Source organism: Allobosea sp. Root381 (assembly GCF_001429395.1).
Classification (GTDB): domain Bacteria; phylum Pseudomonadota; class Alphaproteobacteria; order Rhizobiales; family Beijerinckiaceae; genus Allobosea.
This window is the reverse complement of the sequence record NZ_LMJT01000005.1, coordinates 167,121-221,628: the sequence shown is the minus strand read 5'-3', so window position 1 is coordinate 221,628 and position 54,508 is coordinate 167,121. Positions and strand designations below refer to the sequence as shown.

60 protein-coding genes (2 of these 60 only partly in view) are annotated in these 54,508 nt (G+C 67.9%); 23 read left to right on the top strand and 37 right to left on the bottom strand.

Annotation, left to right across the window (positions count from 1 at the left end; genetic code table 11):
- The 14 genes from ccoS to napE all read right to left on the bottom strand — a co-directional run.
- Positions 1–153, bottom strand: the 5' portion of a protein-coding gene (gene ccoS, locus ASE63_RS07200) for a cbb3-type cytochrome oxidase assembly protein CcoS (RefSeq protein ID WP_056798705.1). 57 nt of this gene lie to the left of the window's left edge; 153 of the gene's 210 nt are visible here — the first part of the coding sequence; its start codon is at positions 151–153; the stop codon falls past the left edge of the window.
- Positions 150–2,411, bottom strand: coding sequence for a cation-translocating P-type ATPase (locus ASE63_RS07195; protein WP_082609726.1), 2,262 nt, complete (start codon positions 2,409–2,411; stop codon positions 150–152). The genes ccoS and ASE63_RS07195 overlap by 4 nt, the downstream gene beginning before the upstream one ends.
- Positions 2,408–3,193, bottom strand: coding sequence for a DUF2189 domain-containing protein (locus ASE63_RS07190; protein ID WP_056798702.1), 786 nt, complete (start codon positions 3,191–3,193; stop codon positions 2,408–2,410). Before ASE63_RS07190 ends, ASE63_RS07195 begins: the two co-directional genes overlap by 4 nt.
- 14 nt (positions 3,194–3,207) lie before the next feature.
- Positions 3,208–3,411, bottom strand: coding sequence for a hypothetical protein (locus ASE63_RS07185; RefSeq protein WP_056798699.1), 204 nt, complete (start codon positions 3,409–3,411; stop codon positions 3,208–3,210).
- Positions 3,408–4,286, bottom strand: a complete 879-nt coding sequence (gene ccoP / locus ASE63_RS07180) for a cytochrome-c oxidase, cbb3-type subunit III (protein ID WP_056798696.1) — start codon at positions 4,284–4,286, stop codon at positions 3,408–3,410. Before ccoP ends, ASE63_RS07185 begins: the two co-directional genes overlap by 4 nt.
- Positions 4,287–4,290: 4 nt before the next feature.
- The gene (locus ASE63_RS07175) at positions 4,291–4,461 is read right to left on the bottom strand and encodes a CcoQ/FixQ family Cbb3-type cytochrome c oxidase assembly chaperone (protein WP_056798693.1); all 171 of its coding nucleotides are present in this window, start codon (positions 4,459–4,461) and stop codon (positions 4,291–4,293) included.
- Positions 4,462–4,465: 4 nt separating this feature from the next.
- Entirely contained in the window at positions 4,466–5,200 is a 735-nt protein-coding gene (gene ccoO / locus ASE63_RS07170) for a cytochrome-c oxidase, cbb3-type subunit II (protein WP_056798691.1), read from the bottom strand.
- A 5-nt stretch (positions 5,201–5,205) separates the two neighbouring features.
- On the bottom strand, positions 5,206–6,867 hold the full coding sequence (ccoN, locus tag ASE63_RS07165) for a cytochrome-c oxidase, cbb3-type subunit I (RefSeq protein WP_056798687.1): 1,662 nt from the start codon (positions 6,865–6,867) through the stop codon (positions 5,206–5,208).
- 326 nt (positions 6,868–7,193) lie between these two features.
- Positions 7,194–7,907, bottom strand: a complete 714-nt coding sequence (locus ASE63_RS07160; protein ID WP_056798684.1) for a cytochrome c3 family protein — start codon at positions 7,905–7,907, stop codon at positions 7,194–7,196.
- Between the two features lie 12 nt (positions 7,908–7,919).
- Positions 7,920–8,390 carry a nitrate reductase cytochrome c-type subunit gene (locus ASE63_RS07155; protein ID WP_056798681.1) on the bottom strand — a complete coding sequence of 157 codons (471 nt, stop codon included), beginning with the start codon at positions 8,388–8,390 and terminating at the stop codon, positions 7,920–7,922.
- Between the two features lie 5 nt (positions 8,391–8,395).
- Complete coding sequence (gene napA / locus ASE63_RS07150) at positions 8,396–10,891, bottom strand: periplasmic nitrate reductase subunit alpha (protein WP_056798679.1); 2,496 nt, start codon at positions 10,889–10,891, stop codon at positions 8,396–8,398.
- The gene (locus ASE63_RS07145) at positions 10,888–11,166 is read right to left on the bottom strand and encodes a chaperone NapD (RefSeq protein ID WP_056798675.1); all 279 of its coding nucleotides are present in this window, start codon (positions 11,164–11,166) and stop codon (positions 10,888–10,890) included. The genes napA and ASE63_RS07145 overlap by 4 nt, the downstream gene beginning before the upstream one ends.
- Positions 11,159–11,668, bottom strand: a complete 510-nt coding sequence (napF, locus tag ASE63_RS07140) for a ferredoxin-type protein NapF (protein WP_056798672.1) — start codon at positions 11,666–11,668, stop codon at positions 11,159–11,161. The genes ASE63_RS07145 and napF overlap by 8 nt, the downstream gene beginning before the upstream one ends.
- Positions 11,669–11,680: 12 nt before the next feature.
- Positions 11,681–11,875, bottom strand: a complete 195-nt coding sequence (napE, locus tag ASE63_RS07135; RefSeq protein ID WP_056798949.1) for a periplasmic nitrate reductase, NapE protein — start codon at positions 11,873–11,875, stop codon at positions 11,681–11,683.
- Between the two features lie 313 nt (positions 11,876–12,188).
- On the opposite strand from napE, the gene ASE63_RS07130 reads away from it, so the two are divergent.
- The 15 genes from ASE63_RS07130 (at position 12,189) to ASE63_RS07065 (ending at position 24,383) form a co-directional block, all read left to right on the top strand.
- Complete coding sequence (locus ASE63_RS07130; RefSeq protein ID WP_056798669.1) at positions 12,189–12,896, top strand: Crp/Fnr family transcriptional regulator; 708 nt, start codon at positions 12,189–12,191, stop codon at positions 12,894–12,896.
- 185 nt (positions 12,897–13,081) lie between these two features.
- Positions 13,082–13,534, top strand: coding sequence for a cytochrome c (locus tag ASE63_RS07125; RefSeq protein ID WP_056798664.1), 453 nt, complete (start codon positions 13,082–13,084; stop codon positions 13,532–13,534).
- 22 nt (positions 13,535–13,556) lie between these two features.
- Positions 13,557–14,921 (top strand): cbb3-type cytochrome c oxidase subunit I, encoded by a 1,365-nt coding sequence (locus ASE63_RS07120; protein ID WP_056798662.1) that lies wholly within the window; start codon positions 13,557–13,559, stop codon positions 14,919–14,921.
- 107 nt (positions 14,922–15,028) lie between these two features.
- Positions 15,029–15,826 (top strand): CbbQ/NirQ/NorQ/GpvN family protein, encoded by a 798-nt coding sequence (locus tag ASE63_RS07115; protein WP_156410236.1) that lies wholly within the window; start codon positions 15,029–15,031, stop codon positions 15,824–15,826.
- A 12-nt stretch (positions 15,827–15,838) separates the two neighbouring features.
- Positions 15,839–17,731 (top strand): VWA domain-containing protein, encoded by a 1,893-nt coding sequence (locus tag ASE63_RS07110; RefSeq protein ID WP_056798657.1) that lies wholly within the window; start codon positions 15,839–15,841, stop codon positions 17,729–17,731.
- Positions 17,732–17,801: 70 nt separating this feature from the next.
- Complete coding sequence (locus tag ASE63_RS27875; RefSeq protein ID WP_200962535.1) at positions 17,802–17,957, top strand: hypothetical protein; 156 nt, start codon at positions 17,802–17,804, stop codon at positions 17,955–17,957.
- A gap of 105 nt (positions 17,958–18,062) precedes the next feature.
- Entirely contained in the window at positions 18,063–18,362 is a 300-nt protein-coding gene (locus ASE63_RS07105; RefSeq protein WP_056798651.1) for a DUF2249 domain-containing protein, read from the top strand.
- A gap of 31 nt (positions 18,363–18,393) precedes the next feature.
- Positions 18,394–19,791, top strand: coding sequence for a hypothetical protein (locus ASE63_RS07100; protein WP_156410229.1), 1,398 nt, complete (start codon positions 18,394–18,396; stop codon positions 19,789–19,791).
- Positions 19,754–20,296: a DUF2249 domain-containing protein gene (locus tag ASE63_RS07095; RefSeq protein WP_056798646.1), complete on the top strand. Its 543-nt coding sequence runs from the start codon at positions 19,754–19,756 to the stop codon at positions 20,294–20,296. Before ASE63_RS07100 ends, ASE63_RS07095 begins: the two co-directional genes overlap by 38 nt.
- 2 nt (positions 20,297–20,298) lie before the next feature.
- A complete protein-coding gene (locus ASE63_RS07090) occupies positions 20,299–20,583 on the top strand; it encodes an iron-sulfur cluster assembly protein (RefSeq protein ID WP_056798642.1) in 285 nt (94 codons plus the stop codon).
- A gap of 107 nt (positions 20,584–20,690) precedes the next feature.
- Entirely contained in the window at positions 20,691–21,818 is a 1,128-nt protein-coding gene (gene nirK, locus ASE63_RS07085; RefSeq protein WP_056798640.1) for a copper-containing nitrite reductase, read from the top strand.
- A gap of 64 nt (positions 21,819–21,882) precedes the next feature.
- The gene (locus ASE63_RS07080; protein WP_056798637.1) at positions 21,883–22,770 is read left to right on the top strand and encodes an SUMF1/EgtB/PvdO family nonheme iron enzyme; all 888 of its coding nucleotides are present in this window, start codon (positions 21,883–21,885) and stop codon (positions 22,768–22,770) included.
- On the top strand, positions 22,767–23,318 hold the full coding sequence (locus tag ASE63_RS07075) for a cytochrome c oxidase subunit 3 family protein (RefSeq protein ID WP_244491317.1): 552 nt from the start codon (positions 22,767–22,769) through the stop codon (positions 23,316–23,318). The genes ASE63_RS07080 and ASE63_RS07075 overlap by 4 nt, the downstream gene beginning before the upstream one ends.
- A 1-nt stretch (position 23,319) precedes the next feature.
- Positions 23,320–23,586: a cytochrome C oxidase subunit IV family protein gene (locus tag ASE63_RS07070; RefSeq protein WP_056798630.1), complete on the top strand. Its 267-nt coding sequence runs from the start codon at positions 23,320–23,322 to the stop codon at positions 23,584–23,586.
- Between the two features lie 104 nt (positions 23,587–23,690).
- Complete coding sequence (locus ASE63_RS07065) at positions 23,691–24,383, top strand: Crp/Fnr family transcriptional regulator (protein WP_056798946.1); 693 nt, start codon at positions 23,691–23,693, stop codon at positions 24,381–24,383.
- Positions 24,384–24,391: 8 nt separating this feature from the next.
- Here ASE63_RS07065 and ASE63_RS07060 read toward each other — a convergent pair whose 3' ends face one another.
- The 7 genes from ASE63_RS07060 to ASE63_RS07030 form a co-directional block, all read right to left on the bottom strand.
- The gene (locus tag ASE63_RS07060; RefSeq protein ID WP_244491316.1) at positions 24,392–25,039 is read right to left on the bottom strand and encodes a hypothetical protein; all 648 of its coding nucleotides are present in this window, start codon (positions 25,037–25,039) and stop codon (positions 24,392–24,394) included.
- Between the two features lie 69 nt (positions 25,040–25,108).
- Positions 25,109–26,314 carry an NnrS family protein gene (locus tag ASE63_RS07055; protein ID WP_056798627.1) on the bottom strand — a complete coding sequence of 402 codons (1,206 nt, stop codon included), beginning with the start codon at positions 26,312–26,314 and terminating at the stop codon, positions 25,109–25,111.
- Between the two features lie 74 nt (positions 26,315–26,388).
- Complete coding sequence (locus ASE63_RS07050) at positions 26,389–26,817, bottom strand: pseudoazurin (protein WP_056798625.1); 429 nt, start codon at positions 26,815–26,817, stop codon at positions 26,389–26,391.
- A 131-nt stretch (positions 26,818–26,948) separates the two neighbouring features.
- Positions 26,949–27,320 carry a hypothetical protein gene (locus ASE63_RS07045; RefSeq protein WP_244491315.1) on the bottom strand — a complete coding sequence of 124 codons (372 nt, stop codon included), beginning with the start codon at positions 27,318–27,320 and terminating at the stop codon, positions 26,949–26,951.
- 63 nt (positions 27,321–27,383) lie between these two features.
- A complete protein-coding gene (locus tag ASE63_RS07040; RefSeq protein WP_056798621.1) occupies positions 27,384–28,292 on the bottom strand; it encodes a U32 family peptidase in 909 nt (302 codons plus the stop codon).
- A 29-nt stretch (positions 28,293–28,321) separates the two neighbouring features.
- Complete coding sequence (locus ASE63_RS07035; RefSeq protein ID WP_056798618.1) at positions 28,322–29,299, bottom strand: peptidase U32 family protein; 978 nt, start codon at positions 29,297–29,299, stop codon at positions 28,322–28,324.
- Entirely contained in the window at positions 29,290–29,844 is a 555-nt protein-coding gene (locus tag ASE63_RS07030; RefSeq protein ID WP_056798613.1) for an SCP2 sterol-binding domain-containing protein, read from the bottom strand. Before ASE63_RS07030 ends, ASE63_RS07035 begins: the two co-directional genes overlap by 10 nt.
- A 111-nt stretch (positions 29,845–29,955) precedes the next feature.
- Here ASE63_RS07030 and ASE63_RS07025 point away from each other — a divergent pair, with 111 nt between their 5' ends.
- From ASE63_RS07025 to ASE63_RS07015, 3 genes are read left to right on the top strand one after another with little or no spacing between them, the layout of a single operon-like run.
- Complete coding sequence (locus tag ASE63_RS07025; protein WP_056798611.1) at positions 29,956–31,476, top strand: UbiD family decarboxylase; 1,521 nt, start codon at positions 29,956–29,958, stop codon at positions 31,474–31,476.
- Entirely contained in the window at positions 31,473–32,060 is a 588-nt protein-coding gene (locus ASE63_RS07020; RefSeq protein ID WP_056798608.1) for a UbiX family flavin prenyltransferase, read from the top strand. The genes ASE63_RS07025 and ASE63_RS07020 overlap by 4 nt, the downstream gene beginning before the upstream one ends.
- Positions 32,057–33,169 (top strand): NnrS family protein, encoded by a 1,113-nt coding sequence (locus ASE63_RS07015; RefSeq protein ID WP_056798605.1) that lies wholly within the window; start codon positions 32,057–32,059, stop codon positions 33,167–33,169. The genes ASE63_RS07020 and ASE63_RS07015 overlap by 4 nt, the downstream gene beginning before the upstream one ends.
- A gap of 8 nt (positions 33,170–33,177) precedes the next feature.
- On the opposite strand, the gene hemN is transcribed toward ASE63_RS07015, so the two are convergent.
- Entirely contained in the window at positions 33,178–34,521 is a 1,344-nt protein-coding gene (gene hemN / locus ASE63_RS07010; protein WP_056798602.1) for an oxygen-independent coproporphyrinogen III oxidase, read from the bottom strand.
- Positions 34,522–34,653: 132 nt separating this feature from the next.
- On the bottom strand, positions 34,654–35,313 hold the full coding sequence (locus ASE63_RS07005) for a GntR family transcriptional regulator (protein ID WP_056798598.1): 660 nt from the start codon (positions 35,311–35,313) through the stop codon (positions 34,654–34,656).
- A 246-nt stretch (positions 35,314–35,559) separates the two neighbouring features.
- Between ASE63_RS07005 and ASE63_RS07000 the strand changes: the two genes are divergently transcribed.
- From ASE63_RS07000 to ASE63_RS06985, 4 genes are all read left to right on the top strand, one after another.
- A complete protein-coding gene (locus tag ASE63_RS07000) occupies positions 35,560–36,948 on the top strand; it encodes a hypothetical protein (RefSeq protein ID WP_056798934.1) in 1,389 nt (462 codons plus the stop codon).
- A 165-nt stretch (positions 36,949–37,113) separates the two neighbouring features.
- On the top strand, positions 37,114–38,664 hold the full coding sequence (locus tag ASE63_RS06995) for an efflux transporter outer membrane subunit (protein WP_348271345.1): 1,551 nt from the start codon (positions 37,114–37,116) through the stop codon (positions 38,662–38,664).
- Positions 38,661–39,869: an efflux RND transporter periplasmic adaptor subunit gene (locus tag ASE63_RS06990; RefSeq protein ID WP_056798591.1), complete on the top strand. Its 1,209-nt coding sequence runs from the start codon at positions 38,661–38,663 to the stop codon at positions 39,867–39,869. The genes ASE63_RS06995 and ASE63_RS06990 overlap by 4 nt, the downstream gene beginning before the upstream one ends.
- Positions 39,870–39,873: 4 nt before the next feature.
- On the top strand, positions 39,874–41,826 hold the full coding sequence (locus ASE63_RS06985) for a MacB family efflux pump subunit (RefSeq protein WP_056798589.1): 1,953 nt from the start codon (positions 39,874–39,876) through the stop codon (positions 41,824–41,826).
- Positions 41,827–41,850: 24 nt separating this feature from the next.
- Here the strand turns inward: ASE63_RS06985 and ASE63_RS06980 are convergent, their stop codons facing one another.
- From ASE63_RS06980 to ASE63_RS06955, 6 genes are all read right to left on the bottom strand, one after another.
- Positions 41,851–43,761: a sugar phosphate isomerase/epimerase and 4-hydroxyphenylpyruvate domain-containing protein gene (locus ASE63_RS06980; RefSeq protein WP_056798586.1), complete on the bottom strand. Its 1,911-nt coding sequence runs from the start codon at positions 43,759–43,761 to the stop codon at positions 41,851–41,853.
- Positions 43,758–44,636, bottom strand: coding sequence for a shikimate dehydrogenase (locus ASE63_RS06975; RefSeq protein ID WP_056798583.1), 879 nt, complete (start codon positions 44,634–44,636; stop codon positions 43,758–43,760). Before ASE63_RS06975 ends, ASE63_RS06980 begins: the two co-directional genes overlap by 4 nt.
- 28 nt (positions 44,637–44,664) lie before the next feature.
- Positions 44,665–45,396: an amino acid ABC transporter ATP-binding protein gene (locus tag ASE63_RS06970; RefSeq protein WP_156410234.1), complete on the bottom strand. Its 732-nt coding sequence runs from the start codon at positions 45,394–45,396 to the stop codon at positions 44,665–44,667.
- Positions 45,397–45,465: 69 nt separating this feature from the next.
- Positions 45,466–46,299 (bottom strand): transporter substrate-binding domain-containing protein, encoded by an 834-nt coding sequence (locus tag ASE63_RS06965; RefSeq protein ID WP_056798577.1) that lies wholly within the window; start codon positions 46,297–46,299, stop codon positions 45,466–45,468.
- 50 nt (positions 46,300–46,349) lie between these two features.
- On the bottom strand, positions 46,350–46,991 hold the full coding sequence (locus ASE63_RS06960; protein ID WP_056798573.1) for an amino acid ABC transporter permease: 642 nt from the start codon (positions 46,989–46,991) through the stop codon (positions 46,350–46,352).
- 7 nt (positions 46,992–46,998) lie between these two features.
- Positions 46,999–47,667 (bottom strand): amino acid ABC transporter permease, encoded by a 669-nt coding sequence (locus ASE63_RS06955; RefSeq protein ID WP_056798570.1) that lies wholly within the window; start codon positions 47,665–47,667, stop codon positions 46,999–47,001.
- Between the two features lie 223 nt (positions 47,668–47,890).
- Here ASE63_RS06955 and ASE63_RS06950 point away from each other — a divergent pair, with 223 nt between their 5' ends.
- On the top strand, positions 47,891–48,562 hold the full coding sequence (locus ASE63_RS06950) for a TetR/AcrR family transcriptional regulator (protein WP_056798565.1): 672 nt from the start codon (positions 47,891–47,893) through the stop codon (positions 48,560–48,562).
- Positions 48,563–48,572: 10 nt separating this feature from the next.
- Here ASE63_RS06950 and ASE63_RS06945 read toward each other — a convergent pair whose 3' ends face one another.
- The 8 genes from ASE63_RS06945 to pcaC all read right to left on the bottom strand — a co-directional run.
- A complete protein-coding gene (locus ASE63_RS06945) occupies positions 48,573–49,016 on the bottom strand; it encodes a type II 3-dehydroquinate dehydratase (protein ID WP_056798562.1) in 444 nt (147 codons plus the stop codon).
- 36 nt (positions 49,017–49,052) lie between these two features.
- A complete protein-coding gene (locus ASE63_RS06940; RefSeq protein ID WP_200962534.1) occupies positions 49,053–50,153 on the bottom strand; it encodes a lyase family protein in 1,101 nt (366 codons plus the stop codon).
- A gap of 38 nt (positions 50,154–50,191) precedes the next feature.
- Positions 50,192–50,893, bottom strand: coding sequence for a protocatechuate 3,4-dioxygenase subunit alpha (gene pcaG / locus ASE63_RS06935; RefSeq protein WP_056798554.1), 702 nt, complete (start codon positions 50,891–50,893; stop codon positions 50,192–50,194).
- Positions 50,877–51,596, bottom strand: a complete 720-nt coding sequence (gene pcaH, locus ASE63_RS06930) for a protocatechuate 3,4-dioxygenase subunit beta (protein ID WP_056798550.1) — start codon at positions 51,594–51,596, stop codon at positions 50,877–50,879. The genes pcaG and pcaH overlap by 17 nt, the downstream gene beginning before the upstream one ends.
- Positions 51,593–52,258, bottom strand: coding sequence for a 3-oxoacid CoA-transferase subunit B (locus tag ASE63_RS06925; protein ID WP_056798546.1), 666 nt, complete (start codon positions 52,256–52,258; stop codon positions 51,593–51,595). Before ASE63_RS06925 ends, pcaH begins: the two co-directional genes overlap by 4 nt.
- Positions 52,258–52,968, bottom strand: a complete 711-nt coding sequence (locus ASE63_RS06920) for a CoA transferase subunit A (protein ID WP_056798543.1) — start codon at positions 52,966–52,968, stop codon at positions 52,258–52,260. The genes ASE63_RS06925 and ASE63_RS06920 overlap by 1 nt, the downstream gene beginning before the upstream one ends.
- 73 nt (positions 52,969–53,041) lie before the next feature.
- Positions 53,042–54,250 carry a 3-oxoadipyl-CoA thiolase gene (gene pcaF / locus ASE63_RS06915; RefSeq protein ID WP_056798540.1) on the bottom strand — a complete coding sequence of 403 codons (1,209 nt, stop codon included), beginning with the start codon at positions 54,248–54,250 and terminating at the stop codon, positions 53,042–53,044.
- Positions 54,247–54,508: the 3' portion of a 4-carboxymuconolactone decarboxylase gene (pcaC, locus tag ASE63_RS06910; protein WP_280137437.1), read on the bottom strand. 149 nt of this gene lie beyond the right edge of the window; 262 of the gene's 411 nt are visible here — the last part of the coding sequence; its start codon lies beyond the right edge, outside the window; the stop codon is at positions 54,247–54,249. The genes pcaF and pcaC overlap by 4 nt, the downstream gene beginning before the upstream one ends.

Genomic DNA, 54,508 nt, shown 5'->3' with positions numbered 1-54,508 from the left:
CTCAGGCGCGTCGCCTTCCTCGTCCAGGAGGATGCGCTCGGCGGCGCCGTCGAGATCCTCGTACTGCCCGCTGCGCAGCGACCAGAGGAATGCCGCCAGCGCGGTTCCGCCGAGCACCAGCGCCAGCGGAACCAGGAAGACCAGGCTGCTCATTCGCCCGATTTCCAGGCGGGCATCAGGCTGGTCGTGGCCCCGGTGCCGGAAGCAGCCGGGCCGGGAAGGTTCGGTCGGGCGTCGAGGCGCAGCGCGTTGGCGACGACGAGGATCGATGACAACGACATCGCCAATGCGGCGATCAGCGGGGTGACGTATCCGGCGATCGCGACCGGCAGGGCGATGGCGTTGTAGCCGATCGCCAGCGCAAAATTCTGCCGCACCAGGCGGCCGGCGTTGCGCGCGACCGCGAAGGCCCGCGGCACCGCGTCGAGCCCGTCATGCAGGAAGACGAAATCCGCGGCGTTGCGGCCGATATCGGCGGCCGAGGCCGGGGCCATCGAGACATGCGCGGCGGCGAGCGCCGGCGCGTCGTTGAGTCCGTCGCCGACCATCAAGACCTTGCGGCCGGCCGCGGCCAGGGTGCCGAGCCGCTCGACCTTCTGGGCCGGAAGCAAGGCCGCGGCGACGTCTGTGATGCCGAGCGCGGTCGCCATGCGGTTCACGGCAGCGGGCGTGTCGCCGGAGAGGAGTTCGATTTCGAGCCCTTCCGCTCGCAGGGTCTCGACCGCCGCCCTGGCCTGCGGGCGTAGCGTCTCGTCGAAGGCGAAGCGGGCGAGGAGTGCGCCGTCGCGCGAGAGCACGGTGCCGGCCTCTTGCCTGGCTCGGTCTCCCGCAAGCGCCCATTCGGCCCGGCCGAGCCGGTAGAGCCGGCCGTCCAGCCGTGCCTCGAGGCCATAGCCCGGATGTTCGCGGATCTCGGTCAGCGCGATGTCGCCAGTCGGCGCGGCCGCGGCGATGGCGCGCGAGAGCGGATGGGCGGAGCGGCTCGCGAGTGTGGCGGCGAGTGCGAGATCGACTGGGGCGATTTCGGCGGCGTTGGCGAGGCGCGGCTGGCCGAGCGTCAGGGTGCCGGTCTTGTCGAAGGCGACGGTATCGACCAGCGCCATCCGCTCGATCGCCGAGCCGTCCTTGACCATGATGCCGTTCTCGAACAGCCGCCGCGACGCCACGACCTGGACGATCGGGACTGCGAGGCCGAGCGCGCAGGGGCAGGTGATGATCAGCACGGCGATGGCGATGGTGATCGCGCGGTGCCAGTCGCCGGTGGCAACGAGCCAGCCGAGGAAGGTCAGGAAGGCCGTGGCATGGACGACGGGCGAATAGAGCGCCGCCGCCCGGTCGGCGAGCCGGCGATAGCGGGCGCGCCCGCCCTCGGCCGCCTCCATCAACCGTACCATCTCGGCCAGGAAGGAATCGCGGGCCCTTGCCGAGGCCGTGACGATCAGTGGCCCCGAGAGGTTGAGCGCCCCCGCCCGCACGTCCAAGCCGGGCGCTGCCGGTTGCGGGGCGCTCTCGCCAGTGATGATGGCGCAGTCGATCTCGGAAACGCCTGCCTCGATCACGCCATCGACGGGGATGCGGTCGCCGGCGGCGAGGGAGAGCCGCATGCCGGGCTCGATGTCCGCCAAGGGCAGGTAGTCGCGGCTGCCATCCGGGCGCAGCACGGTCGCGCCGCGCGCGGCGAGGCGCATCAGGCCGCGGACCGCGACGCGCGCCTTCTCCCGCATGAGATGGTCGAGGGTGCGGCCGATCAGCAGGAAGAAGATCAGCGAGGTCGCCGCGTCGAAATAGGCATGCGGGCCGTCATGGAAGGTATCGTAAAGGCTAAGGCCGAAGGCCAGGCAGATGCCGATCGAGATCGGCACGTCCATATTGGTCCGGCCCTGCCTCAGAGCCGCCCAGGCGGAGGCGAAGAAGACCCGGCCCGAATAGATGAGGCAGGGCAGCGCCAGCGCCGCGGAGATCCAGTGGAAGGCGCTGCGGGTTTCCGGTTCGGCGCCCGACCAGACCGAAACCGAGAGCAGCATGATGTTCATCGCGGCGAAGCCGGAAACCGCCAGCGCCCGCACGAGCCGGGAGAGCTCGGGATCGGCTCGGTCGGCCTCGTTCTCATAGAGATGGCCGGGATAGCCGAGCGCGGCCAGTGCGGCCAGAAGGTCCGGCGGTTCCTCACCGCGCCACTTCACCGCGACGCGCCGCGTCGAGAGATTGACCCGCGCATGCTCGACGCCGGCGACCCGCATCAGCCCGGACTCGAGCGCGCGGATGCAGGCGGCACAATGGACGCCCGGCACCGAGAAATCGCTCTGCCTGAGGCCGCCGTCCAACTCACGGCTGGCGAGCCTGATCTCCTGCCGCGCCGCCGTGCCGTCGAACGCTTCGTAGGAGGCGAGCGGTGGCGGGCAGCAGCTCATCTGATCGCCCGGTAACTGTGCCAGGTGGCGTGGCCCAGCAGCGGGAAGGCGACGATCAACCCGAGAAGCCCGGTCGCCACGCTGAGTGCGAAGAGCCCGAGGACGATGGCGCCCCAGGCCAGCATCACCGGCATGTTGTTCCAGACCATCGAGATGCTGGTTCCCATCGCCGTGAAGGCATCGACGCGTTCGTCGAGCAGCATCGGGATGGCGAAGGTGCTGATGGCGAAGGAGAACGCCGCGAACAGCCCGCCGACGGCCGTGCCGACCAGCAGCATCGCCCAGCCCTCAGATGTCGAAATCAGCATGGTCAGGACGTCCCCGAAGCCGGGGAAGGGTCGCAACCCGAAGAACAGGGCGTAGATGATGACGGCGGCCCGCATCCAGACCAGCATCAGCAGGCACAGGATGGCGCCAGTGTACCAGACCTGTCCGCCGGAGGCCGCCCTGACGAAGATCATGCGCCGGAGGCTGACCGGCTCTCCCGTCCCGATGTCGCGGCTCTTCTGGTAGAGGCCGATCGCCAGCACCGGACCGACCACCATGAAACCCGCCAGAGCGGGGAACAGGATGTAGTCCAGGCTGAGGCGGAACAGCCCCCAGACGATCGAAATCGAGATCAGGAAGACGGCGAAGCCGTAGACCAGGCTCGGCAAGGGATTGTGAAACAGGTCGCGCATGCCGGCGCCGAGCCAGTCGAACGCAGCGCTCGCAGGCAGGTTGCGGCGACGCTGTGCCGCGAGAGGCAGGGGAATGTCGCGGCCGTTCTCGATCGTACCCATCGGCTCTCTCCCCTTCAGCAGACCGGGCGGGCGGCGCGGTACTGGCCCGCCTCGCCCGTCGCCTTGGCATGCGGCACGCAGGCAGGCTGCGAGCCGACCGCGACATAGACCAGATGCGCATTGGCGAGGATGAGCAGCGCTGCCACCGTCGCCGCGAGCGCGAGCCAGAGGAGCCGGCGGCCGGTGCGGCTCGGAGCGGCTCCTGTCCGCGCCGTCATCGACCGGCTCCCGGCAGCGTGCCGACATAGAGCGCCAGCAGCTTGATCTCGGTCGGTGAGAGCCGGCCTTCCCAGCTCGGCATATGGCCTACGCGTCCGTTCTGGACGCTGTTGAAGATCGCATTCAGGTCGCCGCCATAGATCCAGTGGGCGTCGGTGAGATCAGGCGCGCCGAGATCGTGCAGGCCCTTGCCGTCGGGCCCGTGGCAAGCGACGCAGTTGGCGTCGAAGACCTCCTTGCCGGCGGGCAGGCGGGCCTGGTCAGGCGTCGACAGCGTCTGCCCCGACAGCGAGCGGACATAGGCGACGACGGCGAGCACCTCCTCGCGCTGTAGCAGGCCGTCGCGGCCGAAGGCCATCATCTGCGAGACCCGGGTCTCCTTGGCCGTGTCGTTGATGCCGACGCGGATGGTCTCCGCGATGGCTTCGGGGCTGCCGCCCCAGAGCCATGAGTCGGCAGCGAGATTGGGGAAGCCCGGCCCGCCCTTGCCCTCGGTGCCGTGGCAGACGGCGCAGTTGTCGGAGAAGAGCGTGCGCCCGGTATCGCGGACATGGCGCATCAGGGCCGGGTCGGCGGCGATCTCGGCGAAGGAGGCATCAGCGATGCGGCTGGTCCAGCTCGCACGCTCGGCCGCCGCGTCCCGCACCTGCCGGGCCACCACCTCACGCTGGTCGATGCCGAGCAGGCCCTTGGTGTAGGTCCAGCCGAGCGGCCACGCCGGCATCAACAGCCAGTACCCGATGGCGAACAGGGTCGTCGTGACCAGGAAGAACAGGACCACGCGCGGGATCGGCGTATCGAGTTCCTCGATGCCGTTCCACTCGTGGCCTGTCGTCATCCGCCCGGTGACGGGATCGCGTGTCGCATGATCCATCGCTTCAGTCCCCCGGCCTGTCGTCCTTGTCGAGAATGCTGTTCTTGGCGCGGTCGAAGCGTGCTCGGTTCGAAGGCCACAGCGCATAGACCAGTACGCCGATGGCGAGGGCGATCAGGTAGAACAGGCCCCAGCTCTTGGCGAAGCCGACCAACGTTTGATGGTCGAGGTCCATGGCGTCAGTCCCCGCTGGCTGCAGTCTGGCGATGCGCCGCATCGGTCAGTCGGCCGAGCACCTGGAGATAGGCCACCATCGCATCCATCTCGGTCAGGCGGTTCGGTTCACCGTCGAAGGCACGCAAATTGGTCGCCGCCCCGTAGCGCTCGCTCACGCCGCCGGCATAGGGGCTGTCGGGGCTGGCCTGGCCATAGGCGTCGGCGCTCGCATTGGCGATCATCGCGTCGGTATAGGGCACGCCGACGGCGCGCTGCGCGGCGAGGTGCTTGCCGAGGTCGCTGGTCCTGAGCTCGGTGCGCATCAGCCACCCATATTTCGGCATCACCGATTGCGGCACGACATCGCGCGGGTTGATCAGATGCGCGACATGCCAGGCATCCGAATACTTGCCGCCGAGCCGGGCGATGTCGGGCCCGGTCCGCTTCGAGCCCCACAGCATCGGATGGTCGTACTTCGATTCGACGGCGAGCGAATACGGGCCGTAGCGCTCGACTTCGTCGCGCAGCGTGCGGATCATCTGGCTGTGGCAGGCGTAGCAGCCCTCGCGGATGTAGATGTTCCGGCCGGCCAGCTCGAGCGGTGTGTAGACGCGCATGTCCGGCGCCTTCTCGACCGTCTCGTCGATGGTGAAGAGCGGTGCGATCTCGACGAAGCCGCCGATGGCCGAAACGCCGATGATGGCGAGCACGAAGCCGATGGCGCTGCGCTCGAGCTTGCGATGGAAGAATTCGCGCATCGGGCTCACTCCCCGGGCTGCAGCGCCGCGCCGGCGCCATGAGGAACGGGGCGGTCGCCTTCTCCGGCGCCCGCGGCCAGCCGCGCATGCGCGCTCCGGATCGTCATCCAGACGTTGTAGCAGGCGACGAGCGCGCCGAGCAGGAACAACAGGCCGCCGACGGTGCGCGCGATGTAGTAGGGGTGCATTGCGACAAGACTGTCGAGGAAGGAATAGGCGAGGGTGCCGCTGTCGTTATAGGTCCGCCACATCAGGCCCTGGATGATGCCCGAGTTCCACATCGCGAAGACGTAGATGATGGTCCCGGCGAGCGCGAGCCAGAAATGGACCTCGATCAGCCTGGGCGAATACATGCGCTCCACGTTCCACATCCACGGCACCAGCGCATAGAGCGAGCCGAAGGTGATCATCGCCACCCAGCCGAGCGCGCCGGCATGGACATGGCCCACCGTCCAGTCGGTGTAGTGCGAGAGCGAGTTCACGGCCCGGATCGCCATGAACGAGCCCTCGAAGGTCGAGATGCCGTAGAAGACCGCGGCGACCATCATGAAGCGCAGCGTCGCGTCGTCGCGCACCTTGTCCCAGGCGCCGTTGAGGGTCGCCAGCGCGTTGCCGGCCGAGGCCCAGGACGGGACGAGCAGCACGACCGAGAAGGTCATGCCCAGCGTCTGCACCCATTGCGGCAGCGCGGTGTAATGCAGGTGGTGCGAGCCCGCCCACATATACATGAAGGTGATGCCCCAGAAGCTGATGATCGACAGCCTGTAGGAGAAGATCGGCCGCCCCGCCCGCTTGGGCAGGTAGTAGTACATCATCCCGAGGAAGCCGGCGGTGAGGAAGAAGGCGACGGCGTTGTGGCCGTACCACCACTGCGTCATCGCATCCTGCACGCCGGAGAACAGCGAATAGCTCTTGGCTTGGCCGAAGGAGATCGGCACGGCGAGGTTGTTGACGATATGCAGCACCGCCACGACCAGGATGAAGGCCATGTAGTACCAGTTGGCGACGTAGATATGCGGTTCCTTGCGCCGCTGCAGCGTGCGCAGATAGATCAGGAAGTAGACGACCCAGACGACGACCAGCCAGATGTCGGCGTACCATTCGGGCTCGGCATATTCCTTCGACTGGGTCACGCCCATCAGGTAGCCGCTGGCCGCGACCGCGCAGAACAGGTTGTAGCCCAGCAGGACGAACCAGGGGCTGAGCTGATCCGGCAGGCGTGCCCGCGTGGTGCGCTGCAGCACATGGAAGGAGGTTGCGATCAGCGCATTGCCGCCGAAGCCGAAGATGACGCCCGAGGTGTGCACGGGCCTGAGGCGGCCGAAGCTGGCCCAGGGCGCGTCGAAAGTCAGGTCCGGCCAGGCCAGCAGCGCGGCAACCCAGACGCCGAAGAACATGCCGACCACGGCCCAGCCCAGGGAGAGGATGATGCCGACCCTGATCGGGTCGTCATAATAGCGCGTTAGCCGCTCTTCAGACGGCTCCGGCGCGAAATAGCGCGACATGACGAGCGCGCTGCAGCCGAGCCCGAAGATCAGGACGATGACGCCATGTGCGCCCAGCAGGTCGTCGCTTCCGGCGATGGCCATGGCCAGCCCGCACATCGCGACGAGCGCGGATATGGCGATGGCGCTCTGTCGTTCCGCGAGTGTGAGTGCAGCAACCACGGTTCACTCCCTCAGCCGCAGGCTCGGCGTCGAGCGCCTGACAGGCGCCTCTGCCGGAACCGCAGGTGATCTCGACGACAGCTTCTCGCCGGAAGCGCGCCAGCCTGTTCCGGCCGTCAGGCGTCGTACGCCACCAAGCCAGCATTCATGGCGTATCGCACAGAAGTGACATTTCAAATACCCATTTTGCCGCCGGGATGGTCGGACAAAATGTCCCAGAGCATCCGATATGCTCAGGTTGAAACCCCGAGCGGGTCATCCCGGAACGCGCGGCGATGGAGGGCAGCCGCGCGGCCCGTCGGTATCGCTGGCTCCGTAGGCAGCGATCAGCGCGTCTCGATCTCCGCCAGATAGGTACGCACGGCCTGCTCCGGGGCGTGCAGGTACGCACTGCCCTTGCCCTGCAGCTCCGGCGCATCTTTCCAGCCGGGCTCGATGCCCCTCATGTCCGGCAGGAGATGAGCGATGCCCTTGTGGCAGTCGATGCAGGTCTTCTCGCCGGTGGTCAGGAAGCGGCTGTGGATTTCGGCCGCCCGGCGCGTCTGCTTGGTGAAGTCCATAGCCACCGAAGAATGGCAGTTCCGGCATTCGAGCGAGTCGTTGGCCTTGAGGCGCGCCCATTCGTGCTTGGCGAGCTCGAGGCGCATGTCGAGGAACTTTTCGCGCGTCGAGATCGTGCCGAAGATCTTGCCCCAGACCTCCTTGGATGCCTGCATCTTGCGGGCGATCTTGTCAGTCCAGTTATGCGGAACGTGGCAATCCGGGCAGGTGGCGCGCACGCCGGAGCGGTTCTGGAAATGCACCGTCTGGGTCAGCTCCTGATAGACGTTGTCGCGCATCTCGTGACAGGAGGTGCAGAACTTCTCGGTGTTGGTGACCTCGAGCGCGGTGTTGAAGCCGCCCCAGAAGATAACGCCGCAGACGAAGCCGCCGACCGTCAGGAAGCCGAGCGGCAGATAGGCGCTGGGCCGGCTGATGATGCGCCAGAACGCCACGAGGCTGTTCCAGCACCAGCGGATGAAGGATTTGAGCCTAGCCATGATCCTGTCCCGTTACGGCTTCCGCCCGATGTCCTTGGCGTCCCGGAACTCGTTCCGGACCAGCGGCTGGACGTCGGTCTGCTGGACATGGCAAGCCGTGCAGAAATAGCGGCGCGGCGTCACATCCGAGAGCACCTGCCCGTCGCGGTCCTGGAAATGGGTGACGCTGATCATCGGCGCGCCCGAGCCCTCGGTGAACTCGCGCTTGTGGCAGTCCATGCACCGATTGGTGTTCAGGGTGAGCTGATAGCCGTCGATCGAGTGCGGGATGACCGGCGGCTGCTCCGGATAGTTCCGCATGCGCTTGACGTCGTCGACGACGGGGCGTCCGAGCGGGGGGATCGGTTCCAGCGCCATGGGCTGGGCGTTGCCCGTCACCCGCGGCACGATCTTCACGGGCGCCCCTTCTTGCGAGAAGGCCACCCCGAAGGCCAGGACGAGGCTGGCCGCGGCAGCGGCAGCGAGGACGGTCCAGGAGCGCATTAGGCTCAGACCGCCAGGATCTTGACCGCGCATTTCTTGAAATCCGTTTGCTTGGAGATGGGATCGGTGGCGTCGAGCGTCGTCTTGTTGATGAGCTGGCTCGCGTCGAACCAGGGCACGAAGACGACGCCCTCCGGCATGCGATTGCGCCCGCGCGTCTCGACGCGGGTACGCATCTCGCCCCGGCGCGAGATCACACGGATCTCGGCACCCTGGTTGAGCCCGCGCTTGCGGGCGTCGTCGGGATGCATGAAGCAGCGTGCGCCGGGGAAGGCCTTGTACAGCTCGGGCACGCGCATGGTCATGGAACCGGAATGCCAGTGTTCCAGCACGCGGCCGGTGACCAGCCAGAGGTCGAAATCGGCATCGGGGCTTTCCGCCGGCGGCTCGTAGGGAACCGCGATGATGCGGGCCTTGCCGTCCTTGTTGCCGTAGAACTCGACGCCCTTGCCCGGCTTGACGTAAGGGTCGAGGCCCTCGCGGTAGCGCCAGAGCGTCTCCTTGCCGCCGACCACCGGCCAGCGCAGGCCGCGCACCTCATGGTAGAGGTCGTAGGGGCCGAGATCGTGGCCGTGGCCACGGCCGAAGGCGGCATACTCCTCGAACAGCCCCTTATGCACGTAGAAGCCGAAATGCTTCGCTTCCAGGTTCTCGTAGCCGGGGTCGATCTCGGCGAGCGCGAAGCGGTCGACCTGCCCGTTCTTGAAGAGCACGTCGAACAGCGTCTTGCCGCGGTAGTTCGGGCTGGCGTCGAGGATTTCCTTCGGCCAGACCTCGTCGGTCGTGAAGCGCTTCGAGAACTCCATCAGCTGCCAGAGATCGGAGCGCGCCTGACCCGGCGCGTCGACCAGCTGGTGCCAGACATGGGTGCGCCGCTCGGCATTGCCGTAGGCGCCTTCCTTCTCGACCCACATCGCGGCGGGCAGGATCAGGTCGGCCGCCATCGCCGTCACCGTCGGATAGGCATCCGAGACGACGATGAAATTCTCGGGGTTGCGATAGCCCGGATAGGTCTCGTTGCTGCTGTTGGGCGCGGCCTGGAGGTTGTTGTTGACCTGGATCCAGTAGAAATTCAGCTTGCCGTCCTTGAGCATCCGGTCCTGCTCGACGGCGTGGTAGCCCGGCTTGTCCGGAATGATCCCGTGCGGGATCCGCCAGATCTCCTCGGCATGCTTGCGGTGCTCGGGGTTCACCACCGTCATGTCGGCGGGCAGGCGATGGGCGAAGGTGCCGACCTCGCGCGCAGTGCCACAGGCGGAGGGCTGGCCGGTGAGCGAGAACGGGCTGTTGCCGGGCTCCGAGATCTTACCCGTCAGCAGGTGCAGGTTGTAGACCATCTGGTTGGCCCAGACGCCGCGCACATGCTGGTTGAAACCCATCGTCCAGAGCGACATGACCTTGCGCTTGGGATCGGCGTAGAGTTCGGCGAGCTGCTGCAGGAAGCCCGGTTCGACGCCGCTCAGGGCCGAGACCTTCTCCAGCGTGTACTCCTTGACCGAGGCTGCGAAGGCCTCGAAGTCGATCGGCGTCGTCGCCGTCACGTCGGCGGCCTTGCGCGCCTTGACCTCGCGCGGATCGTCGGGGCGCAGGCCGTAGCCGATGTCGGTCGCGCCCTTGACGAAGGTCGTGTGCTTCTCGACGAAGTCCTTGTTCATCTTCCCGGTCGAGATGATGTGGTTGGCGATGTAGTTCAGGATCGCCAGGTCCGTGCCCGGCTTGAACACGATCGGGATGTCGGCGAGGTCCGAGCTGCGATGGGTGAAGGTCGAGAGCACCGCGACCTTGACGTGGGGATGGCCGAGCCTCCGATCCGTCAGCCGCGTCCACAGGATCGGGTGCATCTCCGCCATGTTCGAGCCCCAGAGCACGAAGGCGTCGGCATGTTCGAAGTCGTCATAGCAGCCCATCGGCTCGTCCATGCCGAAGGTGCGCATGAAGGCGTAGGCGGCCGAGGCCATGCAGTGGCGGGCGTTGGGGTCGAGGTTGTTGGAGCGGAATCCGGCCCGCATCAGCTTGGTCGCGGCATAGCCCTCGAAGATCGTCCACTGGCCCGAGCCGAACATGCCGAGCGCGGTCGGTCCCTTGGCCTTCAGCGTCTCCTTGGCCTTGGCGGCCATGGTGTCGAAGGCCTCCTCCCAGGAAACCGGGGTGAACTCACCGTCCTTGGCGTAGACGCCGTTCCTCTTGCGCAGCAGCGGTTGGGTCAGCCGGTCGCTGCCGTACATGATCTTGGAGAGGAAATAGCCCTTGATGCAGTTGAGGCCGCGGTTGACCTCGGCCTTCATGTCGCCATGCGTGGCGATGACGCGGCCTTCCTTGACGCCGACCATGACGCCGCAGCCGGTGCCGCAGAACCGGCAGGGCGCCTTGGACCACTTGATCTGCAGGCTGTCGATGCCACCCGAAACCGGCTGGGCGCCGGCCGGGACGCTCATATTGGCGGCGAGCGCGGCAACGCCGGCTGCCTGCGCCTTCAGCATGTCGCGACGGGACACGGTCATGGGTCTACTCCAAGGTCGTCGAGGTCTTCGATCTGCTCGAACACCATGTTGGCCGAAAGCACGCCTTCGATCAGGCCGATGGCGGCGAGCCGGTTGCCGATCACGCCGGTGCTTGCACCCTCGAGCACGATGACGATCTTGCCGTTCTCGACCCGGTGAATCTCGGTGTCGGGCATGCGGCCGATTTCGGCGAGGACCGCGTCGAGATGGACCGGAAGGGCCGAGACGACGGCGCTCGAGATGTGATGGAAGCGCGGGCTGGAGGGCTCAGACATGGGCGGCCTCCATGCTCCGAACAGTCGCGCTCATGGCGCTTGCCGGGCACGCGGCAATGCAGGCGCCGCAGCCGCTGCAGCGATCAGCGGCGATCTCCGGGAGGGCAGGGCCGCCGAGCCGGGGGCGGAAGCGGATGGCGCTTTCCGGACAGGCGTCGCCGCAGCTCTGGCAGACGATGCCACGCTGGGCGAAGCACTGCGTGCCGATCGCCACGCCATGGGGGAAGGCGGCGATGGCAAGGTCGAACACCGGCTCGGGACAGGCTTGCGCGCAGGCGCCGCAGAAGCTGCACTCGGCCGTCTCGAATGCCAAGGCGGGGCGGCTATCGCGGTCTAGCGTGATGATGTGCTGCGGGCAGGCGGGCACGCAGGCGCCGCAACCCGTGCAGGCAGCAGCGATCGAGGCCTCCCGCGACCACGGCGGGCGAATGCTGTCGGGAAGCGATTTGCGCCGTCCGGTGAGGAAGCCGCGGCGCCCGAGATCGATCGTGGATCCGTCCATGGCGAACCCCTCTCACTGCGGAGGGCCGGGCGGGCCGAAAACGATCTGATACATCCAGACAAGAAAGCCGTAACCACCGACGAAGCCGACCGTGACGACGGGCCAGATCAGGACGGCCAAGGTCAGGAAAGCCAAGAGTTCGGCACGCCGGGTCGGCTTGTCGGGCGCAGCCTCCGGGCCGCTCACCTTCGCGGTCTCGGTCGTCATCTCCTGCCCTTTCGGCACCGGCGTTCACAACTCCTGCCGGGAGTCTGTTTAGAGATCGATTAAAGAGAATATCGATCTTGGCGGTGTTGTCCATCGCGTCTGCGACACTGCAGGCTCATCGCGCTGTCGTCTTTGACATAACGCAAAGAGGATAGCGCGAATGCCGCCTATCTACGCTGGCATGGCGCCGTTCTTGCGTGCGCGTGATCTTGCCGAGGCTCGATCTCGCCGACGCTCGGGAAAGGCGCCCGTTTCCCAAGCGCACGCCGACAGCGGACCGCACACGGTGTCTGGCAAGCCGATCCGAGCGGCCATGACCATCGATCCCGACATCCTGCGCCGGCTACCCGCCTTCGCGTCCCTGTCCGTCCGTGACCGGCGCAGCGTCGCGGCGGCTGCGTCCTTGCGGACCCTGCTGGCCGACGAGCGCGCCTTCACCCAGGGCGAGCCGGTAAACGAGATATTCCTCGTCCTGTCGGGGCGCATCAAGCTGGTGCGGAGCGGCTGGGGGCGCGAGGCAGTGGTGCTGCGGATCGTCCATCCTGGCGAACTTTTCGACCTCGGCCGCGGCATGCGCGGGCACCGGCATGGCACGACGGCAAGCGCGTTGCAGGATGTGACGCTCGCGGTCTGGCCGGCGCCGCGCTGGCAACGGCTCGTCCAGGACATGCCGGCCGTGGCGCTCTGCCTGGTCCAGATCCTCGAGCACGGGCTGACCGATGCCCAGGACCGTTTCGTCGAAATCGCTTCCCTGGATGTGTCCAGGCGCATCGGCCACAGCGTCCTGCGATTGATCGACCAGGCAGGGCGGGAAGAAGCCGGCGGTGTCCGGATCGATTTCCCGATCACGCGGCAGGATCTTGCCGGGTTGACGGGCACGACCCTGCATAACGTCTCGCGCATCCTGACGCGCTGGGAGCGCCAGGGCGTGATCGCCAGCGGACGGCGGACGCTGATGGTGCGGGACATTCCCGCACTGATGCGCCTGGCGAACGGCACAGAAGCCGGCCCTGCAGCCTGAGAGCCGCGGCGCCGTGCATGCACCGCCGGCCTCCGGCAGGGCCTTCGTGCTGTTTGCCGAAGCGCAAAGAAGCCCCCGACGCGGCTCGCTATCACCACTGCGCCCCCTTGCCGTCGGCATGCGGGGTGCTTGAGCCGGCTCTGCCGGTGCCGCCCCGCAAATGCTGGCAAGGGAAGGGTGAACGCATGGCCGAACGTCTGACAAAGGCGGGAGCCCGAAATGTCTTTTACGGCGGATCGATCTTCTTCTTCGCCATCTTCGTCGGGCTCACCGCCCATAGTCACTGGTTCATCCGGACCCAATCCACCGACGAGAGCACGCTCACCCCGGCGGTCGCCCGCGGCAAGCATGTGTGGGAGCGCAACTCCTGCATCAACTGCCACACGCTGCTCGGCGAGGGCGCCTATTTCGCGCCCGAGGTCGGCAATGTCTGGAAGCGCTATGGCGGCGACAAGGACCCGGCCGGGGCACGCGAGAGCCTGAAGGCCTGGATGGCGGCACAGCCGACCGGAATCGAAGGCCGGCGCCAGATGCCCCAGTTCAACCTGACCGATCAGGAACACAACGACCTTGCCGACTTCCTCGAATGGGCAAGCCGGATCAACACCCAGAAATGGCCACCCAACGATGCCGGCTGAGACGTCGCGACAGGAGAGAGCCATGCCAGGCTACAACACGACGAGATACGAGACCCAGAATGTCGCGCTGCTCTATTTCTACGGGGCACTCGCCCTGTTCGTCGCGCAGGTCGCCTTCGGGGTCGTCGCGGGGCTGATCTATGTCCTGCCCAACACGCTTTCCGAGCTGCTGCCCTTCAACATCGTGCGCATGATCCACACCAACGCGCTGGTGGTGTGGCTGCTGCTCGGCTTCATGGGCGCGACCTACTACCTCCTGCCGGAAGAGGCGCAGACCGAGATCTACAGCCGCAAGCTCGCGGTCATCCAGTTCTGGCTGTTCTTCACCGCGGCGGCGATCGCGGTGGTCGGCTACCTCTTCCGCATCCATGAGGGGCGCGAATTCCTCGAGCAGCCCTTCGCGATCAAGGTCGGCATCGTCGTCGTCGTGCTGATGTTCCTGTTCAACATCACCATGACCTCGCTGAAGGGCCGCAAGACCACCGTCACCAACATTCTGCTCTTCGGCATGTGGGGGCTGGCGATTTTCTTCCTCTTCGCCTTCTACAACCCCATCAACCTGGCGCTGGACAAGATGTACTGGTGGTACGTCATCCATCTCTGGGTGGAAGGCGTCTGGGAGCTGATCATGGCCTCGATCCTGGCCTTCCTGATGATCAAGCTCAACGGTGTCGATCGCGAGGTCGTCGAGAAGTGGCTCTACGTTATCGTCGGGCTGGCCCTGTTCTCCGGCATCCTCGGCACCGGCCATCATTATTACTGGATCGGTGCGCCCGGATACTGGCAGTGGATCGGCTCGCTGTTCTCGACGCTCGAGGTCGCGCCCTTCTTCACCATGGTGATCTTCACCTTCCAGATGACCTGGAAGGCGGGCCGCAACCATCCCAACAAGGCAGCGCTGCTGTGGTCGATCGGCTGCTCGGTGATGGCCTTCTTCGGCGCCGGCGTCTGGGGCTTCCTGCACACGCTGTCCTCGGTGAACTACTACACCCACGGAACGCAGGTCACCGCCGCACATGGCCACCTCGCCTTCTTCGGCGCCTATGTGATGCTGAACCTCGCCATCATGGCCTACGCCATCCCCGAGCTGAAGGGCCGCGCGCCGTACAACCAGTGGCTCTCGATCACGAGCTTCTGGATGATGTGCACCGCCATGTCGGTGATGACCTTCGCGCTGACCTTCGCCGGCGTCGTCCAGGTCCATCTCCAGCGCGTGCTCGGTCAGTCCTTCATGGACGTCCAGGACCAGGTCGCGCTGTTCTACTGGATCAGGCTCGGCTCCGGCGTGGTCGTCGTGATTTCGGCGCTGATGTTCGTCTGGGCAGTTCTGGTGCCCGGCCGTGAACGCCAGGCCGAACCGACCGCGCTGCCCCAGCCGGCGGAGTGACGCCCAGGATTGACGCCCCTTGCCCGCCGGCTCTGGCCGGCGGGCCGCCGCCCAATTCCGTCGCAAGGACGTTCCAAATGAACATGATCCCGCGCCTGCCCGTCGACATGCCCGCGGCAGCCGACACGGTCGACATCCCCGCCTACACCGCCTCCGGCAACGAGCGCTTCCTGTTCGAGAAGGCCTGGGAATGGCGCCTGCCGCTCCTCCTCAAGGGACCGACCGGCTCCGGCAAGACGCGCTTCATCGCCCATATGGCCGCGCGCCTCGGCCTGCCGCTCTTCACCGTCGTCTGCCATGACGACCTCTCGGCCGCCGACCTGACCGGGCGGCACCTGCTCAAGGGCGGCGAGACCGTCTGGGTCGACGGGCCGCTGACCCGGGCCGTGCGCGAGGGCGGGCTGTGCTATCTCGACGAGATCGTCGAGGCCCGCAAGGACGTCGCGGTGGTGCTGCATCCGCTCACCGACGACCGGCGCATCCTGCCGCTGGAGCGCACCGGCGAAGTGCTCGCCGCCCCGCCCGCCTTCATGATCGCGGTGTCCTACAACCCCGGCTACCAGAACCTGCTGAAGAGCCTGAAGCCCTCGACCCGCCAGCGCTTCGTCTCGATCAGCTTCGACTTCCTGCCCCGCGAGCAGGAGATCATGGTGGTGGCGCAGGAGAGCGGGCTGGATGAAGGCGCGGTCGCGCCGCTGGTCGACCTCGCCCGGCGCCTGCGCACGCTCAAGGGACAGGATATCGAAGAGGGCGTCTCGACCCGCCTGATCGTCTATGCCGCGAGCCTGATCGCCGCAGGCCTGCCGCGGGCGGAGGCCGTGATGGCCGCCATCATCGAGCCGCTGACCGACGAGCCGGAGATCAAGGCCGGGCTGGCCGAGGTCGCCCGCGCGATGCTCGCTTAGGAGGTCGACACGATGCTGGACTTCCTCGAGCTGGAAGAGACGGTCGGGCGGTTCTGGCACAAGCTGGTCGGCGAGACCGCGAGCCTGCCGCATCACCCGCAGGCGGCGGTGACGCTGGCGGCGATCGCGCCGACGCTCGCCGTCTGCTTCCGCGGCTTCGGCGGCGAGCCCGGCGTCAAGATCGTCCCGGCACGCGGGCGTGTCGCCAGCCATCGGCTCAATCTGCGCCAGCGCGTCGGGCTCGGCGAGGAAAGGCTTGCGCAGCCGCTGCGCACGCCGGACAGCCTGCAGTTGCCCACCGAGATCGCGCTCTTTCCCGAGACGGAACTCAATCGCGAGCTCTATGTCTGGCTCGCCGCCTGCATGGCGGCGATGCGGCCGCGGCCCGTGGTCGAGAGCGATCCGCTGCGGCGCGACCTCGCCCTGCTCGCGGCCGCGAGCCGGCTCGTCGGCAGCGTGCTCGCCGCCTTCCCCGGGCTGGCGCCGGTCTATCGCCGGCTGGCGGCGGCGACGCTCGTCGGCCGGCGTCGTGCCGGCTTGCCGGCGACCGAAGCGAAGGTCGAGGCGTTGGTGCGCGCGCTGCTCTGCGGCGAGCAGATCGACATCGCCGCCGGCGGCTGGCCTCGGAAGGCGCCTCCCGGCTACCTGCCGGCGCTCGGCGTGCCGCTCTGGCCCCTGTCGAGCGCGGCCGATCCGATCCGAACGCGCCGGCGCGACGAGGACCAGCCTCCTCCCGCCTCGGCCAAGGCCGAGGAGCAGATGAAAGCCTATGCCGCCGGCCGCGACGAGACGGCGGAGGAATGGCGCGAGCGCAGTCCGTTCATCCTCAACCGCTTCGAGAAGATCCTGGCAATGTCGGAGATGGTGGCGGTCGACCGGCCTTCCGACGACAGCGAGGAGCACGATCCGGAAGCCGCGGATGAGCTCGACGACATGGTACTGAGCGAGCGAAAGGGTCGGCCGGCCTCGCGCTTCCGCTTCGATCTCGACCTGCCGCCGGAAGCGATCGACGACGCCGCGCTCGCCGGTGCGCTGACCTATCCGGAATGGGATTTCCGCAGCGCGAGCTATCACGAGAACCACTGCCGGGTGCTGGCCGCCGCCGCCCGGCAGGAGCTCGTGCCACCGGTGCAGGATGCTGCGACGCGCGCGCTGGTGCGCCAGGTTCGCCGCCAGTTCGAGGCGTTGCGCCCCCTGCGCGAGCCGCAGCGCGGCCAGCTCGACGGCCCGGACCTCGATCTCGACGCCGTCGTGCGCCGCCAGGCGGATCTCGCCGCCGGCGGGCCGGGCAGCGAGCGCATCCACCGCGCGACGCGGCCGCAGGCGCACGACCTCGCCGTGACCACGCTGATGGACGTCTCGCTCTCGACCGATTCCTGGTTCGACGACCTGCGCGTGCTCGACGTCGAGAAGCAGGCGCTCACCGTCTTCGCCCATGGCCTTGCCGCCTGCGGCGACCGCCAGGAGATCCTGACCTTCACCTCGCGCCGGCGCGACTGGGTCCGGATCGAGACGTTGAAGCGGTTCGACGAGCCGATGGGGCCGGCGGTGGAGGCGCGCATCGCCGCGCTCAAACCCGGCTACTACACCCGCATCGGCGCCGCGATCCGTCACGCTGCGGCCGGGCTCAAGGCGCGGCCCGACCGGCGCAAGCTGCTGCTCGTCCTGACCGACGGCAAGCCCAACGACATCGACCACTATGAGGGCCGCTTCGCCATGGAGGACACGCGCATGGCGGTGATCGAGGCGCGGCGCGCCGGCATCTGCGTCTTCGCCGTCACGGTCGACCGGGAATCGCGGGCCTATATCCCGCATCTCTTCGGCCGCAACGGCCATGCCGTGGTGTCGAAGCTCGACCGCCTGCCGGCGGCCCTGCCGGCGATCTATCGCGCGCTCGCTGCGTGAGCACGACTCCGAAAAGCCAGAGCCGGCTTTCGGAACAGATGATGCGACATCAGCCTCTGAGGACGATTCCATGACCGATGCACAGATGGGCCTCGTCGTCGCCACGCCCGCGATCATCGTGATGGCGGTGATGCTCCACCGCATGGGTGTCTTGCAGAAGGGCGGCGTCGCCGCCGCCGTCTTGATGTCGCTCGCCATTGCCGTGCTGCTCTACGTCGAACAGTGAGGCGGCCGGTGCCGGCTTGTTTGAGCTTCGACAACCTGCCGCGTTGGCGGCCCGGCTAGGTTTTCGCGATGCCCCGCATCCGGGGCCGCCAACGGAGCCGGAACCATGACCAACCTGCCTCTCGAGCCGCTTGACGTGCGCATGATCCCGCCGCCCGTCCGCCATGCGACGATCTTCGGTATCCTGGAGCGCCTGGAGCCGGGAGAGGCCTTCAGCATCGTCAACGACCACGACCCCGCGCCCCTGCGCCGCCAGATCGAGGCGCGCTATCCGGGCGCCTATTCCTGGGCCTATATCGTGCCGGGCCCCGATCTCTGGCAGGTCGAGATCGGCCGCAACGAAGCGGAGCATGCCGCCGATTGCGGCGGCCATGACGAAGGCCATTCCTGCACCTGCGGCCACTGAAGCCTCCCTCCGCCTCCGGGAGACCGCAGCCATGCCGACGGCGTCGCTGTCCCGCTGGACGATGAGCTATTTCGCCGCCGCGCTGGCCTTCCTGCTCGCGGCGGAAGCTCTCGCCGTCGCCGGTATCGGCTATCCGGCCGCAGGCCTGGCCGAGCCGGCGACGCTCGTCGTCGTCCATCTCATGGCGATCGGCTGGCTCAGCCTCGCCATGGCGGGGGCGCTGCTGCAATTCGTCCCCGTCCTGGTCTCCCGGCCGCTGGCCTTTCCGGCGCTCGCCCTGCCGGCTCTGCTTTCGCTCGTCACGGGCCTGCTGCTGCTGTGCGGTGGTTTTGCGGTGCTCGCGGGCTGGATCAACGCCCCGCTCGATCTGCTGCCGCTGGCGGCGGCTGGGCTGCTCGTCGGCTTCGCGCTGATCGGCCTGATGCTGGGTGCGACGTTGTTCAATGTGCGCCCGGTCACGCTGTTCTCGCGCTTTATCCTGCTCGGCCTCGCCTGCCTCGCGGCCACGGTGCTGAGCGGCGCGGCCTTCGCAGCGCTCCTCGCCGGGCGCGGTGGTTGGTTAGGAGCGGTCGCGCTGCTGCCGGACGGATTGCCCTTTCATGCGTTGCTCGGCTTCGGCGGATGGCTCGGCCTGATTGCCTTCGGCGTCAGCTACAAGCTCTTCGTCATGTTCATGATGGCGCCTGAGCCGCCCGCGCGCCGGGTCTTGCCGGTGATGCTTTTGGCCGGCCTCGGGCTCGCTTTGGCGTCCGGCGGGCTCGTCGCTCCCTTTGCCGGCTTCGAGCCCGGCACGGCGCTGGTCGTCGCCGCGCTCGGCCTGCTCGTGCTGGCGAGCGGCTTCTACGGGCGGGACATGCTCGCGCTCTATCGGGGGCGCCGGCGCAAGGCACTCGAGATCAACATGCTCGGGAGCCTGCCGGCCTTCGCCGCGCTCGGCCTCGGCATCGTGCTGCTGCCCGCGGCGGTGGCTGGCGGCGCCACTGACGGATTGATCGCGGCGCTGGTCTTTCTCCTGGCCCTGGGATGGCTCGGCGGGTTGACGCTGGCGCAGCTGGTGAAGATCGTCTCCTTCATGACGTGGCTCGAAACCTATGCGCCGCGGCTCGGGCGCGGCCCGGCACCGCGTGTCGGGGACCTCGTGGCGATGCCGCGGACCGGCTGGTGGTTCCTGTCCTATTATGCCGGGGTGGCGGGAGGCGGCGCCGCGCTTGCCGCCGGTGGCGCCACCGGCTTCCGCTGGGCCATGCTGTTCTGCCTGGCGGGAACCGCCGGCATCGTCGCGGAGCTCGCCCGCGTGCGCCGTTTATCTGAAATCAAGGCGGCAGACAGGCCGGTGGCGCAGGAGCGCCCCCGGATGCTGCTGGCACGTATCGATCAAAGGAGCCCCTCCCATGTCGACAGCCGACGCATTGCCAGCCCGCGAGCTTGACGTCCGGCCGATGCTGCGGGCCGGCGAGGAGCCGTTCCAGGCAATCATGGACGCGGTCGGCGCGCTTTCGCCCGGCCAGTCGCTGCGGCTGATCGCGCCGTTTCGGCCGGTGCCGCTGTTCTCCGTGATGGCCAATCGCGGCTATGCCGCCAGCGACCGGGCCCTGGGGGATGGCGGCTGGGAGGTGGTGTTCTCGCCCGTGGCGACCGTGAACGACAGCGACGGCGTCGCGATCGGCAGCAGCTCCTCGGCGGCATTCTGGGGCGTTCCGGTGCTGGAGCTCGACCTCTGCGAGCTCGAGCCGCCGGAGCCGATGGTGCGGATACTGGAGGCGCTCGAAAGCCTGCAGCCGGGCGATGTCCTGTTCGCGCTCCTGGCACGCGAGCCGGTGTTCCTGTTCCCCGAGCTGGCGAAGCGCGAGCATGAATGGGCCGGCAATTTCGATGCCGCCGGCACGACCTATCGCCTGCTCGTCCGCCATGGCGGCGGCGGTGCGGGCCACTGACGATGGGTGGCAAGCTGGAGCGGCTGGTCGAGATCGCGCTCCGAGACGTTCTCGACCCCGAAATGGGACGCAGCGTCGTTGATCTCGGCCTGATCTACGACATCGCCGCCACGCCGGAGGGGCAGGTGGGCATCGTCATGACCACCACCATCCGCGGCTGCCCGCTCTCCGGCTTCCTGAAGGAGGCCGTCGCCGCCGTTGCTGCCGGGGTCGATGGCGTCGCCACAGTCGAGGTGACGCTGACCTACGAGCCGCTCTGGGAGCCGGCGATGATCGCCGCCGAATGAGCGGCAAGATCGTCAAAGATGTTGTGCTGCATCAAAGAAGAAAATCTCGCCTGCCCTAAAGTCTTCTCGACCGGTCGATCACCGGTCGTTGGACAAGGAAGCAAGCCATGGGCGAAGAGCTCAAACTGACCCGCCGCAGCATCCTGGCGGGAGCAGCGGCCACCGGGGCGATCGTCCATGCGGCCACCGCGCCGGCACAGGCACAGGCCGTGATGACCAAGGCCTCTGCAACGGACGTCGCCAAGCTGCCGCGCATCAAGCCGAAGCTGGTCGATCCCCCCTTCGTGCATGCGCATGAGCAGGTCGCGACCGGCGGGCCGAAGCTCGTCGAGTTCACGATGACGATCCACGAGAAGAAGATCATTCTCGACGACGCCGGCACCGAAACCTATGCCTTTACTTTCAACGGCACGGTTCCCGGCCCGATGATGGTCGTCCATGAGGGCGACTATGTCGAGCTGACGCTGATCAACGCCGATACCAACGAGCTGATGCACAATATCGACTTCCATTCGTCGACCGGTGCGCTCGGCGGCGGCGGGCTGACCGAGGTCAACCCGGGCGAGAAGGTCGTGCTGCGCTGGAAGGCGACGAGGCCGGGCGTGTTCGTCTATCATTGCGCCCCTCCTGGCATGGTGCCCTGGCACGTCACAGCGGGCATGAACGGCGCCATCACGGTGCTGCCGCGCGACGGGCTGAAGGACCATCAGGGCAAGCCGCTGAAATACGACAAGGCCTATTATGTCGGCGAGCAGGATTTCTACGTGCCGCGTGACGCGGATGGGAAGTTCAAGCGCTATGCCAGCGTCGGCGAGTCGCATGAAGACGTGGTCAAGGCGATGCGCACGCTGATCCCGAGCCATGTCGTCTTCAACGGCAAGGTCGGCGCCCTGACCGGCAAGAACGCACTCACCGCCAAGGTCGGCGAAACCGTGCTGATCCTGCATTCGCAGGCGAACCGCGACACCCGCCCGCACCTGATCGGCGGCCATGGCGACTATGTCTGGGCCACCGGCAAGTTCCGGAACCCGCCGGAGCGCGACCTCGAAACCTGGTTCATCCCCGGCGGCTGCGCGGGAGCGGCGCTCTACACCTTCCTGCAGCCGGGCATCTACGCCTACGTCAACCACAACCTGATCGAAGCCTTCGAACTCGGCGCCGCCGGGCACTTCAAGGTCGAGGGCGAGTGGAACGACGACCTGATGAAGCAGGTCGTGGCCCCGGCCGGGATCTAGCCTCTCTCCTGCCTCCCCGCCTTCGGGCGGGGAGGCCCCCTTCTTCGAGACGGAACGGCCCATCATGGCCACGACACTGCGTCCCTCCCTGCCGGCGCTGACGACCTCGCTCGGCCTCCTGTTCATGGCGGGCGCCGCGGCGCTCCTGCTGGCAGCGCCGATGCAGCGGCCGGCACCGGGCTTTCCGCTGCCCCAGACCGCGACGATTCCGCCCGCTACCCTGCTGCACCGCCTCGACGGCGAATACAGCCGGGCCGGCCGGCTGGTCGATGCGCCGCGCGTCACGGTCAGGATCGACGGGCCGCTCGAGATCATGCGCTATCAGGTCACCGCCGCTGATTACGCCCGCTGCGTCGCGGCAGGCGCCTGCAAGCGCCTCGACAGCCCAGCGGCGCGCGGCGACGTGCCGGTGATCGGCGTCAGCCATGCCGATGCCAGCGATTATGCGGCCTGGCTGTCGCGCGAGACCGGCGAGGTCTGGCGCCTGCCGAGCGACCAGGAATGGGCGCATGCGGCGGGATCACGCTTCGTCGACGATGCGAACGGCCTCGACCCCGAGGCCATCAACCCGGCCCAGCGCTGGCTCGCCGATTACGAGCGCGAGGCCAACCGCAAGGCCGCGAGGACACCGAAGCCGCGCCCGACCGGCAGCTTCGGCGCCAATGAGCACGGTGTCCACGACATCGCCGGCAATGTCTGGGAGTGGACACGGAGCTGCCTGCGTCGCATTTCGCTCGACGCCGCCGGCAACAAGATCGGCGAGACGACTAATTGCGGCATCTATGTCGTCGAGGGCCAGCATCGCGCGATGATGACCTCCTTCATCCGCAACCCGAAGAGCGGCGGCTGCTCGGCCGGCACGCCTCCGGACAATCTTGGATTCCGGCTCGTGAAAGAGCCGGGCTGGCGCGAGAAGCTGCTCGCGAACCTCAGGCAGCTGCTGCCGGCATGAGCGTGACTGTACCGAGCGCTCGTCTCGACGATTCGGGAGAGGCGGCCGAAGGCGGAATGGAGCTCCTGCTCTGGATCCTGGTCTGGAGCGAGCTCGTCGTCTTCGGCGCCTTGCTCGGCGCCTTCCTGATTCTGGGCCTGCTCGATCGGCAGGCGCTGGCAGCCCTGCATGCCCAGCTCGACCTGCCGCTTGCCGGCATCGCCACGGCCACGCTGCTGACCAGCGGCTTCTTCGCGGCGTGCGCGGCCTTCGGTCGCCATCCGCGGCGCTGTCTCGTTGCCGCGGCGCTCGGAGGGTTCGTCTTCTGCGGCTTGAAGCTTGCTGCCTTCAGCCACGAGATTCCGGCGCTTTCGACACAGCAGGGCCGGCTTCCGGAGCTCTACTTCCTGATCACCGGCTTCCACCTCGCCCATGTGCTGTTCGTGGCTGTGCTGCTGCTCCTCGTCGCCTGGCGGCCCGTTCCGCGCCAGGTCGCGGCGGTCGCCACGGTCTGGCATCTGGTCGATCTGGTCTGGCTGCTGATCCTTCCGGTCATCTATCTGGGCTGAGATGCAGCGTTCCTTCCATGACATCGCGTTTTCCGTGATCCTTGCCGCTCTTCTGCTCGCGACAGGGGCGAGCCTGCTCGCGGCCATGACCCTGCCGGCGGGACCGCGCGGCCTCGCCATCGCCGTCCTCAGCCTGGCGAAGGCGTCGCTGGTCGTCCTCGGCTTCATGCGCCTGCAGCGCGAGAGCCGTGCGCTTGCCGGCGCGCTGATCGGCTACGCCGCGCTGCTCTGTGCGCTGGCGGGGCTGCGGATCGCCCTTTCCGGGTGATCGTGACGCACTTGAACGGCGCAGGCGATTGCGGTCATATCCCGGGCTGGGCACCGGCTTCGGCGCGGGCCGTTCTCGAAGCCTCCCCGGGGAAGGCCATCACCTTGGCAATGGACCGCAGCGTGCTGCGCAGCATCCCGCTTTTCGCGGAGATGAGCGACGCACACCTCGACCGCATGACGGTGCAGGCCAGCGCACGCCGGGTGCCGCTGGGCGAATCGGTCTTCGAACAGGGCGATCCGGCCAAGGCGTTCTACCTGCTGCTGCATGGCCGGCTGAAGGTGACGCAGGTCACGCGCGACGGCCAGCAGATCATCGTGCGCGTCGTCCATCCCGGCGATCTCTTCGGCTTCACGCGTGCGCTCGGCCGCAGCGACTATCCGGGCACGGCGACGGCGGCGGTCGACAGCCTCGTCGCCGCCTGGCCGACCGAATCCTGGGACAGCTTCGTCGAGGGCAATCCGCATCTGGCGATGAATGCCATCCGCACGATCGGCCAGCGCCTCGACGAGGCGCATACCCGCATTCGCGAGATGTCGACGGAAGAGGTCGAGCGCCGCGTCGCGCATGCCGTGCTCCGGCTGGTCGAGCAGGCGGGCAAGCGCGACGGCGCCGGCATGCGGGTCGACTTTCCGATCTCGCGACGCGACATCGCGGAGATGACGGGCACGACGCTGCACACGGTCTCGCGCATCCTCAGCGCCTGGGAGACGCGAGGGCTGGTCGAGGGCGGGCGCCAGAAGCTCGTGGTGCGCGACAGCGCCGGCCTGATGCGGTTGGCCGAGAACGCCGAATAGCGAAGCGGTCAGGCCGCGGAGGCGGCCGCTGCGTCCGGAAGCCAGTCGTAGAGATGGACCAGCTTGGGGTCGTGGGCATGGTCGATCAGCATGCGCCGGACCCGGTCCTGCCAGAGCGCACCAAAGCTCTCGAGCCCTGCGGCGTCGGCAACGCCGCCCATGGCGGCGGGCATCACGCCCGCCATTTCGGCCGCATGCGGCACCGCGCCGGTGTCGATGTCGAGGAGGACGCCGGCACCCGTGTCGCGCCGCCGCAGCGCGATGACACCCTCGATATCGGCGCCGAACTGCAGCAGGCCCCGCCTCGCGAAGCGCTTGGCCGGGCCGACTCCGCCGAAGCCGGTTTCCGCCGCCGCGCCGGTGAGCAGGGTCGCGACGGACGCCATGACGCCGGTCGTGCCCTGCTCGGGCTCGCCGCGCATGAACACATCGATGCCGCCACGCTCGGGCAGCTCCTCGTCATAGAGATAGGACAGTCCCGCGATCAGCATGAGGTAGGCGCCGGCCACGGTGGGGCAGGAATGGCCGGCGAGGCGAACGACATCCTCATAACGGTAATCCAGGACGCCGTCATCGCTGGCGCCGAGGAAGGCTGCGAGCGGATCCCTGACCCTGAGCTGCGGGGCCAGTGCGAAGAAGGGCGGAAACGTCATCATGCCACCTCGGTTCAAGGTCCGGCGCAGCCTGCGCCGGCGGTCATGCGGAAAGCGGTTCGATCTGCGGTTTCAGGCCTGCTGCGCGACAGGCGCGACTTTCGTCGCGACGCGGGTGCCCGTTAGCACCGGCCAATAGGCCAGCGCGAAGCCCAGAAAGGCGAGCGACCAGCACAGCCCGGCGACATGCAGCAGCGCGACCGGGCCATGGCCGAGCGCCGAGCAGATCCGCGCGACGCTGCCGATGATGACAAGGGCGTAGGAGGATTGCGTCGCAGCGGTCGCGACCAGCGGCCGGCCGGTATGGCCGAGGCTGGCGCGCGACATCACCGCAAGCGTCATCGTGCCGAAGGCGCCGGCGGTCCAGGCATGGAGGCCCGCCCCTGTCGCGACGAGGCCGAAGCTGGCCGCTGCCGTCAGGGCGAAGCCCAGCGGCACGAAGAGATAGGCCAGATGCAGGACGACGAGCAGCGGATTGCGCCAGGTGCGCTCGCCCGCCCAGCGCCCCAGCCGGATGAGGTGAAGCCAGGCTCCAAGCGCCAGGACCGCGCCGGTTAGCGGATCGTCCGGCAAGGCGACCCAGAGGCCAAGCGCGATGGCGGTCACTGCCAGGGCGATCTTGTCATAGGTCCCGAAGGGCACGGGCAGGCGTCCCGCGCCCCGCTGCGCCAGCCAGTTGCGGGTGAAGCTCGGTACGATCCTGCCCGCGATCAGCGTGACCAGCATGAGCACGATCGCGATCGAAAGCCGGCGAGCGATGTCCGCGCTGCCCGTCAGGCCGGCCTCGAGATGAAAGGCAAGATTGGCGACGAGCAGCAGCGCGACCAGCAAGACGACCTTGAGGTTGCGCCAGTTTCGGCCGGCCAGAATCTCGCGCGCAGCCGCGGCTGCGAACAGCAGGAGGAAGAGCGCGTCGATCGCCATGGCGAGGCGCCAGCCGATCCAGGCCGAAGCCGTGACGGCGATGCGCCCGGCGAGCCAGGCGAGCACGAGCACCAGCAGCGGCGTGCCCTGCACGGGCAGCCTGCCGGTCCAGTTCGGGATGGCGGTCAGCAGGAAGCCGGCGACAGCGGCCGCCTGATAGCCGAAGAGCATTTCATGGATATGCCAGTCCACCGGCGCGAAGGCCGTTGGCACGGCAAGGTGGCCGGTAACGAAGGGCAGCCAGACCGCGATCGTCAGGCCGGCCTGCAACGCCGCGAACAGGAAGAACGGCCTGAAGCCGTAGGACAGGAGGGCTGGCCCCTCATAGGACCGCAGTCTCGGGATCGGCGCCATACTCAGGCCTCCTGACGCAACCGGGCGCGACCGGCGGCCGCGCCCCTGACTTCATCGCCTTGTGCGGCTGCGGCTCATTTCGCCTTGGCGACCAGATCGGCGAAGACCTGCCTGGCCTTGCCGGGGTGCTTGGCGGCCGCCGCGGCATCGAGATTGGTCGGCTCGCCGACCACGACCAGCGCCACCATGCCCATGCCGTAATGCGGCTTGCACTTGATGCCATAGACGCCTGGCTGCTTGAACGTGATCTCGACCTGCTCGTTCAGCTTGCCCACGAAGGGCTCCGCTCCGGCGGGCATCATCTCGGCAATGCTCTCGGCATTGTGGCTCTTGTCGGTGGGCAGGAACTTGACCGTATCGCCCGGTGCGATCTTGATCAGCGCCGGCTCGAACACCATCGCCCCCGCCGCGCCCTTATTGAGCATCTTGACTTCGACCTCCGCCGCATTGGCACCGGCGGCAGCCAGCGCCATCAGCGCGCCGGCCAGAAACGTCCTGAACATCTGTCTTCTCCTTCGCGGCAGCGGGCACGTCTGTCCCTCACTGCACCGCAAGACTAGCGAGGGCGTTGCCGCGGCAATTTGCGAAAACGCAAACTCGCGCAGAAATAGGAGGTGCCCGGGCGGCCGGGCCGTTACATCTCGCGCAGCGCGGCGGCCCCGGCCTCGGCGCTGCGTGCAATCTCGATGAAAAGCAGCGCCATCTCGTCGAAGACCGTGCGATCGCTTTCCGCCTCGGTCAGCTGGTCGAGCTCGGACAGAAACGACAGAAGCGCTGCAACCCGCTCCTTGTGGTTGCGCGCGACGGCGAGCCGCTGGCGCTCCTCGCGCCGGCGCTCGAGCTGGTCGAAGCGCTCGAGCGCCCCGTCCAGCGTCTCCCGGCAAGGGCAGTCGAGATCCTCGGGCCGCAGCACGCGGCGCAGCCGGCCGATCAACTCGCTCGTGGGCGTCGCCGGAGCGCCTTGGTCGAAGCGATGCTGGGATTTGCCGCCGTGTCCGCTGCTCATGGCTGCCTCCTCGGGCCCGCCGTTCAAACTAACGTCTCCGCAGGCCTCAGAGCATCGGATGCTTTAGGCGCCTGCTCCTACGCGCAGATGGCCGGGAACTGCGTGGAGGAAGCCGTTGGCCAGCGGCACCTCGGGGTAGAGTTCTGCGAGCCTGGACTCGGCCTCGGCACCATCGAGGCGGCCATCGGCAACATCGCGATAGAGCCTGGCGACCTCGACCATGTCGCAGTCCTGCGGCGAGAGGCGCAGCGACGCCACGCCGGACCGGCGCAAGACCGGGATGTCGCGCAGCAGGCTGGTGCAGTTCTGCGACAGCGTCTGCACGCCGTTCACTGAGAGAAAACCGGCCTCGTCCAGCGTCTTGACGGGCATGCCGTCCGGATCCTGCTCGCAGACGAAGCGGCAGTTGTCCTTCGTCAGCTTGTGGGCGCGCGCATGGTAGCAGCGGGCCGAGATCGCCAGCGGGATCCGGCCGAAGGCGAAGACCTCGATCGCGACATCCGGCAGCGCGGCTGCGATGCCTGCGACCGCCGTCAGCGGCAGCTCGGGCGGCAGGCAGATGCGCCTGGCGCCGCGCGACGCCAGGAAGCCGGCCGCCGCCTCGTTGTAGACATTGACGAAGGGGCCGACCGCGAAGGGTTTCCGGTCGAGCGAGGCGAGGCAGGTCAGGTCGTTGATCTCGATCGCGGGCTCGCCTTCGTCCTCGCCGAGCTGCATCAGCTCGCGCGTCTGGCGGCGCTCGCGCGGCAGCGAGACCAGGATCAGCGAGGCATGCAGGACGCGCTTGCCCGCCCCTTCCAGCCGCTCGACCACGCCGGCGACATGATCCTGCTTGAACGGCGCCCGCTTGGAACAGACGACCTCGCCGACCACCACGGTATCGACGGGCGCCTCGTCCGCGATCCGGTAATGGAAATCGCGCCAGCGCTCCGGCGCCCAATGATAGAAGACGGGTCCGAGGGTAAGCTGCATTCCGGTTTCCTTCACGCGGCCCTCGGCCGCTAACGCCAACCCTTGCGATAGGCGCCGACGGTGCTGGCCTGACCTTCCGCCATGGCGGCGAGGCCGGCAGGGGCGGTTTCGCGGCCGTCGTCGAGGGCGGCCAGGATTTGGCGATAGGAGCGCACGACCTGGGCGATATAGGCCCGTCCGCGCTGGCGGCCTTCGATCTTGAGTGCCGTCACGCCAGCCTTGCGCAGGGCGGGCAGCATCACCGCCGCATCGAGGCTGAGCGGCTCCTCGAAGGTGTAGCCAGCACCTTTCGGGGTGGAGAAGCGGCCTTTGCACAAGGTCGGGTAGCCTGCGGGCTCGTCCTTGCCGAAGCTGTTGATAGTGAAGCCGCCCAGCGTCGAGACGATGCGGCCGTCGCGCTCTCCATAGGCGACATGGCTCGCGGGCGAGCAGACGCCGTGCATGTTGGGCGACTGACCGGTGGCATAGGAGGAGAGCGAGCAGCGGCCCTCCTCCATGACGCAGAGCCCGCCGAAGATGAAGACCTCCGTCTCGCAGGCGCTCTCGCGCACGATCGAGGCGATCTCCATGACGTTGAGCACCCGCGGCAGCACGACACGCTGCGCTCCGAAGGCCTCGGCGTAGAAGCGGATCGCATCAGGATTGGCGGCACCGGCCTGCACGGAGACGTGCAGCCTCTGGGCGGGATGGCGGCGGGCGGCATAATCGAGCGTGGCGAGATCGGCGAGGATCAGGGCATCGGCGCCAGATGCCACGGCGTCGTCGATTGCCGCCTGCCAGAGCGCGAGATTTCCCGCCCGGGCGAAGGTGTTGATCGCGACCAGCACCTTGACGCCGTGACGATGCGCGAGGGCGATGCCCCTGCGCATCTCGTCGCGGGAAAAATTCAGGCCGGGGAAGTTGCGGGCGTTGGTCTCGTCACGGAAGCCGCAATAGATCGCATCGGCTCCGGCCTCGACGGCGGCTTCGAGGCTGGCCGGGGTGCCGGCCGGGCAGATCAGTTCCATGGACGGTCTCCGGCGGGGGCGGTCCGGGGTTGCATCCGCTCGCGCAAGGCAGCGGCCGCGCGCTCGCCCATCGGCCCGAGGCCGCCGAGCAGGAGGGCGCCGAAATCGATCCGCGCATCGTCGATGGCGTTTCGCAAGGCGAGGACCGCGGCGACGTCGCCCTCGACCCAGAGCACGCGCGAGAAGAACAGGGCGTCGCCGTCGAGCGTGCCTTCGGCCATGCCGATCAACCCGGACAGGGGCCCGCGTATGCAGGCGTCAAGGTCGCCCGGCAGCGCGCGGACGGCGCGCGCCCGCGGCCGCTGCGGTTTCGGCTCCAGCACGAAGGCGAAGGGCAGGTCCGTCGGATCGATGCCGAAGCGCTTCTGCGCGTGTTCGCCGAGCCGGCCATACAGATCGGGATGCGCCTGCCCGATCCGGGCGAGCAGCAGGGCCAGCATCGGCTGCAACGGCGCGAGCGGAAGCGGCGCCACGGCAGGCGCGAGCCATGGCGGAAGCCGCCTCGGGCCGGTCTGGCGCTGTCCTGTCGTCTCCGGATCCGGCATCGATCACCTCCTGATCGCGAGACTAGGCGCCGGGGTCGCCGCCTTCCTTGCGCCGGAGCAAAGACGGCCGCGAATGGAGCTGTCCATGCTGCGGCAACCGGAGTTCCTGCCTTGCCGATCCGCGACCTGCCCCGCTTCCGCGACCTGAGCGGTTTCCTCGCGCATCTCGATGCCGCCGGACAGCTGCGGCGCATCGCCGAGCCGGTCAGCGTGGTGCACGAGATCACCGAGATCCACCGCCGCGTCATCGCCGGGAATGGTCCGGCGCTGGTGTTCGAGCGGCCCTTGCGGCCGGACGGAACGGTTTCGCCGGTGCCGCTGCTGACCAATCTCTTCGGCACGGTCGAGCGCGTGGCCTGGGGCCTCGGCGTCAGGCCCGAGAACCTGCCGGCGCTCGGCCGCATGCTGGCCGAGTTGCGCGAGCCGCGGCCGCCGCGCGGCCTTGCCGAGGCGTGGCGGGCGCTGCCGCTGGCGCGCGCGGCCCTGTCGATGCGGCCGCGCGAGAGCAGGTGCGCGCCGGTGCAGGAGCAGGTGTTCAAGGGCGATGCGATCGACTTGACGGCGTTGCCGGTGCAGCTGTGCTGGCCGGGGGAGGCCGCTCCGCTCATCACCTGGCCGCTCGTTATGACGGTCCCGCCAGAGTCCTCGCCCGATGACGAGGGCAATCTCGGTGTCTACCGCATGCAGGTGCTCGGCCGGGATCGGGCCATCATGCGCTGGCTCGCCCATCGCGGCGGGGCGCGCCACCATGCGCAATGGCGAAGGCTCGGCCGCGAGATGCCGGTCGCTGTGGTGATCGGGGCGGACCCCGCGACCATCCTGTCCGCCGTACTGCCGCTGCCGGAAACCGTGTCGGAGCTGCGCTTCTCGGGCCTGCTGCGTGGCGAGCGGCCGCAGCTCGCGCCCTGCGTGACCGTGCCGCTGTCCGTGCCGGCCGAGGCCGAGATCGTGATCGAGGGTTTCGTCTCGCCCGAGGAGACCGCGCCGGAAGGACCGTTCGGCGATCACACCGGATACTACAACGCCGTCGAGCCGTTCCCGGTGATGCGGGTCACGGCGGTGACGATGCGCCGGGCGCCGCTCTACCTCTCGACGTTCACCGGCCGCGCACCGGATGAGCCCTCGCGCCTCGGCGAGGCGCTCAATGTGCTGTTCCTGCCTCTCCTGCAGCGACAATTCCCCGAGGTGAAGGATGTCTGGCTGCCGCCGGAGGCCTGCTCCTATCGGATCGCGGTCGTTTCCATCGCCAAGCGCTATCCGGGTCAGGCGCGGCGACTGATGCTCGGCCTGTGGTCGATGCTGCCGCAGTTCAGCTACACCAAGCTTCTCATCATCGTCGACGAAGACATCAATCCGCGCGACTGGGCGCAGGTGATGTGGGCGGTCGCGACCCGCGCCGATGCAAGCCGGGATCTCGTCAACCTCGCCGACACGCCGATCGACTATCTCGACTTCGCCTCGCCGAAGCCCGGCCTCGGCGGCAAGCTCGGTATCGACGCGACCAACAAGCTCCCACCCGAGACCGAGCGCGAATGGGGCCGGCCGATGGCGATGGACCCGGCCGTCAGCGCACGCATCGACGCGCTCTGGCCCTCGCTCGGATTGTTGATGCCGAGTGGGAGCGCAGCATGAGCCGGCCGTTACGTGTCATCGTCGGCATCAGCGGCGCTTCCGGTGCCGCGATCGGCTTGCGGGTGCTGGAGCGGCTGGCCGAAGCCGGGCAGGTCGAGACCCATCTCGTGGTCTCGCCGGCGGCGGAGCGCACCTTCGCGGCGGAGATCGGCCCGCATGCGCTGGAACAGGCTCGCGCACTCGCCGGCCATTGCCATGATCATCGCGATATCGGCGCCAGCATCGCCAGCGGCTCCTTCCGCACAGCGGGCATGATCGTCGCGCCTTGCTCGATCCGGACGCTCAGCGCCGTCGCCTATGGCCAGCTCGGCGATCTTCTGGTGCGCGCCGCCGATGTCCAGCTCAAGGAACGCCGCCGGCTGGTGCTGGTGGCGCGGGAAAGCCCGCTGCATCTCGGCCATCTGCGCGCCATGGCACAGGTCACCGAGTACGGCGCGATCGTCGCGCCGCCGGTTCCGCCCTTCTATCTGAAGCCCGGCAGCATGGCGGAGCTCGCCGACCTGATCGCGCTGCGAGCGATCGGCCTGCTTGACCTCGACCTCGATGCCTTGCCGCTCGCCGAATGGCAGGGTGGCGAGGCGTGACGGCAACGGGCGGCTGCGCCGCCTGCACAAGCCGGCCCTTTCGGATCTTCTTCGTTCTCGCCGCGATTGAGGCCGTGGCGGGTGTCCTGCCCTGGTCCGCCGGAATCTGGCCGGATGGAACGACGGCTGCGGCCTGGCATCGCGAGGCACTGCTGTTCGGGATGGCTCCGGCGGTCATGGCCGGCTTCCTCCTGACGGCGCTGCCGCGCTGGACCGGTTCGGCGCCGGCCTCCCGAAGCCTCCTGCAAGGCCTCGTCGGGTTCTGGCTGATTGGCCGGGCGGTGCAGATCTGGTCGCCCGCCCTTGCCGGGCCGATCGCGGCAGGCTTCCTCTCCTTTCTGGCGGCTGTCGTCGCCCTGCGCGTGGCCGAGGCCGGCGCGAAGCGCGAGATCAAGGTCGTGCTTCTGCTGGCGCTGCTCGCAGCCGCGGCGGCCGTTCCGGAGCCCGGACCCGCCGCCCTTCCGGCCGGCTTCCGCTCCCGCCTTGCGCTGACGGCCATCCTCGGCCTCGTCGCCGTGATCGGTGGCCGGATCGCACCGGCGCTGACGGCGTCCTACCTCGCGCTGCGCGGCGTCGCGTACGGCCGGCGGCTGCCGCGCTCCTTCGAGGTGCTTGCCGCTCTTGCGCTTGCGATCGCGCTGGCGCTCTGGTGCTGCGACGGTGCCAGGCAAGAGCCTGCGAACGCCGTGGCGGCGATCCTGCAAGCGATCCGGCTGCTCACCTGGCGACCCTGGCGCGTCATCCGCTATCCCGGACTTCTCGCCATCCACCTGGCCTATGCCTGGATTCCGCTGGGCCTGGGTCTGAACGCCTTGCGCAGCCTTGCACCCGGCGTCAGCGCGAATGCCGTCCTCCATGCTTGGGCGGCGGGCGCCGTCGGAATGATGTGCCTCGCCGCCATGGCGAGCATGGTCCGGCGCCAGGCGCGGCAGGCCTTTTCCAGCCCGCGCGGCTCGCTGGCCATGCTGAGCGCGGGCGCGGCTGCCGCGCCGTTACGGCTGCTGCCGGAATTCGGCAGCCCCATTCCGCTGGGGTCGGCCGCCCTATGCTGGAGCGCGGCCTTCCTGCTCTTTCTCGCAGCCTATCGGCGCCCGCTCGGCCTGTCGTGACCGGCGGCTCAGACGGCGCGGCTGTATTGGCGCTCCGATTGCTCGATATGGGCGTCGAACACCGAGGCGACCTTGCGCACGAAGAGGCGGGCGTTCTCGGGCAGCAGTACACGACTGCCATCGAAGTTGATCACGCCCTCCTGCGCCAGCTGGTCGAGCTTGCGCAGCGACGGCGCGAGGATGCGCGGATCGACCGGGTGCTGGGCGCAGATCGTGTCGATATCGACGACGAGGTCACACATCACGCGTTCGATCAGCTCCGCCCGCAGGCGATCCTCGGCGGTGAGGCGGTAGCCCTTCGCCGTCGGCAAGGCGCCGTCAGTGACGCGCTCGGCATAGCGGCCGATCACCACCTCGTTCTGGATGAAGCCCTGCGGCAGGCGCCCGATCGCCGAGGCCCCGAACCCGATCAGGGCTTCGCAGGGGTCGGTGGTGTAGCCCTGGAAATTGCGGTGGAGCCGCCCCTGCTTCAAGGCCCCGACCATCGCGTCCTCGGGCGTCGCGAAGTGGTCGAGCCCGATGCGGACATAGCCGGCCTCGATCAGCCTCTGCGCCATTGCTTCCGCCTGTTCATGACGCGCGTTGCCATCCGGCAGATCGGCGGTCGCGATGCGGCGCTGGTGCTTCTTGAACTCCGGCACATGGGCGTAGCCGAAGATCGAGAAGCGGTCCGGCCGCATGTCGAGGCATTGCTCGACGGTATCGAGACAGGACTGCACGGTCTGCTTCGGCAGGCCGTAGATCAGGTCGAAATTGACCGCGTTGATGCCGGCTTCGCGCAGCCCGTCGACGACCGCTTCGGTCTGCTCGACGCTCTGGATGCGGTTGATCGCCTTCTGCACCTCCGGGTCGAAGCTCTGCACGCCGAGACTCGCGCGATTGACACCGGCTTCTGCGAGAGCGGCCGTCATCTCGGGGGCGAGCCGGCGCGGGTCGATCTCGACCGCGATCTCGGCTTGAGGATGGATGGCGAAATGCTGCCTCAGCAAGCCGACGAGCGCGATGAATTCGGCCGGCTCGATGATCGTCGGCGTCCCGCCGCCGAAATGGATGTGGCGCACGTCGAGCGGTGCGGTGATTTGCCCGCCGACCAGTGCGATCTCGCGGCGCAGGACGGCGAGATAATCGACGATCGGCCCGTCGCGCAGAGCGACGGTGGTGTGACAGCCGCAATACCAGCACATCGAGCGGCAGAACGGCACGTGCAGATAGAGCGAGGTTGCGGTGCCGGCCGGCAGGGCCTTCAGCCAGTCGCCATAGCAGGCGGCGTCGACGCCGGAGGTGAAGTGAGGGGCGGTCGGGTAGCTGGTGTAGCGGGGAAGGCGCTCGTCTCGGTAATGCGCGGCCTGCATGGGGAACTCCGGGGCAATTCGCTCGCCTGAAGTTTCTTTCCTACCGGAGCCCGGTCCGGGCTTCTTTGACATTGTACAAAGTCGGATCGCGCAGTTGCGGGGTTCTGCGGATCCGTTTGCAGCCGATGGCCGTCAGGGCGTTCCGGCGGAGAGCTGGCGCCAGGTGCTGCCGACATGAGCGCGCAGCGCCGCCGCGAGGCCGGCGCCATCCCGCTTGAGCAGCAATGCGACAAGCACCGCATGCTCGTCGATCGCCGTCTGCCAGAGCGAGAGGTCGTCGCTGCCGCGCCAGCGAAAAGGATAGAGCTGGCGGTTCAGCTGAGCGTGCAGCCCCTTCAGCGTGCTGTTACGGGCGGCATCGACCAGCGCGAGATGGATCGCCTGGTTAAGCCGGAAATAGGCTGCCCGGTCCCGCCGGGCGAAGGCGGCGAGGAGTTCATGCTGGAGCGCACAGATCTCGGCGATCTCGGCTTCCGTGGCGTGAGCCGCCGCGCATTCTCCCGCATAGCCCTCCAGCACGGCGAGGATGCCGAGCTTCTCGGCGATCATCGCCGGGGACAGCCGCGCGACGACGGCGCCGCGATTGGGCGTGAGCGTGACGAGGCCGTCGGCCGCGAGCGCCTTAAGCGCATCGCGCAGCGGCGTGCGCGAGACGCCGAGGCGTTCCGCGAGGGCACGCTCCCGCAGCGGCGTGCCCGGCGCAAGCTCATCGGTGACGATGAGATCGCGAAGGCGGTCGGAGATCGCATCGGACAGGGGCGCTTGGAGCGGTATGGACTCGCGATCGGACACTGCCCCTCCTGATTTCAACAGCGGTATACCATAGACGCTTTCACTGCCGTCCTCCAACGACGGAAAACAGAATTTATAGCCGAAATCGGCGTAGGATTTGACAGGCCTGCCGTATCTCGGCTTATTTGGTATACCAAAATTTCGATCTCGCGAACACGGCCGCGAGGAGGCGATCGAGGCCCGGCAGATCGTCAAAGGATCGGCCGGATCGAACCCGACGCCGTCCAGGCAATGGAGTCAAACAACGTGAACAGCCATCGTCGCTTTGCCAAGGCCACCCGGCCGATCGAGGTCGCGCTCGTCGGCGCGGGCGCCTTCGGCCGCTCGCTGCTCGGGCAGGGCAACCGCATGAAGCTGCTCAGCGTCCGCGTCGCGGTCGACGTCACGGCCGAGCGTGCGGCCGAGGCCTTCCGTGCGACGGGCCGTGGGGAGGGCGAGATCGCGCTCTGCGGCAGCCCGTCTGAGGCACTCGCTGCGTGGAATGCCGGCAAGGTCGTCGCCGCCGGCCGGCTCGACGCGGTGCTGGCGCTGCCGCTCGACATCGTCGTCGAGGCCAGCGGCCACCCCGAGGCCGGCGCGGTGCACGCGCTGGCGAGCATCGAGGCGGGCAAGCATGTCGCGCTCGTCACCAAGGAGACGGATTCGGTCGTCGGATCCTATCTTGCCAAGCTGGCGCGGGAGCGCAATCTCGTCTGCACCACGGTCGATGGCGACCAGCCCGCGCTGCTGATCGGGCTCGTCACCTGGGCCGAGACGCTGGGGCTGCCGATCATCGCCGCCGGCAAATCGAGCGAGTACGATTTCGTCTTCGATGCCGAGAGCGAGGTGATGACGAGCGAGAGCCGCTCCGCACCGACGCCTGGCTTCGGAAAGGTCTGGGCGATCGGAGAACGGCCGGTCGCGGAGGTTCTGGCAGAGCGGTCGCGCCGTGCCGCGGCGCTGCCGCAGCTCGCCGTGCCCGATCTCTGCGAGATGGCTGTCGTCGCCAACGCCACGGGGCTGAAGCCCGACAAGGCCTCGTTCCATGCGCCGATCGCGCGCATCGTCGAGGTTGCCGACGTGTTCGAGGAGGGCGAGCGCGGCGGCCTGCTCGCGGGCGGGCGCCGGCTCGACGTGTTCAACTGTCTGCGCGCCAAGGGCGATATCTCGTTTGCCGGCGGCGTCTTCATCGTCGTGCGCTGCGAGGACGAGGAGACCTGGAAGGTGCTCGCCGGCAAGGGCCATACGATGAGCCGCAGCGGCGATGCGGCGATGCTGTGGCTGCCGCGCCATCTGCTCGGGCTCGAGGCGCCGATCAGCATGCTGGACGCGGTCGTCAACGGCCTGTCGGTCGCCGGCTCGCCGACGCCGGTCGTCGATCTCGTCGGCCGGACGACCAAGCCTCTGGCGAAGGGCACAAGGCTCAAGGCGGAAGGCCATCACCACACCATCGACGGCGTCGGGCCGGAGCTGGTCGACGCGGCGCCGCTCGGTGCGGACAGGGCCGCCCCCTATTACCTGATCGCCGACCGTGTGCTGAAGCGCGACCTGCCGGCCGGCGCGCCGGTGACGCTTGCCGATGTCGAGATGGACGACAGCGCACCGCTCTACCAGCTGCGCAAGCGGCAGGACGCAGCGTTCTTCCCGCAAGGGTGATCATGGCTGGGGCGCCGGCCGGCCGAAGAAGAGGCTGGCCGGCGAACCCACCGGATTGAGGAGGGGGCCGCGACGGCGCGCCTCCTTGCCCTGTCATCAGCGATTCTGTAGGCATGCGGCCCGCTTCGAGTTCCGATTTCGAAGCATTCGAAGCTGGAATCCGCTGTGCCTGAACGCCTCTGCGACGAGACTTTGCGCTTCAGCGCCCGTCGCAGCCGCCGGACCCTGATGGCCAAGGAGGCTGCTGGTCCCGGCGTCGCCCGCAGGCGTTCGCTGTCCGCAGCCGCACTGCTGCTCGCTTTGTCCTTGTCGGCCTGTGCGGTGGGGCCGGACTACCAGCCGCCCGCGATCGCGGTTCCCGGGAGCTGGAGCACCGCAGCCACGAATCAGAAGCCCGTGAGGCCGTCGGAATGGTGGCGCGGGTTGAAGGACCCTGTGCTCAATGGGCTGATCGAGACGGCCATCGCCGGCAACCTCGACGTCGCGCAGGCCAAGGCCAGCATTCGCGAGGCACGGGCCGCGCGCGAGCAGGCGGTCGGCGCGCTCTTTCCGCAGGTCGATGGCGGCGGCTCCGCCAATCGCTCGCGAGCGGCGGGCCTGACCCGCAACAGTTTCCGCGCCGGCTTCGACACCTCCTGGGAGATCGATCTGTTCGGGGCGCGCGACCGCGCGCTCGAAGCGGCGACCTATGGCACCGATGCCGCATTCGACGATCTCGACACGGTGATGCTGACGCTGATCGGCGATGTCGCCTCGACCTATGTCGAGGCGCGCGGCCTCCAGGCGCGGATCGCGCTGGCGCAGAGCACGGCCAAGGCCCAGCGCGCGACAGAAGCGCTGACCCGCACGCGCTTCCAGGCCGGCGACATCTCGGCCATCGACATCGCCCGGGCTACCGCGCAGGCGGCGGGAACCGAGGCGCAGATCCCGGCGCTGCGCGCTGCGCTGGCGCAGAGCCAGCACCGGCTCGCGGTGCTCGCCGGGCGGCCGCCCGCCGCCATGGCGCAGCCATTCTCGCGCGTCGCCGCCGTCCCGACGCCGCCCGCGCCGCCGCGCGCCGGCATTCCCGCCGACGTCCTGAGTCGCCGTCCGGATGTGCGCGCGGCCGAACGCGTGCTAGCCCAGGCGACGGCCCGGATCGGCCAGGCGGAAGCGAACCGCTACCCCTCCGTCTCGCTCACCGGCAGCATCTCGACCTCGGCCCTGAAGCTCGGAGACCTGGCGAAGAACAGTGCGATTGGCTGGTCCTTCGGCCCGAGCCTCAGCGTGCCGATCTTCAATGGCGGTGAACTCGCGGCCGCCGTCGATGCGGCGAAGGCCCGGCGGGACCAGCAGGACGCCGCGCTCAGGCTCGCCGTGCTGACGGCGCTGCAGGATGTCGAGGGCGGCCTCGTGGGCCTGCGCGAGGAAAGGCTGCGGCTTGCCAGTCTCAGGGAGGCCGCCGGTGCCTCGACCGAGGCGGAGCGGCTTTCCCGCCTGCTCTATTCTTCGGGCAGTGTCAGCTTCCTCGACGTGCTGGAAGCACAGCGCTCGCTCTATAGCGCGCAGGAATCCCTGATCCAGAGCCGCGTCGCTCTCGCCACGCAGTTCATCGCGCTCAACAAGGCGCTCGGCGGCGGCTGGCTCAGGCCGGTCGACGTCTCGACGCCGGCCGTCATCGACGGCGAGACCGGGCCGCGCCCGCGCCTGATCCCGATCGAGGAGCCGCAACCATGAGGCTGCGCCGCCTTGTTCTTCCCGCGCTCATCCTGGCCGCCGCGGGCGGCTATTATCTCTGGTCAGCGCGTCAGCCGGCTAGGACCGAAACGGTCAGCCTGCCCAGCGTCGAGGCGGTGATCGGCAATGTCGAGGAGGCGGTTCTCGCCTCCGGGGCGCTCGAGCCGGTGCGGCAGGTCAGCGTCGGTGCGCAGGTTTCCGGACGCGTCGTCGCGCTCAAGGCCAAGCTCGGCGACAAGGTCGCGGCGGGGGACCTGATCGCCGAGATCGACGGTGTCACGCTGCAGAACACGCTGCGCTCGGCGGAGGCCGATCTCGCCGCGCTTCGGGCGCAGTTAGCCGAGCGCAATGCCGGCCTCGTCTATGCCCAGGCTGTGCTGGCCCGCCAGAAGCAGATGATCGGCCAGAACGCCGTCTCGCGCGATGCCTATGAGAACGCCGAGATGACGGTCAACACGACGCGCGCGCAGATCGATGCGCTCGAAGCGCAGATCGTTTCGAGCCAGGTCAAAGTCGAGAACGCCCGCGCCAATCTCGACTATACGCGGATCACCGCGCCGAGCGCCGGCACCGTGCTCGCCGTCGTTGCGCAGGAAGGCCAGACGGTGAACTCCGTCCAGTCGGCGCCGACCATCGTCGTTCTCGGCGACGTCTCGACCATGACGGTCAAGGCCAGGATATCGGAAGCTGACGTGCTGCGGGTGAAGCCGGGGCAGGAGGTCTATTTCAGCGTGCTCGGCGCGCCGGAGCAGCGCTTTCCCGGCAAGCTCTCCTTCGTCGAGCCGGCGCCCGACACGCTGAAGACCCAGAACGCCACCAGCTCCTCGGCAGCAAGCAGCACGAGCTCCGCCTCCAGCACCAGCGCGGTCTATTACAACGCGCTCTTCGAGGTGCCGAATCCGGACGGGCGCCTTCTGACCTCGATGACCGCGCAGGTGACCGTGATCGTCGGTCGGGCGAAGGACGTCGTCACCGTGCCCTCGACCGCGATCCGCCGCCGTGGCACCGAGGCCTTCGTCGAGGTGCTCGACGCGGGAGGACAATCGACGCCGCGCAAGGTCACCGTCGGCCTCGACAACAAGATCGTTGCCGAGATCAGCGCGGGGCTTAAGGCGGGCGAGCGCGTCGTCACCGCCCGCAGCGGCGGCGGCGGGCCGGATGCGACGCGAGCCCCGCGCGCCCGGCGCTCGCCCTTCGGGTTCTGAAGCGATGAGCGTGCCGCTCATCCGCCTGGTCGGAGTCCGGCGTGATTTCGGCCGCGGCGAGGCGGCGGTTTCGGCGCTTGACGGCGCCGAGCTTGTGATCGAGGCCGGCGAGATGGTCGCGATCGTCGGGCAGTCCGGCTCCGGCAAGTCGACGCTGATGAACATCATCGGCTGCCTCGACCGGCCGACGGGCGGCAGCTACGAGATCGACGGGCGGCCGACCCGCGACCTCGATCCCGACGAGCTGGCGCGGCTCAGGCGCGAATATTTCGGCTTCGTCTTCCAGCGCTACCATCTGCTCTCCGCGCTGACCGCGCTCGCCAATGTCGAGGTGCCGGCGATCTATGCCGGCGTGCCGCCGGAACCGCGCCAGAGCCGCGCCGCGATGCTGCTGGAGCGGCTGGGCTTGAGCAGTCGCATGACGCATCGCCCCTCCGAGCTCTCGGGCGGACAGCAGCAGCGCGTCTCGGTGGCACGCGCGCTGATGAACGGCGCACGCGTGCTGCTGGCCGACGAGCCGACCGGTGCGCTCGACCGGAAGAGCGGCGAAGAGATGCTCGCTCTGATCGAGGAGCTGAATCGCGAGGGCCACACCGTCATTCTCGTCACGCACGACATGAATGTCGCCAACCGCGCGCACCGGATCATCGAGCTCAGCGACGGCAGGATCATTGACGACCGGCGGACCGCGCCGCGATCCGAAGCGGTGCCGCCGCCTTCGCCCGTGCCGCCCCCGGCCGGGCGGCTGCGGGCCGGCATCGGCCGGTTGAAGGAAGCCTTCGGCATGGCGGTCCGCGCCATGACCGCGCACAAGCTGCGCACCACCCTGACGATGCTGGGCATCGTCATCGGCATCGCGGCGGTGGTCAGCGTCGTCGCGCTCGGCGAAGGCGCGCGGCAGCGCGTGCTCCAGAACATCTCGAGCCTCGGCACCAACACGCTCGAGATCTTTCCCGGAGCCAGCTTCGGCGACATGCGTTCCGGGCGGGTGCGGACGCTGACCGTGCTCGACGCGCAGGCGATCGCCGCGCAACCCTATGCCGCGAGCGTGACGCCGACGGTGACCACGAGCGCGACGATCCGCTTCGGCAATGTCGAGGCTACCGCGCAGGTCACCGGTGTGGGCGAGCGCTATTTCGACGTGCGCGGCAGCGTGCTGGCGCGCGGTTCCTTCTTCACCGCGCAGGATGTCCGGACGCTGGCCCAGGACGTCGTCATCGACGAGAATGCGCGCAGCGTGCTGTTCCCGCAGGGATCGACCGATCCGATCGGCCAGGTGATCCTGATCGGCTCGATGCCCTCCCGCATCGTCGGCGTCATGCGCCAGCAGCAGGGCGGCTTCGGCGGCAGCCAGAATCCGCAGGTCTTCCTGCCTTATACCTCGGTGCAGGGGCGCCTCCTTGGTGATCTCTCGCTGCGCAGCGTCATGCTGCGCGTCGACGACGCGACGCCGATGGCGGCGGCGCAGGAGGCGGTGACGGAGCTTTTGATCCATCGCCACCGCACCAAAGACTTCTTCATCATGAACCAGGACGAGATCCGCAACACGATCACAAGCACCACCCAGACGATGACGCTGATGATCTCCTCCATCGCGGTGATCTCGCTGCTCGTCGGCGGCATCGGGGTGATGAACATCATGCTGGTCTCGGTGATCGAGCGCACCGGCGAGATCGGCCTTCGCATGGCGGTCGGCGCGCGCCGCAGCGACATCCTGCAGCAGTTCCTGATCGAAGCCTCGCTGGTCTGCTTCATCGGCGGCGCGCTCGGCATCGGGCTGGCGCTTACGGTCGGATTCCTCTTCGAGCTGTCCGGATCGCAGCTCAGCTTCATCTATTCGGGCGAGGCCTTCGCGCTCGCCATCGCCTGCTCGACGCTGATCGGGCTGACCTTCGGCTTCCTGCCGGCCCGCAATGCGGCCAGGCTCGACCCCGTTGCCGCGCTCGCTCGCGACTGAAGGGCGCAACCGGGCGAGGGCTCGCTACCTGTCGGGCAGCCCGGCGGGCATGGTGATCGGCCGGGCGAGGCGTGCTTGGGCGGTCAGCCGAATGCCGGCATTGGCCGCGCCATAGCCGCGATAGCCATCGCGCTGGACGAATTCGAAGAAGAAGCCACCGTCGAGCGTCGCCGTATAGGCCTGCCAGAAACTGCCATGCGCATCCTGGTCGTAGAGGATGCCGAGGCGCTTCAGTTCGTCGATCTCGCCGGGGGCGAGGTCTGTGCGGGCTTCCAGGTCGTCATAGTAATTTTCCGGGATCGGCAGCATCGCGACGCCATTGGCGACGAGCCGCGCGACGGTCGCGCGGATGTCCCGCGTCGCAAGCGCGATGTGCTGCACGCCGGAGCCGAAGAAGTCGGTGACGAAGCGGGCCGACATGGTGCGGTGGCTCTGCGAGCCGTTGAGGACGAGGCGGAGGCCCTGTGCGGGCTGGTCGCCGAGGCCGCTCTCGACGACCTGGCTCTGCACGATGCCACCGGGATCGACCACCGCCTGGCTCGGCGTCTTCGCAGCGTCGAACAGCGAGGTGTAGAACAGCAGCCAGGTCAGCATCTCCTCGTATTGCATGGTCTGCGAGACGTGATCGACCGCGACGAGGCCGGCGCCTGTCCCGCTTTCGCCGGTCGGTACGAAATCGACCTCGGCCCAGCGCCCGAGCGCGGCCCCGCCGTCGAGGAAATAGACCAGGCTACCGCCGACGCCCCGCACAGCCGGGATATCGAGCTCGCCCGGACCGACCGCGCCGGAATGGGGCACGTCGAGCAGCGCGGTGGCGCGCGCGGTCGCGGCGTGCGCATCCGGCACGCGCAGCGCGATGGCGCAGACCGAGGCGCCGTGGGTGATCTGGTAGCTCTGGGCGAAACCGTCCTTGTCACTGTTCAGGACGATGCGGATGTCGCCCTGGCCCCAGAGGTCGACGTCCTTGGAGCGATGCGCGCCGGATCGTACGAAGCCGAGCGCCCGCAGCAGGTTTCCGAAGGCGGCGTGCTCCGTCTCGTCGACGGCGAATTCGATGAACCCGACGGCCTCGACCGGCGCTGGCGGCGGCATGGCCGGAGCGCCCGGCACCGCCTTGCCGATGCGGCGTGCGCTTTCGTCGAGCAGCCAGAGCAGCGAGCGGTGGCCGTCGAGCGCGACCGAACGGGCCGAGCCGGCCCGGAAGCGGTCGTTGAAGATTTCGAGCGAGAGATAGCCGTCGAAGCCGGTCGCGATCAGGGGCTTCATGAAATCGGCGAGTGCGAATTCGCCCTGCCCCGGCAGGCAGCGCCAGTGCCGGCTCCAGGACAGGTGGTCCATCTGCAGCAGCGGCGCGTCGGCCATCTGCACCATGAAGATCCGGTCCCGCGGGATCGTGCCGATGGTCGAAAGATCGAGCCCGCGCGACATGATGTGGAAGCTGTCGAGGATGATGCCGACCTGCGGGTGATTGGCGCGGCGCACGATCTCCCATGCGTCGCGATAGTCGTAGACATGCCGGCCCCAGGCCAGCGCCTCGTAGCCGACGCGCAGGCCGCGCCTGGCCGCGCGCTCGCCCAGTTCGGCGAAGTCGGCGGCGAGACGGTCGATGCCGCTCAGCGCCTCCGGCGAGACCGAGGAGCAGACGAAGAGCAGATCGGTGCCGAGCTCCTGCAGCAGGTCGAACTTGCGCTCGGCCCGGTCGAAGGTGCGGGCGCGCCTCTCGTCCGGCATGCCCTCGAAATCGCGGAAGGGCTGGCAGGTGACGATGGTTAGGCCGAGATCGGCGCAGATGCGGCGGACATCCGTGGGCGAGCCGGGAAAGGCGAGAAGGTCGTTCTCGAAGATCTCGACCGCACGGAAGCCAGCGGCGGCGATGGCCTCAAGCTTCTCATGGAGCGTGCCGGAGACGCAGACGGTTGCGATCGAAGGGATCATCCTTGCGTCTCCTGATAGCTGACCTGCGCGACCGCGCGGAGTTCGTCGGCCGTGGCGGAAGGAAAGCCGAAGAACTCAAGATAGGCCGGAATCTGCTCGAACAGCATGTCCGTGCCGATCTGGTAGGCGCAACCGCGGGCGCGGGCGGCGGCGAGAAACGGCGTCGTTTCCTGCTTCATCACGACCTCGCCGACGAAGGCCGAAGGTGCGATGCGCGCGACATCGACGGGCAGTTCATCGCCCGGCTTCATGCCGAGAGGCGTCGCGTTGACGACGATGTCGAAGCCGAGCGGATCGGCCGAGCCGGTCTCGACGACAAGCTGCGGATAGTGACGGCGCAGCCGCTCGGCGAGGCCGAGCATCGTCGCGGGCGAGGCGTCGTACAGGGCCAGGCGCGCCGCACCCGCCTTGGCGAAGGAGGCGGCGATCGCCGAGCCGACGCCGCCGGAGCCGACGACGAGCACCTGCGCGCCGGCGACGATCCGGCCCTTGCGCAGAACTCCGCGCACGAAACCCTCGCCATCGAACATGTCGCCGACGAGCCTGCCGGCAGCATCAAGGCGAACGGCATTGCAGGAGCCGGCGACCTGCGCCGTGGTCGAGACCTCGTCGAGCAGCGCGACCGTCGTCACCTTGTGCGGCATGGTGATCAGCGCGCCATGGATGTTGGAGAGCCTGAAGAGCAACCTCAGGAAATCGGGATAGTCGCCCGCCTTGCAGCCCATCGGCACCACGACGGCATCGATGCCGCGCCCGGCGAAATAGGGGTTGTAGATCAGGGGGGCCATGAAGGATTCGGTCGGATAGCCGAGATGCGCGATGAGCCTGGTCGTTCCGGTGATGTTCGTGCCGCTGATGGTTGGACCGCCGGTCATGGCGACGCGCCTTCCTGCCACCGGATGTTCAATGCTTGGGGAGGATTTCACCGAGGAACTTTCGGGTGCGTTCATGGCGGGGATTGGTGAAGAAGGCGGCCGGCGGCGCCTCCTCCACGATCGCGCCGTCCGCCATGAAGATGACCCGGTCGGCGACCTGGCGCGCGAAGCCCATCTCATGGGTGACGCAGATCATGGTCATGCCCTCCTCGGCGAGGGCGATCATGGTGTCGAGAACCTCCTTGACCATTTCCGGGTCGAGGGCGGAGGTCGGCTCGTCGAACAGCATGACCTTGGGCTGCATGCAGAGCGCGCGGGCGATCGCGACGCGCTGCTGCTGCCCGCCCGAGAGCTGGGCCGGATATTTCTCGGCCTGTTCCGCAATCTTGACGCGGGCGAGGAGGAGCCTCGCCGTCGCCTCGGCATCGGCCTTGCTCGCGCGCAGCGAGCGCATCGGGGCCAGCATGCAGTTCTCCAGCACGGTCATGTGCGGGAAGAGGTTGAAGTTCTGAAAAACCATCCCGACCTCGCGGCGGACCGCGTCGATCGTCCTGGTGTCGTCGCCCAGCAAGGTGCCGCCGACACGGATCTCGCCCTTCTGATAGGCTTCGAGATGGTTGATGCAGCGGATCAGGGTCGACTTGCCCGAGCCGGACGGTCCGCACAGGACGATGCGCTCGCCTGTGCGGACCGAGAGATTGATGTCGGTCAGGGCCTGAAAGTCGCCATACCATTTATCGACATGGCTCATGGCGATCATGGCGGCCGTCTGTGCGGACTGCTGTGCGGCAGATGCGTTCATGGCCCTGCTTTCCGACCCGTGCTTTTGTCAGCTGGCGGTGAAGGTGATGCCTTCCAGGCTGTCGGGGAACTTGTGCACCGGCACCTTCATCCACTTGTCGTAGACCTTCTGCAGCTCGCCATTGCCCTTGATCTTGTCGATGAAGGTGTTGATCGCGGCGTTGATTTCCTTCTCGCCGAGGCGGGTGCAGGCGCCGTTGTAGAGGTTCTGGAATTCAAGCTTGTTCTCGAATTCGCCCGGCCGGCCCTGCTCGATGCGCTGCATGTAGAAGATGTTGCCGCCGATCGCCTGGACTTGGCCGGAGACAAGCGCCTGGATCGAGGGCGCATCGCCGTCATAGCGGCGGATCGTCGTGTTCGCGGGCGCGTTCTTGGTCACCTGCGTATCCTGGGCCGCACCCCTTGCGACGCCGATCGTGTACCGGCCCATATCCTCGTTGGTGGTGATCTTGTCCTTCTTGGGCCCAATGAAGACGATGGTGTTGGCGACATAGGGCTTGGAGAACTGCACCGCCTTGGCGCGCTCGGGCAGCATCGCCATGGTCGCGAACAGCACGTCGACGCGGCCGGTCGTCAGCGCCGGAATGCGGTTGTTGACCTCGAGCGGCACGAACTCGACCGGCACGCCGAGCTCCTTGGCGAAGAGCGTGGCGATATCGGCGTCGAGCCCGTCCTGCTTTCCGCCGCTGGTCACGAAGCCCCAGGGCGGGTTGTCGCCCTGGATGCCGACGACGAGCTTGCCCTTGGCCTTGATCTCGGCTGGCGTGATCGCCTGTGCCGCCGTGCCAAGAAGCGCCGGCAGCGCCAGTGCTGCAGCGCCCGCGATCAGAAGGCTGCGGCGGGTTGATTTCAGCTTGGTCATATCTCTCTCTCCCTTGAGGTTTTTTGGTTGGTCTAGGTGGTGATGGGTGCTCAGCGCGAAGCGATGGCCATGCGCCGCTCCAGATGCGAGCCGTAGAGCGAGAGCGGCCAGCAGAGCAGGAAGTAGAGGATGCCGACGATCCCGAAGACGAGCAGCGGCTGGAAGATCTGGTTGGAGACAATGTTGCCGGCGCGCGTCAGCTCGGTGAAGCCGACGATGGCGGCAAGCGAGGTGCCCTTGATCAACTGGACGAGGAAGCCGATCGTCGCCGGGAGCGAGATGCGGATCGCCTGGGGCAGGATGACGTCCTTCATCCGCGAGGCGTAGCCGAGGCTCAGCGCCTTCGCCGCCTCGGTCTGGCCCTTCGGCACGGCCTCGATCGATCCGCGCCAGATCTCGCCGAGATAGGCGCTGGCATGCAGCGTGAAGCCTATCGCCACCGCGATCCAGGCATCGAGCTTCAGCCCGACCAGAGCAAGGCCGTAATAGACGACGAAGAGCTGCATCAGCAGTGGCGTGCCCTGGAAGAGCGCGATGTAGCCCGAGGTGACGCGCTCGAGCAGCGCGATGCCGGAAGTGCGCAGCAGAGCTATCCCGAGCCCGGACATGCCGCCGAAGACGAAGCCGACCGCCGAGAGGGCGACCGTCCATTTCAGGCCGGTGAGAAGGAAGGCGAATTCGTTCCAGCCCATCGCGCCCTCACTTCACCGGGTAGCTGAAGTAGCGGGCCGAGATCAGCGCGAAGAAGCGCATCATCACCCAGGAGATCACGAGGTAGAACAGCGTGATCGTGCCGTAGACCTCGAAGGAGCGGAAACTGTCCGACTCGATGCGCTGCGCCACCGAGGTCAGCTCATAGGCCGAGATCGCCGATGCGATGCTGGTCGTCAGCGTCAGCAGCACGAACTGGCTCGTCAGCGAGGGGAAGATCGCGCGCAGCGCCGGCTTCAGCACGATCAGCCGGAAGACCTGGGCCTTGTGCAGGCCGAGCGCGAGGCCGGCCTCGATCTGCCCCCTGCTGATCGACTGCACGCCGCCGCGGATGATCTCGATGGCATAGGCGCCGCCATTGATGCCGAGTGCGATGATGGCTGTGGGCGTCGGGTCGAGCCTCAGGCCCGCGAGAGGCAGCGCGAAATAGATGAAGAAGATCTGGACCAGGAAGGGCGTGTTGCGGATCAGTTCGACGAAAGCCTTCACCAGCCAGCGCGCCGGAGCGAAGCGCGAGTCGCGCAGGATCACGCCGCCGATGCCGATGACGATGGCCAGCGCCATGCCGCCGAGCGCCAGGACAAAGGTGCCGAGGCAGCCCATCAGCAGATCGGACAGCCCATCGATTACGGGCGTGAAGTCGAGCTTGTAATTCATGCCGGCTCCCTGGACGGCCGACCTTCTGGATGGGTCGATCCGTTGTCCTCCGCGGCTGTGCCACCTCTTTGCGGGGGCCGACGCCGGAGCGAGCGATGCCGATTGCGTCATCGCCGTTCGATGCTAAAATGTACTGGATGGTTCAATTGGTCAAGTCGATTGTACCGTCCGGTTTATTTGAGACCGGTTGCCATCAGCCGGCTGCGAATGCGGAAATGCCGAGATGAATCAGATTGCACGCCCGCCCGCGCCGCCGCCCGTCGCCCGCAAATCATCGAGCTGGACCCAGGATCCCGAAGGCGTGCGCCGCGGCATCCTCGCGGTCGCGCGGGAGGAGTTCGTCGAGAAGGGGCTGAGCGGGGCGCGGGTCGACGAGATCGCGGCGCGCACCGCGACCAGCAAGCGGATGATCTACTATTACTTCGGCGACAAGGAGGGGCTGTATCGCGCCGTCCTCGAGGAAGCCTATGCGCGCATCCGCAATTTCGAACGCAGCCTCGATCTGGCCGGCCTGCCGCCGCGAGAGGCCATCGCGAGACTCGCCGGCTTCACCTTCGACTATCACGCCGACAATCCGGATTTCGTGCGACTCGTGATGGTCGAGAACATCCATCATGCCCGCCATCTGGAGAGTTCGTCGAAGATCGGCGAGCTCAATCTCTCGGCCATCGACATGATCCGCGAGATCTACGAGCGCGGGCTGGCCGCGGGCGTGTTCCGCGAGGGGCTCGACCCGATCGACATCCACCTGACGATCAGCGCGCTGAGCTTCTACAACGTCTCCAACCAGGCAAGCATCAGGCAGGTCTTCGGCCACGATATGGCAGCGCCGGAGGCGCGTATCCGCCGTCGGGACAGCGCGATCGAGACCGTGCTGCGGATGATCTGCCGCTGATGGCGGCGGATCAGCTTCGCTTGACCAGCCGCACCATCGCTTCGATCGCCAGCCCGTATCCGGCAGCGCCGAAGCCGGCCATCACCCCGGTCGCCGTCCGCGACATCAGGGAGTGCTGGTAGATGCTCTCCCGCGCGTGAATGTTCGAAATGTGCAGCTCGATCTTCGGGCCGTCGAACATCTTGAGCGCGTCGAGCAGCGCGACCGAGGTGAAGCTGTAGCCGGCCGGGTTGATGATGATGCCGCAGGCGGCGAGCCGCGCCTCGTGCACGCTCTCGATCAGCGCACCCTCATAGTTCGATTGCCGGAAATCGACCTCGAAGCCGAGGGATGCGGCCTTCTCTATGCAGCGTTCGCGAATCGCGTCGAGCGTCGTCGTGCCGTAGATCGCCGGCTCACGCTGGCCGAGAAGATTGAGGTTGGGCCCGTTCAGGACGAAAATCAGGTTGCTCATGGGCTCGGTCTCCGGCGGCGCCCGTCGTCAGGGCCGCTAAACGCGGTTGCGGGCGGCGAGCTCGGCGACGATGGCCGCGCTTTCGCCGATGTCGTCGCCGATGCCGGCCGTCGCGAGGTTGCGGGCAATCGCGGCCTCGTCGATCTCGAGCCCTTCCGCGACGCTCGCCATCGCATCGAGGCTGCCGGCCGCGAGCAGGAAGAGCTCGGCCAGCGCGGGCCCCTCCGCTTGCCAGCCGCCGAGGCCACGCTCCTCTTCAGCCGGCAGGCCGGAGAGGATGCCTGCGACCAGCCCGGGCGCGCGCAATACAGCCGACAGCGCGACCTGGCAGCCGGTCGGGTTGCGCTTATGCGCCATCGCGGAGGAACCACCGCGCCCCGGAACCGCCGGCTCGCGCGCCTCGCCGACCGTGTTCTGTGCCAGCAGCGATACATCGCGCGCCATCTTGCCGAGCGCGCCGATCAGGATCGCGAGCGCGGTGGCGACAGCGGCGATGCTGCCGCGGTTCGCATGCCAAGGCGGCCCGGCGGCGAGGCCCAGCACCTCGGCCATGCGCGCAGCGACGGCAGAGCCCTTGCCCGAGAGCCCGGCCCGCGTGCCGGCGGCGCCGCCCAGCTGGATGCGGGCAGCGTCCGTCACCTCGCGGTCGAGCCGTTCGCCCGCCTTGACGATTCCCGTCCGCCACTGGGCGATCCGCAGGCCAAAGCCGATCGGCAGGGCATCCTGGAGCAAGGTGCGGCCGATCGAGGGCGTCGCGGCATGACGCTCGGCCAACTGGTCGAGAGCCGGTGCGACCCGGTCGAGATCGGCCTTCAGCAGGGCGTAGGCCTCTCGAATCTGGCAGGCCAGCACGGTGTCGGCGACATCCTGGCTGGTTGCGCCCTTGTGCAGGCTTGCTGAAGCCGTTCCTGACAGGCCTGCCCGCAGCCGCTTGACCAGCGGGATGGCGAGCGTTCCCGCCAGCGCCGCCTCGTCGGCGAGCACGGCCGGGTTGATGGCGAAAACGGCGCAACCGGCGGCAACCGCCTGGGCGTCGGCGGCGTCGATTACGCCTTCCGCTGCCTGCGCAGCGGCGAGTTGCGCCTCGAAGGCGAGCGCATGGCGCAGCGTCGCGGCATCGTCGAAGACCGCCAGCATGGCCGGCGTCGTGGCCGGGCGGGTTCTGAGCAGATGGCTCACAGGTCGAAGAACACGGTCTCGTTCTCGCCCTGCAGGACGATGTCGAGCCACCATGTCCCGTCCGGCTTGCGCTGTGCGATCAGCGTGTCGCGTCGCTCCGGGGGGACCAGGTTGAGGATTGGGTCGGTCTCGTTGCCCTCGCCATCGGCGAAATAGAGCCGGGTCGGCAGGCGCTTGAGCAGGCCGCGACCGAAAACCGAGACCGCCAGATGCGGCGCCTGCAGCGTGTTGCCCGGCCCGGGCACGCGGCCGGGCCGGATCGTGCGGAAGCGGTAGACGCCGTCTGCATCGGTCGAGGCGCGGCCGAAGCCGGTGAAATGCGGATCGATGGCGACGTCATCGCGCCCGTCGTCGGCGCTGGCATAGCGGCCGGCCGCATTGGCTTGCCAGATCTCGATCATCGCATCGGGGATCGGCGCGCCGTTCCCGTCATAGACGCAGCCCGCGACGAAGATCACCTCGCCCTGCGGCGTGCCGCTCTGGTTGGAGGCGCCAAGCAGGTAGTGCTCAGGCGGCATCAGGTCGGGGCGGGCGCCCATCTCGGATCGGCCGACGAGATCGGCGCCGCCTTTCCAGGGCAGGCCGTAATGGAAATAGGGGCCGACCGTCTGCGAGGGCGTCTGGCCGAAGAGGGCGGGATCGCGATTGTCCTGCCGCGGCGCTGGATTGCGCGTCTCGAGGTCAGTGGTCGTCGTCATGATCGTCCTCGAAGGGCGTCTGGTCGCGGCCACGCAGAACGATGTCGAAATTATAGCCGAGCGCCCAGTTCGGCACGGTGGTGCCGATGTCGAAGCGCGCGACCATGCGCTGGCGATAGGGCATGGGCACGGCGTTCGCGATCGGGTCGATCTCGATCAGCGGGTCGTCGGGGAAATACATCTGCGTGATCAACCGCGTCGCGAAGGCTGGGCCGAGCAGCGAGAGATGGATATGGGCGGGCCGCCAGGCGTTCTTGTGGTTGCCCCACGGATAGGCGCCGGGGCGGATCGTGACATAGCGATAGCGCCCCTCTTCATCGGTGAAGACGCGTCCCGCCCCGGTGAAGTTCGGGTCGAGCGGGGCCGGCCAGTCGTCCTTCGCGTGGATGTAGCGGCCGGCCGCGTTGGCCTGCCAGATCTCGACGACGGTGTTCGGCACCGGCCGGCCCTGCTCGTCGAGCACGCGCCCGGTCACGACGATGCGCTGGCCCTGCGGCTCGGCCTTGTGCTGCGCCGTCAGGTCAGCCATGGCCGCGCCCATCAGCCTCTGCCAGGTGTCGCTCGGGCCGGTCGTCTCCGTCAGCGTCTGCGGCACGATCAACGCCGGCTGGCGCGGACTGCGCAGGACCGTCGAGCGATAATCCGGCGCCAGTGAGGGCGGCGACCCCGCATCCTCCCGGGAATAGGGCAGGATGAGGTTCATGCCGCGCGTTCCCGAAGCTCCCGGGCGACGGCGAATGAGGCTGCAGTCTTGGCCTTGACCTCGTCGAGCGTGACGCCGGGGGCGAGTTCGATCAGCGTAAGCCCGCCGCCATTAGCCTTGTCGCAAGCCATGACGCAGAGATCGGAGACGATCAGGTCGACCACGCCGGCACCGGTCAGCGGCAGGGTGCAGCGCTCCAGCACTTTCGACTCGCCGGCCTTGTTGGCGTGGTCCATCACGACGATGATCTTCTTGACGCCGGCGACGAGATCCATCGCGCCGCCCATGCCCTTCACCATCTTGCCGGGAATGGTCCAGTTGGCGATGTCGCCGTTCGCCGCCACTTCCATCGCGCCGAGGATGGCGAGATCGATATGGCCGCCGCGGATCATCGCGAAGCTGTCGGCGGAGGAGAAAAAGCTGGAGCTCGGCAGCAGCGTGACCGTCTGCTTGCCGGCGTTGATCAGGTCGGGGTCGGCCTCGCCCTCATAGGGGAATGGTCCGATGCCGAGCAGGCCGTTCTCGGACTGCAGCGTAACGTTCACGCCGTCCGGAATGTAGTTCGCCACCAGCGTCGGGATGCCGATGCCGAGATTGACGTAGTAGCCGTCCTTCAGCTCGCGGGCGGCGCGGGCGGCCATCTCTTCGCGGGTCCAGGCCATTATGCCGTCTCCCTCTTGCGCTCGGTGAGCTTCTCGATGCGCTTCTCGTTGATCGTGCTCAGGATGACGCGGTCGACATAGATGCCAGGCGTATGGATCGCCTCGGGGTCGAGGGTGCCTGCCGGCACGATTTCCTCGACCTCGGCCACGGTCACCTTGCCGGCGGTCGCCATGTTCGGATTGAAGTTGCGCGCGGTCTTTCGATAGGTGAGGTTGCCGGCGGTATCGGCCTTCCAGGCCTTGACGACGGCAAGGTCTGCCCTCAGCCAGGTCTCGCGGACGTAAGACTGGCCCTCGAACTCCTCGACCGGCTTGCCCTCGGCGACGACGGTGCCGACGCCGGTGCGGGTGTAGAAGGCCGGGATGCCGGCGCCGCCGGCGCGGATGCGCTCGGCCAAGGTGCCCTGCGGGTTGAGCTCGAGTTCCAGCTCGCCGGCGAGGTATTGCTGCTCGAACAACTTGTTCTCGCCCACATAGGAAGCGATCATCTTCCTGATCTGCCGGGTTTGGAGCAGCATCCACAGGCCAAAACCGTCGGCGCCGGCATTGTTGGAGATCACCGTGAGGTTCTTCACGCCGGAATCGCGGATCTCGGGGATCAGGCTCTCCGGATTGCCCGACAGCCCGAAGCCGCCGGACATGATGGTCATGCCGTCGAAGAGCAGCCCGTCGAGCGCGGCTTTCGGGCCGTCATAGATTTTTTCGCCCATCAGTCTTCCCACCTTAGTCTTGCGCGAGATCTTCTTCGCCGAGGGCGAAGCGTCTCTTCGGATTATTCTCTGATCACGCCCTTTCGAGCGCAATGGCGATGCCCTGGCCGACGCCGATGCACATCGTCGCCAGGGCCCGGCGCTTGCCCGTCAGCGAAAGCTCCAGCGCAGCCGTCCCGGCGATGCGCGCCCCGGACATGCCAAGCGGGTGGCCGAGGGCGATGGCGCCGCCATTGGGATTCACATGGGCGGCGTCCTCGAGGATGCCGAGTTCGCGCAGCACGGCGATGCCCTGCGAGGCGAAGGCCTCGTTGAGCTCGACGATGTCGAAATCGGTCGGCTTCACGCCGATCCGCGCGCAGAGCTTCTGCGTCGCCGGAACAGGGCCGATGCCCATGATGCGCGGCTCGACGCCGGCGGTGGCACCGGCGACGACGCGGGCGAGCGGGGTCAGGCCATGCTTCCGGATCGCAGCCTCCGAAGCGACGATCAGCGCAGCTGCGCCGTCATTGACGCCCGAGGCGTTGCCGGCGGTGACGGTGCCGCCCTCCTTGCGGAAGGGCGTGCCGAGCTTCGCCAGCTTCTCCAACGTGGTGTCGCCGCGCGGATGTTCGTCGGCCTCGACGCGGATGGGATCGCCCTTGCGGCTCGGGATCGTGACTGGGGCGATCTCCTTCGCCAGCCGGTCGTTCTCCTGCGCGGCCACGGCCTTGAGCTGCGAGCGGAGTGCGAAGGCGTCCTGGTCGGCACGCGAGACCTTGTAGTCCGCGGCGACGTTTTCGCCCGTCTCGGGCATCGAATCGATGCCGTATTGCTGCTTCATCAGAGGATTGACGAAGCGCCAGCCGATAGTCGTGTCGAAGATCTCGGCCTGGCGCGAGAAGGCGCTCTCGGCCTTCGGCATGACGAAGGGCGCGCGGCTCATGCTCTCGACGCCGCCGGCGATCACGAGATCGGCCTCGCCGGCCTTGATCGCGCGGGCGGCGGCGATCACCGCATCCATGCCGGACCCGCACAGGCGGTTGATGGTCGTGCCGGGAACCGTGACCGGCAGGCCCGCCAGCAGCAGGGACATGCGTGCGACGTTGCGGTTGTCCTCGCCGGCCTGGTTGGCACAGCCGAAGATCACCTCGTCCACCGCGGCCCAGTCTAGCCCGGCATGGCGCTCCAACAGCGCCTTCAGCGGCACCGCGCCGAGGTCGTCCGTCCGCACCGAGGAGAGCGAGCCGCCGAAGCGGCCGATCGGGGTGCGGACATAGTCGCAGATGAAGGCCTCGCTCATGAGTGCTCCCCGCTGCCGGTCGTCGGTGCAGCCATCTTCGAAAAAGCCTCCTTGCAGATCTTGTAGGCCCGGTTCGCCGCCGGCACGCCGGCATAGACGGCGACATGCAGCAGCGCTTCGCGGATATCGCTTTCGGTGGCACCGGTATTGGCGGTCGCGCGGACATGCATCGCGACCTCCTCATCATGGCCCAGCGCCGCCAGCAAGGCGATGGTGATCATCGAGCGCTCGCGCGGTGTCAGCTCGGGCCGCGACCAG

Bases quoted from the DNA above. Each gene is read 5' to 3' on its own strand.
- ASE63_RS07035 (WP_056798618.1), bottom strand. From the start codon at position 29,299: ATGGAACTGATCTGCCCGGCCGGCACCCCGGCCAGCCTCGAAGCCGCC.
- nirK (WP_056798640.1), top strand. From the start codon at position 20,691: ATGGGCGAAGAGCTCAAACTGACCCGCCGCAGCATCCTGGCGGGAGCA.
- ASE63_RS06970 (WP_156410234.1), bottom strand. From the start codon at position 45,396: ATGATCGCCATGAGCCATGTCGATAAATGGTATGGCGACTTTCAGGCC.
- ASE63_RS07060 (WP_244491316.1), bottom strand. From the start codon at position 25,039: ATGATGACGTTTCCGCCCTTCTTCGCACTGGCCCCGCAGCTCAGGGTC.
- napE (WP_056798949.1), bottom strand. From the start codon at position 11,875: ATGACGACCGAGACCGCGAAGGTGAGCGGCCCGGAGGCTGCGCCCGAC.
- ASE63_RS07120 (WP_056798662.1), top strand. From the start codon at position 13,557: ATGCCAGGCTACAACACGACGAGATACGAGACCCAGAATGTCGCGCTG.
- ASE63_RS07100 (WP_156410229.1), top strand. From the start codon at position 18,394: ATGCCGACGGCGTCGCTGTCCCGCTGGACGATGAGCTATTTCGCCGCC.
- ASE63_RS06985 (WP_056798589.1), top strand. From the start codon at position 39,874: ATGAGCGTGCCGCTCATCCGCCTGGTCGGAGTCCGGCGTGATTTCGGC.
- ASE63_RS07110 (WP_056798657.1), top strand. From the start codon at position 15,839: ATGCTGGACTTCCTCGAGCTGGAAGAGACGGTCGGGCGGTTCTGGCAC.
- ASE63_RS07020 (WP_056798608.1), top strand. From the start codon at position 31,473: ATGAGCCGGCCGTTACGTGTCATCGTCGGCATCAGCGGCGCTTCCGGT.
- ASE63_RS06990 (WP_056798591.1), top strand. From the start codon at position 38,661: ATGAGGCTGCGCCGCCTTGTTCTTCCCGCGCTCATCCTGGCCGCCGCG.
- ASE63_RS07115 (WP_156410236.1), top strand. From the start codon at position 15,029: ATGCCCGCGGCAGCCGACACGGTCGACATCCCCGCCTACACCGCCTCC.
- ASE63_RS07055 (WP_056798627.1), bottom strand. From the start codon at position 26,314: ATGGCGCCGATCCCGAGACTGCGGTCCTATGAGGGGCCAGCCCTCCTG.
- ASE63_RS06960 (WP_056798573.1), bottom strand. From the start codon at position 46,991: ATGGGCTGGAACGAATTCGCCTTCCTTCTCACCGGCCTGAAATGGACG.
- ASE63_RS07175 (WP_056798693.1), bottom strand. From the start codon at position 4,461: ATGGACCTCGACCATCAAACGTTGGTCGGCTTCGCCAAGAGCTGGGGC.
- ASE63_RS07155 (WP_056798681.1), bottom strand. From the start codon at position 8,390: ATGCGCTCCTGGACCGTCCTCGCTGCCGCTGCCGCGGCCAGCCTCGTC.
- ASE63_RS07040 (WP_056798621.1), bottom strand. From the start codon at position 28,292: ATGCAGCTTACCCTCGGACCCGTCTTCTATCATTGGGCGCCGGAGCGC.
- ASE63_RS07195 (WP_082609726.1), bottom strand. From the start codon at position 2,411: ATGAGCTGCTGCCCGCCACCGCTCGCCTCCTACGAAGCGTTCGACGGC.
- ccoO (WP_056798691.1), bottom strand. From the start codon at position 5,200: ATGCGCGAATTCTTCCATCGCAAGCTCGAGCGCAGCGCCATCGGCTTC.
- pcaF (WP_056798540.1), bottom strand. From the start codon at position 54,250: ATGAGCGAGGCCTTCATCTGCGACTATGTCCGCACCCCGATCGGCCGC.
- ASE63_RS07190 (WP_056798702.1), bottom strand. From the start codon at position 3,193: ATGGGTACGATCGAGAACGGCCGCGACATTCCCCTGCCTCTCGCGGCA.
- ASE63_RS06975 (WP_056798583.1), bottom strand. From the start codon at position 44,636: ATGACCGGCGGTCCAACCATCAGCGGCACGAACATCACCGGAACGACC.
- ASE63_RS07090 (WP_056798642.1), top strand. From the start codon at position 20,299: ATGGGTGGCAAGCTGGAGCGGCTGGTCGAGATCGCGCTCCGAGACGTT.
- ccoP (WP_056798696.1), bottom strand. From the start codon at position 4,286: ATGGATCATGCGACACGCGATCCCGTCACCGGGCGGATGACGACAGGC.
- ASE63_RS07185 (WP_056798699.1), bottom strand. From the start codon at position 3,411: ATGACGGCGCGGACAGGAGCCGCTCCGAGCCGCACCGGCCGCCGGCTC.
- ASE63_RS07145 (WP_056798675.1), bottom strand. From the start codon at position 11,166: ATGTCTGAGCCCTCCAGCCCGCGCTTCCATCACATCTCGAGCGCCGTC.
- ASE63_RS06940 (WP_200962534.1), bottom strand. From the start codon at position 50,153: ATGCTGGCGGTCTTCGACGATGCCGCGACGCTGCGCCATGCGCTCGCC.
- ASE63_RS07075 (WP_244491317.1), top strand. From the start codon at position 22,767: ATGAGCGTGACTGTACCGAGCGCTCGTCTCGACGATTCGGGAGAGGCG.
- ASE63_RS07095 (WP_056798646.1), top strand. From the start codon at position 19,754: ATGTCGACAGCCGACGCATTGCCAGCCCGCGAGCTTGACGTCCGGCCG.
- ASE63_RS27875 (WP_200962535.1), top strand. From the start codon at position 17,802: ATGACCGATGCACAGATGGGCCTCGTCGTCGCCACGCCCGCGATCATC.
- ASE63_RS07080 (WP_056798637.1), top strand. From the start codon at position 21,883: ATGGCCACGACACTGCGTCCCTCCCTGCCGGCGCTGACGACCTCGCTC.
- ASE63_RS06925 (WP_056798546.1), bottom strand. From the start codon at position 52,258: ATGGCCTGGACCCGCGAAGAGATGGCCGCCCGCGCCGCCCGCGAGCTG.
- ASE63_RS06920 (WP_056798543.1), bottom strand. From the start codon at position 52,968: ATGGGCGAAAAAATCTATGACGGCCCGAAAGCCGCGCTCGACGGGCTG.
- ASE63_RS07045 (WP_244491315.1), bottom strand. From the start codon at position 27,320: ATGAGCAGCGGACACGGCGGCAAATCCCAGCATCGCTTCGACCAAGGC.
- ASE63_RS07030 (WP_056798613.1), bottom strand. From the start codon at position 29,844: ATGCCGGATCCGGAGACGACAGGACAGCGCCAGACCGGCCCGAGGCGG.
- ASE63_RS07050 (WP_056798625.1), bottom strand. From the start codon at position 26,817: ATGTTCAGGACGTTTCTGGCCGGCGCGCTGATGGCGCTGGCTGCCGCC.
- pcaH (WP_056798550.1), bottom strand. From the start codon at position 51,596: ATGAACCTCATCCTGCCCTATTCCCGGGAGGATGCGGGGTCGCCGCCC.
- ASE63_RS06955 (WP_056798570.1), bottom strand. From the start codon at position 47,667: ATGAATTACAAGCTCGACTTCACGCCCGTAATCGATGGGCTGTCCGAT.
- napF (WP_056798672.1), bottom strand. From the start codon at position 11,668: ATGGACGGATCCACGATCGATCTCGGGCGCCGCGGCTTCCTCACCGGA.
- ASE63_RS07125 (WP_056798664.1), top strand. From the start codon at position 13,082: ATGGCCGAACGTCTGACAAAGGCGGGAGCCCGAAATGTCTTTTACGGC.
- ASE63_RS06965 (WP_056798577.1), bottom strand. From the start codon at position 46,299: ATGACCAAGCTGAAATCAACCCGCCGCAGCCTTCTGATCGCGGGCGCT.
- ASE63_RS07160 (WP_056798684.1), bottom strand. From the start codon at position 7,907: ATGGCTAGGCTCAAATCCTTCATCCGCTGGTGCTGGAACAGCCTCGTG.
- hemN (WP_056798602.1), bottom strand. From the start codon at position 34,521: ATGCAGGCCGCGCATTACCGAGACGAGCGCCTTCCCCGCTACACCAGC.
- pcaG (WP_056798554.1), bottom strand. From the start codon at position 50,893: ATGACGACGACCACTGACCTCGAGACGCGCAATCCAGCGCCGCGGCAG.
- ASE63_RS06945 (WP_056798562.1), bottom strand. From the start codon at position 49,016: ATGAGCAACCTGATTTTCGTCCTGAACGGGCCCAACCTCAATCTTCTC.
- ASE63_RS07070 (WP_056798630.1), top strand. From the start codon at position 23,320: ATGCAGCGTTCCTTCCATGACATCGCGTTTTCCGTGATCCTTGCCGCT.
- ASE63_RS06980 (WP_056798586.1), bottom strand. From the start codon at position 43,761: ATGATCCCTTCGATCGCAACCGTCTGCGTCTCCGGCACGCTCCATGAG.
- napA (WP_056798679.1), bottom strand. From the start codon at position 10,891: ATGACCGTGTCCCGTCGCGACATGCTGAAGGCGCAGGCAGCCGGCGTT.
- ASE63_RS07105 (WP_056798651.1), top strand. From the start codon at position 18,063: ATGACCAACCTGCCTCTCGAGCCGCTTGACGTGCGCATGATCCCGCCG.
- ASE63_RS07130 (WP_056798669.1), top strand. From the start codon at position 12,189: ATGACCATCGATCCCGACATCCTGCGCCGGCTACCCGCCTTCGCGTCC.
- ASE63_RS06950 (WP_056798565.1), top strand. From the start codon at position 47,891: ATGAATCAGATTGCACGCCCGCCCGCGCCGCCGCCCGTCGCCCGCAAA.